Genomic DNA, 57671 nt, shown 5'->3' with positions numbered 1-57671 from the left:
CCGAGGAGTAGTTCGCCGAGCCGCTGGAGTAAACGGTCGCCCGCACCATGACCACTGGTATCGTTGATATATTTGAATTGATCCACATCAAGGAACAGCAATGCCCCACTGCGTTGATAGCGCTTGGCCGCCGCGATCACCTCCTTAAGCTCATGCTCGAAGCGGCGCCGGTTGTAAAGACCGGTCAGCGGATCGTGATCCGCCAGCCAAGCTAACCGCAATTCAGCATCTTTTCTGGCGGTGATATCCATTCCCACTGACAAAATTATTGGGTCGTCCTCAATCTGGTTTTTGAGACGAGAATGATGCCAAATAACATTGCGAATGCTGCGATCCCGGCAATACAGATCGCACTCCATCTCGACATGTTCCCGTATGCCAGACACCAGCTCAGTTAACTTTTCCTGGATACTATCAGCGCCCTCATTATACGCTAGAAAAGTAATGAATGGCCGCTCTTGCAACTCCGCAAGCGTATAGCCAGTAATCGCCAAACCATAAGGATTAATCCTCAGGACGTTATTGAGCCGATCCTGGGTCAAGATAATGGTCTGAGCTGTCTCCAGAATATGGTTCACAAAGTTGCGCTGCTGTGTAATCTCGGTCATCCGTTTGGAAAGATCCCGCGTTCGCTCCATCGCTTCGTCGTTCAGCGTTTCGAGTTGAAGCGAAAGAGCGATCGCCGTATCGTTTAAAACGCTCACCTCATCTCTGAAGAACTGTGTCTGCCTTGTTGCCGTAATTGCTTCACGAATCTTGGAAAAGGCACCGTCGGCAAGCCAAGGCAGGTTGGCGGCCGCGCGGCGCAATCGAGACATGGGTGTCCACAGTATCGCCAATAGTAATAGCTCTGAAAGAACTAAACCGATCGTTCCCAAAGTGATATTACGCTGGAGCGCGGCTCGGATTTTTGCCATCGCATCGCTGATATCGGCAACAATCACCAAATATGCATCTGTCCACTCGCCAAAACCAAGCAACGGAAACAGCCGAACTTCGAATTCTCGATTATTTACATTGATATAAACCGATTGTCTAGCACTGTCGGATAGTGTGTGTTTTTGGGTCACAGCACGCAGGATCTTGATGTTAGTATTCATGTTGCTAAGCGCCGCCACTTTGACATTCCATTGTCGGAGCCAACGTTTGTTATCACTGTTTTTAGGGATTGTTCTAGTTTGCCCGATGATCAGACCAAGATCAGTACCGGAGACTTGCTGAAAATCGAGCACGATATCCGCCAGCGACAACCCCAGTACCAACGCGCCACCGACACCCAGGATGGGTGCGACGGCATATTGTAGACAAGTCTCGGAGCAATCAAGCAGGCTAACTGGACTCTCCATGGTCGCGACCTGCCTACTCACTTGGGCGAGGGTCGTCCACGTACTGGACCCCGGTTCCAGGCCATGCATTGCCAGAAAACGACTGCTCGAAGAGATGAGGGCGATACTTTCCATCCCTAGATCCAATTCCAGAATCGCCGCCAGATGCTCAAATGTAGCTATCATCTGCTTCCGGTCTGGATCGACAGAATCAGCATGGATTCTGAGCAAGGAAGCGATTATCGTGCTCCATTGCCGTAATTGTTTGCTCGACTGCTCCAGTAATCCCTGAACCTGATGGACATACTGGTTCTGCGATTCCGTACGGCGTTGTTCAAATTGGTTGCGCAATTCGATATAATTAATGGTTACCAATGCGCCAGTCACCACGACAAGGGCTATACTGCTCAATAGTAGGGCTTTCCATTTGAGACTTAGAAAAAAGCCATGGCGTGTTGGCGGGATCATTAGACCTATTCCCAAATAAATTTCATAACCTATTGAACAGCATAGTTATTTTTAAGGTTACACAAGCCGGCAACCAATAAAATAACCTGATCGGCCATATTATGGAAATGGTTTCGGAATCTATTCGTAAGAATCTGAAAAATTTTTAGGTCGCCAATCAAATGTTCCACTCCGACACGAACGCGACTGATCGCTCGATTTTCTCTCTTTTGCTGAGGAGTTAATGCAGAGCATTGATTGGCTTTCGACCGGCGAGGCTTTTTATGAGGAATATAAATTTTATGGAACGAGGGATAGTGATCTTTGATCCCTTGATAACCCAAATCAACCCAAGCTTCCACGGTGGAGAGACCCGGCTGCTGAGGATCTAATTCCTCTTTCAATAACGCGTAGTCATGCCGGCTACCGGCCACTGTTGGGCCAACAACTGGAATGCCTTTATTGCTGTCCCCGATCACCGTGTTTTTCAGAGTATGGTGGCGTTTCTTGCCACTAAAATAATGTTTTTGTTTACGCGCATGGTGGGGGCGGCAACAAGGCCTTTCTGTCGCATCAATAATAATCTTCTGATGATGATCAATAGGTTGCTTATCAGTATTGGCGGGCTTAAAATGGCGATGCGGTAAGATATGCAAGCGTTTTTCAGCCTGCTTTAAAATAGGCATAAATTTAACAAAATTTTCTTGGGCTTTGGCTGGACTCAGGTCAAACAAGCAACCCAGCACATCAAATGTCGGATAGTTTTTGAGATAAAACAGGATAAAAAAGAGTTTTAAATCGGGTGAGGATAATGCACCTTTCCGACCGCCACCCGGCTTTCTTTGACGTTGCAAGCGGTGTTTTTGGTAACGCTGTTGTTGGGCCAACTGCAAACACTTTGCAAACTCAGGTAGAATAAGGTCAAATTCTTTCTGAGAGAGTCCAGTACAGGCTCTAAATTGTCTTTCATTGCGGACTGTCATCAATTTAAATTTTCGCATGGCGGTTCTCCTAATAATTCTATCCTCATTGAACAAAATGGGGGCTAATTTAAAAAAATCAACTCTAACTTATTGATTAAATAAAATAATTTTTTATAACTAAATCGTAACAAGTTGAAAATATTCAAGATAATTATTTGGGGACTTCTCTATTTTTTACTATACCTTTGATATAGTCTCGCTAATTAATATCCAGACATTATCATCTTACAAGATTGACTCTGGTATTGCTGCATATTGGGTATCAGGAAGCTGAAAAAATGACCGAATCTTTTCGGTTTTTTGCCGTAAGGATTTCAGTGCGGAGTGGAGCCGTTTCTTTAAGTCTGGTTTATTTTTGATCGGTTGCTTACCGAGTTGTCGATGCTTGATTTCGTTCTAGACCTGTTCATCTGGATTGAGTTCTGGCGCGTAGGTTGGCAAAAAAACATCCGGATTTTTTTGCGATTACCTAGTACAAACTCACGCACTTCCGGCAGCGATTCCCGGTCTCTTTCCTAGTCTTTGATTAATAATGGTTTTTTCTCGAAAATTTATCAGTTTTAATAAAAAATATATTTATAAATCAGTTAGATGAGCAAAAAAGACCGGGAATCGCTGCCGGTGACGCGCCCGGCGCCGACCGCGTGTCCAGCGCCGCTGCTCCACCCTCACGATACCAGCGTAACTAGTCGTAAATGCTACTGCGACTGATGCCGATAATCTCGGCAATCAATTCCGGACTCTGATGCTTTTCTTCCACCGCCCGAACCGCAATACGCCGTATATAATTCATGACTTCATCAGGGATTTTTCGTGCGTCGGACAACCACTTTGCGTTCATGATCGTGCCTACCCGCTGAGTCTTCTAGCCAGTGTTATGGATAACATATTAGTTCTACTTTGTCAGATTTATCTATTTGATTTATAATACAAAAGGGCTCTATGAGATCTCCCGTGGAGGCCACAAGATGTAGTGGTAGAGGTTCATGCCCAAAGGCGTGGACCCTCGATATCCAGCCACAACCGGCGGAACAGTTCGGTCGGGTCATCCAAGCCAAAGCACCGGCGCTTGAGCAGCTTCAGTTTGTTATTGAGGCCTTCGACGAAACCACTGTTATGTCCGCCCTCAAAATAGTTAAGAATCCCATCTTGCCAGTGGTGCAAGGTATTGAGGAACCGATCAAAACAGCTCAAACCCGAAGCGGCGACTTGCTTGACCCAGCGTTGAAGTCGGCTCTGGGCGGTGGCTCGATCCGGGCTGTGCTCGAAGATCGCCGTCAGCAGGGTGCGCAGCACGTAGGCGCTGGCCAGGGCCGGGGTTTGCTCGAACCACTCGACTACTTTTCCCTGCTGGCCAAGATTCAGCGACCGCCATTCCCGGCGGAGCCAGGGCCGCAACTCGGCGGTGGGCACCGCCCGCTCGGGGGACCGTCCGGCGTTGAGCCGGCGACATTCGGCCTGACGCAACGCGTCCACCGCCTCCCGGTCGTGGACGGCGACATGAAACCGGTCCACCACGATTTGGGCGTCGGGCAGCGCCGCCGCCACCGCGCCGGCGGTGCCTTCCCACCTATCCATGCAGACCCGCCGCACCGTGGCTTTCAGAGCGTCCGGGAAGGTCTCCAGAAAGGCCTGCACGGTCGCCCGCAACCGGTCGGGCAGCACCGCCAGCACAGGGTTATGCCCCTCGGCGTCCCGCGCCCAGACCACCGCCACGTAGTGGCCATGGCCCTTGAGCAGCGCCACCTCGTCAATACCCAAGGTCTCCAACGCGGCGAACGCGGTCCAGCCCACCGCCGGCGCCAGGCGATGGTCCATGAGGCCTTCCACTGCCTTGACCCCCAGAGCGAGCAGCCGACTCACATCGGCCACCGTGCCGTGGATCAACCGCTTCAAGACGTCCTGCTCGAATGCCGTGGTATGAGGGCGATTGGGGTCGTACCAAACGCAGCGTTGGGTGGTCGTCGGCCCGTCTTCACAGTAGGGACAGCGGTAGCGCTTCGGTCGGATCTCAACAAACACCACGCGCTCGAACACCGGCAGGTGTCGCAACCGAATCGGTCGGTCGAAGCCATGAAACCGGTCGATTTCCCGGCCACAGCAACGACACTGGGTCGTCCGCAAGGTGCTTTCCACCTCGATCAACACCGTACCGTCCTCCAGCATCCGGTTGGCCAATACACGCACATCGGGCAAGTCCAGGGGTACGGCAAGAGTGATCGGCATCGTCAGCAGTCCATCAGCAGGGAGACCCGGTCAGCTTTCCATAACTCGGCTCCCGGTGCCATACCACTACATCTTGTGGCCTCCACGGGAGATCTCATAGAGCCTACTCACGGTTCGCTTAAGCGAAGATCGACTTTTGAGAATTGAAAGTGTCAGGTAATATGGACATCTGGTAGGCGTTCCGCAGCCCCTCACCGATGACGGGGAGCGCGGTGCAGACCGGAACTAACCCATTAAATCGCTTGGGCTCCTCACCTAACGGTCATGTCGTTGGGGAACGTCGCCCCGGACGATGAAAGTCGGTACTTTCATGGCAACCCGCCGCCAGCGGGCCATAACGATCACCGGTCCCCCGAATGCTGGACGAGATCATCCGCCTGATTAAAGTCGAACGCGTCGACGACCTCCCGGTCGTGTTGGCCCAAGTCTACCAGATGCAACTTCCAGCCCTGCTCGATCGATTCTATCCGACCCATGGCCACTGGAAGGGCGACTTGAGTTTGGGCGACGTGGTGGCGGTGTGGCTGACCTTCATCGTCTCGGAGGGCGATCACTGCCTGTCTCATGTCCAGCCTTGGGTGGAGGCGCACCTCGATACCTTGACGGTGTGTTTGGGCAAGCCGGTACGCCCGCTGGATCTGAGCGATGATCGGTTGGCCAACATCTTGGATCGGTTAGCTGACGCCGCGACCTGGGCCGAGTTGGAAACCGCGCTGAACGGGACGGTGCTGCGGGTTTATGAGGTGGGCGGCGACCGGGTACGGCTCGACAGCACCTCGGCCAAAACCTATGCCGGGGTCAGTGAGGGGGGCTGTTTCAGTTCGGGCATAGTCAAGATCATCGGCCGGACTTGCCGCAAGTCAAGATCAGCCTGTCGGTGCTCGACGCTCTGGGCTTGCCGTTGACGACCACCGTGGTGAGTGGGAACGGCGCGGATGACCCCTTGTACGTGCCCGAGCTTCAGCGGGTCCAGGCCACCTTGGGGGCTGGCGGCAAGACCTACATCGGCGACGGCAAAATGGGGGCCCTGGCGACCCGGGCCTGGATCGCCCGGAGTGGCGACTATTATTTGTGCCCCCTGGGGGGTAAGCAAATGCCGGAGGACACCCTGGACGCCCTGCTGGCGCCGGTGTTCGGCGGCGCCCAGCCCCTGGAGCCGGTCTACGAGCCGGACCCGGACCCGGACCCCACCACCCCACCCCGGCTGATCGCCGAGGGTTATACGGTGGTGGTTGACTTGGCGGCTACGGTGGAGGGCCGGCCGGTGACGTGGCGGGAACGGCGGCTGGTGGTGCGGTCGGTGGCCCAGGCGACCCGGCAGGCCCAGGCGCTTGACGCCCGCCTGCAGCGGGCGGTAGCAGACATTCACCGCCTCAACGAGCGCAAACAAGGCAAGAAAATTCTGGAAGCTCCCGCGCTGAGCGCCACCGCCGAGCAGATTCTGGCCGAGCAGCGGGTGGTGGGCCTGATCCATCTCGACCTCGAGACCACCACGCAAGTGATTCCCCAGCGCCGCTATGGCGCGCGTCCGGCCACCTGCCGGGTGCAGCACCAGAGCACGATTCGGGCGCGGATCGACCCGCTGGCCGTCGCGGCGGCCCGGCAGCGGCTGGGCTGGCGGGTCTACGCCACCAACCACGCGACCCTGACGGTCGAGACCGCCGTCCACGCCTATCGGGGGCAGTATCTGATCGAACGGAGTTTTGGCCGTCTCAAGGGCCGGGCGCTGGCGATCACGCCCTTGTTCCTGCAAACCGACGCGCGGGTGGAGGGCTTGATCCGCCTGTTGAGCTTGGCCTTGCGCGTGTTGGTTCTGGTCGAATTCGTGGCGCGCCGGTGCCTGGCCACCACCCCGGAACCGATCGCCGGCCTCTATCCGGGGCAGCCCGACCGGGCTACGGCGTCGCCCACCGCCGAATCGCTGTTGCGCGCCTTTCGGGGCATCAGCTTGAGCGTCGTGGCGATCGCCGGCCAGGTCCGCGCGCTGCTGTCGCCGCTCAGCGCTCTGCAGCACCGCATACTCACACTGCTCGGCTGGTCGGCAGAAATCTACGAGCGACTGATGGCGCATTTTCTAAAACCAGCCCTCGTTTTGAGCGAACCGTGAGGCCTACAAAAGATAATCTAACTTTGGGTAGTGCCCCTTAACCCGAATTATTCATAAAGAAGCATTGTACAGGACAAAATCATCTAACCAAATGAATTTACGTTAAAATTCTGCCGGGTGGCGTATTGGTTAGAGGTAGAAAACAGCGATTTTGAGGGCTCGATCCCAACCGTTTAAAGAGCGACTCCAGTGCCTGATGAAAAGCGTATTGCCGGGCGGATTCTTGGTGATGAAATAAACAACTTCTCAAATAATCTAATCCATAGCGAAAAAGACTTTGGGTGGGACGGCCATGTTTTTTGATCTTGATCGGTTTAATTTCATGGCGCCATTCACCAATGATATGCGCCCAACTAAATGCAATAGCGAGAAAAGCCATCCATTTTTCAAGTCGCTGGGGGTCAGTTATATGGGTGGATTCCAGATCGAATCCCCGAGTTTTTAAGCAAATGAAAAGCGTTTCGATCGGCCAGCGTTCCTTATAATTTTCCAACGCGGTTTCCGGTTGTTCTTGCGTTGCGAGAATAACGAATTCACCGTTGGCCATTTTCAGACCAATCACATAAAGAGAGTGCCCCCACACGGTTCGTTGGCCCGATAAAACCAGAGCGCTGCCACGGGGTAGGCCTCGAAAAAGATTTTCGGCGGAGACGGGGACCCCTCGGGAGTTAGAGATTTGCGTATTCTTTTTGATGCGTATTACGAATTTAATTTGATTTTCAATAAGATAACCAAACCATTGAATCCCAATAAACTCGCGATCCGCAAACAAGCAGGCGATCATTTGCGGGCCGAAAATCGTAAGGAATCGATTCATTAATGCTATTCTTTCTTGGGTATTTGAGTTGCCTTTTTTATCTAAAGCAACCCATAGTATAGGAAAAGCAGATCCGCGATAGACGACTCCTAAAACAAGGTAATTGATATTGACATCACCATATTTCCAATTGGTTCTATCGAGTGTCAATTTGAACTGAAGCACAGGAATGAGACTGGCAATGAACCGGGCGACTTGATTCAGGTCTAGAGAAAATTGACAAAAAAGTCGTTGAAGGCGTTTGTAATGAGAGGCCGGTTGCGCACGCCCAGGAAAGGTGACAGCAATCTTTGCGAGATTGACCGTTCCCATCTGGATGATTCCGATAATTAAATAGACAATGCAAGAGATACGCGCTCGGTTCCAGTGAAAATGATGATGAAGCATTTCTGCAAAGTGCCGGGTATTAAAAAAGGGGAATTCACGGAATTAACCTCGCCTGTTTTAGAATTAATGTTATCAATCAATTAGTTATGATAACAGCAACCTCGCGATCCTACTACCCTCAAAATAGGTAACTCTTCACACCCCTCCCGGTAATGGCTAACTTCCCCTCGGGGAGTAGGTATGGAAAACTAGAGTCCAGCCCCACGATCAACCACCATGCACCTCAGCCCACATAGCCTGCGCCAATGAGACCACGCCTACCTGGATTCGCTGGGGGAGGCCGAGGTGCGTGCGCTGTCGGGCAAGCTGCTGGACGATTTGAAGGAGGCGCTGGACCGGTTGAATCAAGGACCGGACAACAGTTCGCGGCCGCCGAGCAGTCGGGCGCCGTGGGACCGACCGGGTGGCGGGCCGGAATCGGATGCCGCCGATGCGGCGGACGAGGAACCCGAGTCGGCGCCGGCCGAGGCGAAGCCGGTGCCGGCGGAACCGCCGTCGGCCGAGGCGAAACCGGCGGACGCGAAACCCGCCCGTAAACCGGGTAAGCAGCCGGGGGCGCCGGGGATCGGCCGGACTCAGGTGTTCCAGGCGAATGCCGAACAGGCCCATTACCCCGACACCTGCGCCGGTTGTGGCCGGCCGCTGGACCCAGTGGGTGCGGTGGCCTACACCGGGTTTCAGGCGGTCGACCTGCACTGGGGCGATCCGGCGCGGCCGGGGTTGACGCTGTGGGTCGTGGACCATCGCTATGACGAAGCCCCCTGCGCCTGTGGCCATCGGACCCGGGCCGTGGCCGGCCAGGGCGTGGTGGACCCACTGCTGGCGGGGATTGAACTCAGCGAATGGCGGCTGGTGGGGCCGGGTTTGGCGGTGCTGATCGTGGCGCTGGCCTACCGGTTTCGGCTCTCGCGGGCGCGGATTCGGGAATTCCTGGGCGAGTGGTTGGGCCTGGATCTGAGCGTCGGCACGATTCACCAGACGCTCCACGAAGCCGGCGCGGCGGTGGCCCCGGTGGAAGACGAGCTCGTTGAGGCGGTGCTCGCCAGCACGTTGTTGCACGCCGACGAAACGCCGTGGCCCGAACACGACCAGACTTTGTGGCTCTGGGTGTTCCGGTCGCTGACGGTGACCCTCTATTATGTCGCCGGGCGCGGCAAGGAACTGCTGGAAAACGTGCTGGACGGCTTCGGCGGCTGGCTGATGAGCGACGGTTGGGGGGCCTATCGTCACTACCCGCACCGGCTGCGCTGCTGGGCGCACCTGATCCGCAAGGCGCGGGGCCTGGCCCAAAGTTGCGATCGCGAGGCCCGGGTCTTCGGCCGGCTCGTGCTGGAGACCTTGGAGGTGCTGATGGCGGCGGTGTACGCCGCCCGCGAAGGTCCGCCGCCGGTCGCGCCGCCGACCCAACACATGATGGTACTGGCCGCGTTGCGCGCGGCCTGCGAACGGCGCCAGGGTCACGCCCACGCCAAAACCCACGCCTTGGCGGTGGAGTTGCTCAACGACTGGGAAGCCATCTTCCAGGTGCTGAGTCATCCCGAACTGCCACTGACCAACAATGTAGCAGAGCGGGCACTACGCCATTGGGTGATCGCGCGCAAGATCAGTCACGGTACCCGCACCCCGGTGGGTTCGCGGGTCTTCGCTCTGCTCGCCAGCGTCATCGATACCTGCCGCCAGCGCGGCCACTCCCCTTGGCGCACTCTCGAACGCGCCATCGCCGACCGCCGCGCCGGACTGCCTCTCGCCCCCTTGCCCCGGTAGAGGGGGGAGAACGGCTACTTTTTCGGTAACTCTTCACACCCCTCCCGGTAATGGCTAACTTCCCCTCGGGGAGTAGGTATGGAAAACTAGAGTCCAGCCCCACGATCAACCACCATGCACCTCAGCCCACATAGCCTGCGCCAATTAGACCACGCCTACCTGGATTCGCTGGGGAGGCCGAGGTGCGTGCGCTGTCGGGCAAGCTGCTGGACGATTTGAAGGAGGCGCTGGACCGGTTGAATCAGGGACCGGACAACAGTTCGCGGCCGCCGAGCAGTCGGGCGCCGTGGGACCGACCGGGTGACGGGCCGGAATCGGATGCCGCCGATGCGGCGGACGAGGGACCCGAGTCGGCACCGGCAGACGCGAAGCCGGTGCCGGCGGAACCGCCGTCGGCCGAGGCGAAACCGGCGGACGCGAAACCCGCCCGTAAACCGGGTAAGCAGCCGGGGGCGCCGGGGATCGGCCGGACTCAGGTGTTCCAGGCGAATGCCGAACAGGCCCATTACCCCGACACCTGCGCCGGCTGTGGCCGGCCGCTGGACCCGGTGGGCGCGGTGGCCTACACCGGGTTTCAGGCGGTCGACCTGCACTGGGGCGATCCGGCGCGACCGGGGCTGACCGTGTGGGTGGTGGACCATCGCTATTACGAGGTGCCCTGCGCCTGTGGTCATCGGACCCGGGCGGTGGCCGGTCAAGGGGGGGTGGACCCGCTGCTGGCGGGGATCGAGTTGAGTGAATGGCGGCTGGTGGGGCCGGGGTTGGCGGCGCTGATCGTGGCACTGGCTTTCCGGTTCCGGCTGTCGCGGGCGCGGATTCGCGAATTCCTGGACGAGTGGCTGGGCCTGAAGCTCAGTACCGGCACGATCCATCGGACGCTCCACGAAGCCGGCGCGGCCGTGGCGCCGGCGGAAGACGAACTCGTCCAGGCGGTTCTGGACAGCCATCTGCTGCACGCCGACGAAACCTCCTGGCCCGAACACGGCCGGCCGCTGTGGCTGTGGGTGTTTGTCGCGGCGACCGCGACCCTGTACTACGTGGCCGGGCGCGGCAAGGAGCGGGTCGAGAACGTGCTGGACGGCTTTAGCGGCTGGCTGATGAGCGATGGCTGGATGGCCTACCGCAACCACCCGCGCCGGTTACGCTGTTGGGCACACCTGATTCGCAAGGCGCGGGGCTTGGCCGAGAGTGGCGACCGCGAGGCCCGTGTCTTTGGCCGGTTCGTGCTGGAGACCTTGGAGGCGCTGATGGCGGCGGTCTACGCGGCCCGCGAAGGTCCGCCGCCGGTCGCGCCGCCGACCCAACACATGATGGTACTGGCCGCGTTGCGCGCGGCCTGCGAACGGCGCCAGGGTCACGCCCACGCCAAAACCCACGCCTTGGCGGTGGAGTTGCTCAACGACTGGGAAGCCATCTTCCAGGTGCTGAGTCATCCCGAACTGCCACTGACCAACAATGTAGCAGAGCGGGCACTACGCCATTGGGTGATCGCGCGCAAGATCAGTCACGGTACCCGCACCCCGGTGGGTTCGCGGGTCTTCGCTCTGCTCGCCAGCGTCATCGATACCTGCCGCCAGCGCGGCCACTCCCCTTGGCGCACTCTCGAACGCGCCATCGCCGACCGCCGCGCCGGACTGCCTCTCGCCCCCTTGCCCCGGTAGAGGGGGGAGAACGGCTACCCGAAAAACAAGTGTTGTTAGCCTGTGTAAATAGTACGGTTTTGGATGCCAGCATTAAAGAGGGGATTGGCTATGAAACGGTACGAGGAATTATTGATCGCTCTATTGCTAAGAACGTTGATTGGCAGGCGATTAAAAATCTTGAAATTATTGGTATTGATGAAATCTCTTTAAAAAAAGGACACCAAGATTTTGTGACGATTGTGACGAGTCGTATGGGTGAAAAAACGGTGATTCTGAGGATATTGACCGATCGGAAGAAAGAAACCGTCAAAGAATTTTTCATGAGCATTCCCAAGAGGTTACGCAAACAAGTGGGTTTCATTTGTTCGGATATGCATGTTGGTTTTATCAATGCAGCGAAGGAAGTTTTTGGGAAAAAGGTTCAGGTCATAGTCGATCGATTTCATGTCGCCAAGTTATACGGAAAGGGTCTGGATACGTTACGCAAAAAGAGTTGGCACGTCTGCGGAAGGTCTTATCAAAAGAACAGCATAAAGAGCTAGAAGGCGTGATGTGGCTTTTGCGTAAAAGGCCGGACGATTTAACATCAAAAGACCAAGAAACGTTAGACAAGTTATTCAAGTATTCACCGATTTTACAACAAGCTTATCAGTTAAAAAATGAGTTAACGACTCTGTTTGATAGTAACCTAAATCGCCGGCGCGGGAAGCAGAGGATCACGGGATGGATGAACCGAGTTAAAAAGAGTTCGGTGCGTTGCTTTGATACTTTCTTAAAGACGTTGGGGACCTATAAAGATGAAGTGGTCAATTATTTTTTAAATCGACTGACGAGTGGGTTTGTTGAAGGGCTTAATAACAAGATCAAAGTCATTAAGCGACGGTGCTATGGTTTGAAAAATATTGGGCATCTTTTCCAATATCTTTATCTGGACCTTTGTGGATATTCTTTGTATGCCCACAAAAAATCATAGGGTTACCGAAATTTACTCCGAATTTATTGAGAAGTAACAAGTGATTTATAATCGACAATATTCTGTTTTTAAACAGAATTTACACCCCGGTAACATTGTACAGGACAAAAATAACTTGCTGAAAATTAAGATAAAAAATAACAGCTATTTTGAGGGTAGTAGGATCGCGAGGTTGCTGTTATCATAACTAATTGATTGATAACATTAATTCTAAAACAGGCGAGGTTAATTCCGTGAATTCCCCTTTTTTAATACCCGGCACTTTGCAGAAATGCTTCATCATCATTTTCACTGGAACCGAGCGCGTATCTCTTGCATCGTCTATTTAATTATCGGAATCATCCAGATGGGAACGGTCAATCTCGCAAAGATTGCTGTCACCTTTCCTGGGCGTGCGCAACCGGCCTCTCATTACAAACGCCTTCAACGACTTTTTTGTCAATTTTCTCTAGATCTGAATCAAGTCGCCCGGTTCATTGCCAGTCTCATTCCTGTGCTTCAGTTCAAATTGACACTCGATAGAACCAATTGGAAATATGGTGATGTCAATATCAATTACCTTGTTTTAGGAGTCGTCTATCGCGGATCTGCTTTTCCTATACTATGGGTTGCTTTAGATAAAAAAGGCAACTCAAATACCCAAGAAAGAATAGCATTAATGAATCGATTCCTTACGATTTTCGGCCCGCAAATGATCGCCTGCTTGTTTGCGGATCGCGAGTTTATTGGGATTCAATGGTTTGGTTATCTTATTGAAAATCAAATTAAATTCGTAATACGCATCAAAAAGAATACGCAAATCTCTAACTCCCGAGGGGTCCCCGTCTCCGCCGAAAATCTTTTTCGAGGCCTACCCCGTGGCAGCGCTCTGGTTTTATCGGGCCAACGAACCGTGTGGGGGCACTCTCTTTATGTGATTGGTCTGAAAATGGCCAACGGTGAATTCGTTATTCTCGCAACGCAAGAACAACCGGAAACCGCGTTGGAAAATTATAAGGAACGCTGGCCGATCGAAACGCTTTTCATTTGCTTAAAAACTCGGGGATTCGATCTGGAATCCACCCATATAACTGACCCCCAGCGACTTGAAAAATGGATGGCTTTTCTCGCTATTGCATTTAGTTGGGCGCATATCATTGGTGAATGGCGCCATGAAATTAAACCGATCAAGATCAAAAAACATGGCCGTCCCACCCAAAGTCTTTTTCGCTATGGATTAGATTATTTGAGAAGTTGTTTATTTCATCACCAAGAATCCGCCCGGCAATACGCTTTTCATCAGGCACTGGAGTCGCTCTTTAAACGGTTGGGATCGAGCCCTCAAAATCGCTGTTTTCTACCTCTAACCAATACGCCACCCGGCAGAATTTTAACGTAAATTCATTTGGTTAGATGATTTTGTCCTGTACAATGCCCCGGTCACTCCAAAAGAGCCAAAAAACTTCCACGACAACTTGAATTAATTGATATTCTTCAGCAAGTTGAAAATGAAGCGGTCCGGCCTTTACGGTATTGGTGCCAAGATGAAAGTCGCTTTGGATTAAAAACGATCACCCGGCGGGTCATCACCGCACTGGGGATTAAGCCAGTTGGTCCAGTTCAATGGACCTTTCAATCATTTTGGCTCTATGGTGCCATTGAGCCACTGAGTGGCGAAAACTTCTTTTTAGAATTTTCCCATTTAGATGCTGATTGCTTTCAGTGGTTTTTGAATGAATTTTCTAAAACTTATCCGCACAGCCTCAACGTAATTCAATTGGATAACGGTCGCTTTCATTCTGCCAAAAAACTCGTAATCCCCGATAATGTCGTCTTATACCGTTTCCCGGTAGGTTTTCGCTTTCATGGCTCTTGCTATTCCGTCATACCCGCGAAAGCAGGTATGACGAATGGCGCTGTTTTTGACCTGAAAATACAAAACCTATCGGTAAACGGTATTATTATTCCAACCGCCTTACAGTCCCGATGTGAACCCCATTGAGCGTGTTTGGCAATCAATGAAAGATCAATTGTGTTGGATCAATTTAAAAACCCTAGATGAACTACGTAAAAAAGTGGATGAACTCATTCAATCGCTTCTCCCAAGCGAAGTGGTTTCTTTGACCAGTTTTGATTTTATCTTATCCGCACTAAAGCAGTAAAATTTATTAGTAATCGGTATAACACGATCAACACCAGCTTCGTCGAACGGGACAACCTGACCCAGCGGCAACAAAATCGCCGCCTCACCCGGCGGACCAATGGCTTTTCCAAGGACATCACCTGGCTGGAAAAACAGTTGTGGTTGTCGTTGGCGTACTACCATCTGATCTTGCCCCACGCCCGGTTGCGGACCCCCTTGCCGGCTCCCGAACCCACGCTCGGCACCGGCTCGCTTCGACGATGGCGTCCCAGCACCCCGGCGATGGCGGCCGGCATCACCGATCACCTGTGGACGGTCCGTGAACTCTTGTCGTACCGGGTATCGCCTCTTTACTGGCAAGAACAACCCCTCCTGGAAAAGTTGTTCCCCAGTTGGCCCGAGATTCATCACGGAAGTTAAGGGGCACTACCCGAACAACTGGAGCTACAACATTCACTGCCGGATAGGCAGCTCAGAAATGCTGGCCGCCCTGTCCCGACGGGTCGACACATATTCACTGCCGGATAGGCAGCTCAGAAAGTGGCCGGTCGCACAGTGACGCGACGCATTCGATTCACTGCCGGATAGGCAGCTCAGATATTCACTCCTCGATCCGTGACGATCCCCCGGATCGACGACCCTGCTTCTTCTTCCCGACGTGCCGTTTTTCATCCATGCGCCGCTGTTTGGCAGCCCGCGAAGGCTTGGTTTTGACGCGCGGCCTCGGCGCCGTCGCCGCTTGCTGGATCAATGCGACCAGGCGCTCGATGGCATCCTGCCGGTTGCGCTCCTGACTGCGAAAGCGCCGGGCGGTAATCAGCAGTTCGCCGTTCTGGTTCACGCGGCTCCCGGCCAGGGCCCGCAATCGCGTCCGCACCGCGTCCGGCAGCGAGGGCGAACGGGCAACATCGAAGCGCAGTTCCGCCGCCGTCGCCACCTTATTGACGTTCTGGCCGCCGGGGCCGGACGCCAGCTTGAACTGAAACTGGAGTTCGTCTTCGGAAATGTGGATATCGGGTGTCGCGATAATCATGGAACACATTCTCAAGCGGTGGAGCGTGGCTTATTGGAGCGGCTCACCGCCATCGCCACAGCGAGGCCGCCAGCGCGATACCGCCGCCGCTGGCGCAGAACAGCACCAGCGATCCGGGTGTGGGACCCTTGCCCTGGGCGATGGCATCGTCCAGAGCCATCGGAATGCAGGCCGAGCCGGTGTAACCCCATTTATCCATGATCCAGTGCGTTTTTTCCAGCGGCTGGCCGAGCGCCGCCATGGTGGCTTCGAGGGTGCGCAGATTGACCTGGGTAAAATAGTAGCGGTCCACGTCATCCGGCCCCAAGCGGGTACCGGTCGCGGCGCTGGCCTTGGCCAGCACTCGCTCGATCAGCGGCGGCCATTGCTCTGTGTTGAAAGTGGCCGGGAACTTGCGCACGAACTGCACCGTCGGCGGCCCGTATCGCTCCAGATTGGCAAGGCTGGCCGGGCGAAAGGTACCGCCGGTGTAGATACCGAGCGCATCGTGGTACTCGCCGGCGGCGGCCAGCGCGGTGGCCAGCCAACCCGGTTGCGAACCGGCGCCGACCACCACCGCCCCCGCGCCATCGGCGAACAGGGTCACGGTCTTCTTGTCGCCCCAGTCCAGAAACCGGCTCATGCCATACGCCCCGATCACCAGCACGAAGCGTTCGTCAGGTTCGGTGACAAGCGTCTTTGCCGCGATGTCCAGGGCGATGACCCAGCCGGCGCAGGCGCTGTTCACGTCGAACACCCCGGCGCGCCGCGCCCCCAGCTTGGCCTGCACCACCGCCGCCGTGGCCGGGCTGAGATAATCCGGGGTGTCGGTGGCGACGATGATCCGGTCGAGATCGGCCGGCTCCAGACCGGCGCGCTCCAGCGCTATTTTCGCGGCCGCGACCGCCAGATCCGAAGTCGTCTGATCCTCGGTCATGAAATGGCGCTGGCGGATGCCGACATTCTCCACCAGCCAGTCGCCGACCGACTCGCCCAGTAAGCGATCGAAGTCAGCGTTGGTCATCAACCGTTCCGGGACGTAGCCGCCGGAACTCAGGATTTGGGCATGGCGCATCGCAACCTCCATAACGCAATGCCGGCGGTTTCGCCGGCGCTATTCACGACCACCCTATTCCAGACTGGCGAACAGATCCCAGTGGCCGACCGACAAATGAGAGTGGCCGCGCTCGATCAGCTCGCGTCGATGCCGTGACCAGGCGTCCAGCCAGCTTTTGGTTTCGGGCGCGATTTGCCGCACGGCTTTCGTCCAGCCATCCAGCAGCGCCGTTTGCAGGACGGCGTCTTGCGCGGCCAGCGTCCAGGGGCTGGGCCGCAGGACCACCCGATAATCCAGTCGTTCGAGCCAGTCCACCAGCGCGGAAGCGGCATCGGGGCCGAGCGCCGAACCGAAGCCCTTGTCGGTGCATTGGTGGCGGTTGACCCATTCGCGTACCCGTTCGTCGTCTTCCATCGCGGGTTCCCAAACGATAGACCCGTCGTAGCTGAGCACGATCAGCACCGCCGCCCGCCATGTCCGGCAGCGTCGGGCCAGGCGTGCCAGCCAGTCGGCCGATACCAGATCGATCAAGGCGGAAGCCGTAACCAGTCGCATGTTCGGAACCACCGCCAGTTGCTCCCAATCCTCGTTCAAGTCCAGGCATAACCGCTCCAGCCGGTAGTGGTTGGCGTCGTCCTCCAGGAGCAAGGTTTCGCCTTCGCCGGTCGCCGTCATACCCCGTTTTACCGCCCACTGACAGAGAAGCTCACCGGCCCGCGCCAGCAACGCCGGGTCGTGATCCAGCAGCCACCAACGCTGCTTTCCGCCGAGAGCAGGAGAGAGAAAGCGGAAGTTGGCCCCGGTGCCGCCGCCGAGATCCAGCACGGACAGAGCGTCATGACGCCGCCGCCAGGCGATCAGCCGGGCGGTCAGCGCCGGACTGCGGGCCGCCGCGTCGGCGGGTTCGCGCAGGCGCAGCCATTCGGCGGAAAAGCCGCTCATGGTGCCGGAACCTCGTCCAGCATCGCGGCGAAGCGCGCGCCGGTTTCCGGCCAGTCCGGCAGTGCTTGACGGGCCACGCGGGCGCCAGCGGCCAGACCTTCGCGCAGGGTGGGTTCGGCCATCACCCGCGCCAATGCCTCGGCCAGCGCCACCTCGTTACCGGGCGGCACCAGCAGCCCCGCATCGGCCGGCACCGTGTCGGGAATCGCGCCCGCCGTGGTGCTGACGATCGGCAATCCCCGCGCCAGCGCCTCGGCCAGCGCCATGCCATAGCCCTCGTGATGGGACGGCAGCACGAACACATCGGCTCGCCGGTAGCGAATCGCCAGGACCGCCGCATCCAGTTCACCCAAAAACTCGATGCGCTCGGCCAGACCCAGTTCCGCCACCAATTTGTGCAGCAGGGCGGCGGTGGGTGGATGCAACAGTTCGCTGCCGGCGCAGAACAGCCGCCAGGCGTAGTGCGTGAGCCGCGCCAGGGCGTGGAACAGCACGGCGTGACCCTTGCGCGGGGTCAGCGAGGCCACGCACAGCAGCCCCAGCTCCCCGCCGCCCGAACCTTCCGCCAGCGGCGCGGGGTCGGTGCCGGGCGGAACCACGGCGCAGCGCTCCGGCGCCACCTCGTAATCGGCCAGCAGCGCCCGCGCCGTGCTGGGGCTGGTGACGATCACCTGGCGGACATGGCGCAGCGCCTCGCATTCGCTGGCGTGAAGCTGCTGGCTGAGTCCCGCGTCCAGCCCGGTTTCCAGCGCCAGCGGGTGATGGATCAGTGCCACCAGCCGCAGCCGGTCCCGCTGTGCGGCGGCGACCGCTGGCATGGCGCCCAGCGCCAGACCGTCGATGACCGTCAGCGCCTGATCCGGCAGCGCGGCCAGCACCGCGCCGGCCTCGCGCAGCGCCACTGGGGTCGGCCGCGGAAAATGGGCATCGAGCCGCCGGAGTTCGACCCGCCAGCCCAGCGCCGTCAGTCCGGTCATGATGCGCCGGTCGTACAGATAACCGCCGGTGCGGGTATCGGGATCGCCGGGAATCAGGAACCAAACTGATTTCAAGGCAGCATCCCTTCGTAGGACGCCCAGGCGACATGGGATTCGTGCAAGGTGACGCGCATCGAACTCAGGCCGGCGGTGTTCGGTCCCAGTTGCCCTTCCTCGATCCGCATCGCGACGCGGTCGAAGATTTCGCGAGCCAGGAATTCGGTGGTGGTGTTGCGGCCGGCGAATTCCGGCAGCCGGTCGAGGTCGCGAAAGTTGAAGTCGCCGAGCACGGCGCGCAGGCAGTCGCCGAGCTTGCCGATGTCCGTGACCACGCCGTCCGGGTCCAGTTCGGGACGGCGCAGTTCCAGATCGACAACGTAGGTCGCGCCGTGCGGGCGTTGGGCGGGGCCGAAGGTTTCCCCCCGGAAGCTGTGGGCGATCATGAAGTGGTCACGAACGCAGACGGTGTACATGGTTTAGCCTTGGGTTGGATGGTGGAGAGAAAAAACTGTCGGTTGATGCCCTTCGTGGTTTCGATTCCGGCGGGCGCGGGTCTACCGGCAAATAGGGTACTGGCTGCTTGTGCAGGCTGTGTTTCATGACCTCGACTATTTGCGCGGTTCCACATCGGACTGGATTTCGGTCACATGGGCCACGCCCTCACGCATTTCCCAGCGCACGTCGCAATCGTACAGCCGCATACCGTAACACCGGGGCGCGGCATCGGCGCTCTGATAGGCCGGGCGCGGGTCCTGGCGCAGGATCTGGACGATCAGGCCACGCAGCTCGTCCGCCGGCCAAGTCGCGCAGAACGCCGCCGCCGCCGGGCTGAATTCAACCGGCAGGTGTGGCGGCGCCTCGGTCGCGAAACCGCCGCTCGCCTCGGGAAGGCAGTCGGCATAGGGTAGATAGGGCTTAATATCCAGCACCGGCGTTCCATCCAGCAGATCCACCCCCGCAAGGTGCAGCGTCACCCGCCGATGGGCGATGGCCACCCGTTCCAGCCGGACCGCCGACAGCCCGATGGGGTTGGGGCGAAAGGTGGAGCGGGTGGCGAACACCCCCAGGCGCCGGTTGCCGCCCAGGCGCGGTGGCCGTACCGTCGGCTGCCAGCGGCCGGCCGGCGTGCCGTGAAACACAAATACCAGCCAGACATGGGAAAACGCCTCCAGTCCACGCACCGCCGCCGCTTGTCCGTAGGGCGGCAACAATTCCAGGGTCGCCCGCGCCGCCGGCGCCAGCCCCGGCTGGCGCGGGATGCCGAACTTCTCGCGGAAGCAGGAGCGGATGACGCCGACCGGCGCGAACTGGAACATTTACAGCCACCCGGCTTTCCTTAAATAACGGTACAGCAATAGGCACATTAGCGTTACGAAACCCATCACGGCGGGATAGCCGTACTTCCATTCGAGTTCGGGGAACCAGCCCTTGAAATTCATCCCGTAGATGCTGAACACCACGGTTGGAATCGCCAGCAGCGCGCCCCAGCCGGCCAGCCGCTTGGTCGCTTCGTTTTGGCGGGCCGCGCCCAGCGACAGGCTGATTTGCAGGGCGAGCGCCAGCATTTCCCGAATGCTGTCCACCGTTTCGTTGATGCGCAGGGCGTGATCGTAAACATCGCGGAAGTAGGGCCGGATATCCTCGGGAACATGGTTGCTGAACACGTCGGTCAACAGGTAGTTGCAAACCTCGACCAGCGGCGTGGTGGCGCGGCGCAACTCCACCAGATCGCGCTTGAGCGCGTACAGCCGACCGAGGTCGTTTTGATTGAAATTGCCCGCGAAAAACCGCTCTTCCAATTCCTCCACCGCATCTTCCACGGTGTTGAGAATCGGGAAATAGTGGTCCACCACGAAATCGAGGATGGCGTACAGGACGAAACCCGGTCCCTTGCGCAGCAGGCGTGGATTGCTCTCGCAGCGGGCGCGTACCGGGGCGTAGGGCAGTGAGGCGCCATGCCGCACCGACACCAGATAGCGCGGCCCGACGAACAGATGGGTTTCGCCGAAATCGACCTTGCCTTCCTCATTCATCTGAACGGTCCGCAGCACCACGAACAGGCAGTCGCCGTACAGCTCCACCTTTGGCCGCTGATGGGCATGGTGCGCATCCTCGGTGGCCAGTTCGTGCAGGCCGAACAACTCCCGCGTCCGCGTCATCAGCGCCTCGTCCGGCTCACGCAGCCCCAGCCAGACGAAGGCGTCCGATCGATCCCGCAGTGTCGGAATATCCTCCAGTAGCAGGTCGGGCAGCTTACAACCGTCGGCATAGGCGACACAGTTGACGATCATCTGTTTATCTCCCTCCTATTACCTTACAATAAGTGGTATTTTTAGGGGTGTGCGGAGGGTTGTGAACCTCCTGCCCATCGTATTATTGAGTGATCGCGGAGGATCGAGATGGCGCGGCATCGGGTTTGCGACGAAGGGGATATTCCCGTCGGGGGGGTCAAGATGTACAAAGCGGAGGGTCGAAGCGTGGCGGTTTTTCATCTGGACGACGGTTTTTACTCGACGCAGAACGACTGTACTCACTTGTTTGCATCCCTGCACAAAGGCAAGATGATTAAGGGTGGCCAGATCGAATGCCCGCACCACCGAACGCGTTTCGACATCCGCACCGGCGAAGTGGTGTGCTGGGCCAACCACCCGCCGGGGGTACAATTACTCAATTTTTTGCGCGCCAAAAAAGCACTGAGAACGTATCCGGTCACGGTCGAGGCCGGGCAGGTGTTCGTGGAAATTTGATGGCCGTCAGTGCGAATGCGGCCGTGTTTCCGGCCGATAGGGCTCCTCGCGGTCGTGCAGGTGCATGCGGTAATCGACAAAGTCGGCACGGTCGTCGAAATGCAGGAAGGGGTTGCCGGCGAGTTGCTCGACCATGGTCGAGGTCGGCGTGATGCCGTAGTTGTGGCCGGGCCGGATCAGGGTGTGATCCGGCAGCCGCTCGCCCAACCGGCGCAGGGTGCTGTACATCTGCTCGGGATCGCCGCCGCGCAGGTCGCAGCGCCCGCAACCGAATACGAACAGCGTGTCTCCAGTCAGCACCTGATCGCCCAGGCGATAGCAGGCCGAACCGGGCGTGTGACCCGGCGTGTGCAGCACTTCGATCTCGGTTTCGCCCAGGCGAATGCGGTCGCCGCCCTCATGCAGGGTCGGCAGATCGAGGTAGCGATCCCAGAACGCCGCTTCGGCTCTGAGCAGATGTAACTGGGCATCGCTGGCTTTCAGCAGCGCTTCCACCCCGTTGATGTGGTCGAAATGGCTGTGGGTCAGCAGAATATCGGTGATTCGCAGCTCGTGCCGCGCGGCCAGGCCGAGGATGGCCGGCACATCCCAGGCCGGGTCCACCACCGCCGCGCGGTCGCTGGCGTGATCGTGAATCACGTAGATGAAGTTGCCCATGTGCCCGAGTTCCAGGGCATGGATGCTGTAAGGAGTGGTGTGGTCGGTCATCGCGCGTTCTCCCGGTTGCGGACAGTCGCCGCCCGCGATCGCCCCATCCGAATGCGGCGGCTGAGCCTTGGAACATTGACAGCGGTTGTCACTCTGAAAATACCGAACATGGACCCGATGCCTTCGGATGCGTCGGGCACTTTTAGCCGGAGGGATTGTATATGCGCTTCAGTCAGGACATCGATACCAGCCAACACTTTGTCCGGGGTTATGGGCCGGGCTGGATCAAGATCAACGAACAGGAAATCCGCCGCAGCATGATTGTGACCCCGGAACAATTGATCACCGATTGGCCGCCGCAAACCTTCGCTGATCTGGAGGGAGCGCATTTCGAGGCGATCGCCCGATTGGAACCCGAGATCGTGGTGCTGGGAACCGGCGACCGCCAGCGGTTTCCGCACCCACGCTTGACACAATCGCTGCTGGCGCGCGGCGTGGGCGTGGAAGTCATGGATACGGCCGCCGCCTGCCGGACTTACAACATCATCATGCTGGAAGGCCGCCGGGTCGCGGCCGCGCTGCTGCTGATGGTCGACTAGCGTGGCGGGGTTCCGGCGGCAGGGGATTCCGATCTGCCCGCCGCCGGCCTCAGGTGTGCCTGCTACAGAAAATCCTGCGAAAATCCTTCGCTTTCCAAAACCTTGCGCAACCGGCGCAGCGCATCGATCTGAATTTGCCGCACCCGCTCACGGGTCACGCCGATTTCGTTGCCGACCTGCTCCAGGGTGGCTTTTTCCTGACCGCCCAGACCGAAACGCCGCTTGACCACGATCCGTTGCTTGTCGTTCAACTGGTCCAGCCAGAGACCCAGCTTTTCGTTGAGGTCGGCATCCTGCAGCAATTGCGAAGGATCGGGGTTGTTGTCGTCGGGGATGGCGTCCAGCAGCGAACGGTCTTCGTCCTTGCCGATCGGGGTATCCACCGAGGCTACCCGTTCGTTGAGTTGCAACATCCGTTTTACGTCGGCGACCGACTTGCCCATGGCCTGGGCGATTTCCTCGGCGGAGGGCTCGTGGTCCAGCGATTGCGCCAGCTGCCGGGTCACCCGTAAATAGCCGTTGATTTCCTTGATGATGTGGATCGGCAACCGGATGGTGCGGGTCTGATTCATCAGCGCCCGCTCGATGGTCTGGCGGATCCACCAGGTCGCGTAGGTCGAAAAGCGGAAACCGCGCTCGGGATCGAATTTCTCGACGGCGTGAATCAGCCCCAGGTTGCCTTCCTCGATCAGGTCGAGCAGGCTGAGGCCGCGGTTCATGTAGCGGCGGGCGATTTTCACCACCAAACGCAGGTTGCTTTCGACCATGCGGTTGCGGGCGGCGGCGTCGCCCTGCAACACCCGGCGGGCGAAGTACACTTCTTCCTGGGCGGTCAACAGCGGGGAAAAGCCGATTTCGCTCAGGTACATCCGGGTGGCATCCAATTCCTCCATGCTAAACTCGCGAGCGCTTGCCGCGGGAGCCTGCCAAGGCGATTCCACGGCGTCCATCTCTCCGTCCTCCGCGACGATGTCTTCCTCCTCGGCGTCCTCCAGTTTGTCTTCGTCCAGCAGCGGGTCCTCTATGTGCGGTTCGTCGTCGCACACCACTGGTTCCAGACAGGCATTCATCCGTCGGGACATCGATACCTCCTCGACATGTTTCGCTTGGTGGGTTGTCTTGATGGCGCTAGGGCAGGGGCCGTTTGCGCCTTAGTTATAATTTTGTCGGCCAATTTTTTTGAGTTGGCGGCGGCTCGCTGGCGCGCCTTGACGTCGCCGCGTGCTCCCGCCCGCGTTCGGAAAGTCGGAATTGCTTCATCCTTGCCCAAAACTCCAAACGCCCGGTGATGATAAGCTTTTCATGGCGGGTGAGTCTACGGCGTTGGTGCACAACATAGGCTTTGGAATGGTCAAAGTGGTTAAGGACCCCCGAACGGAGAAGCCGTCATGACCGCCGAAGCGATTCCATCGGTACAAGTTGCCCCTCAAAAAATTCAGTATCGGGTGACAAACTGGCCCGAGTACGACCGAGCTTTGGTGCGGCGGGGTAGTTTGACGATCTGGTTCGACGAAGCGTTTTTGCGCGAGCGCTGGCGACCCGCGCCGACGGGCCGACGAGGTGCGCCGTTCGGTAGTGTTCTAAATTTGGATATCACACTAACTCACGGTTCGCTCAAAACGAGGGCTGGTTTTAGAAAATGCGCCATCAGTCGCTCGTAGATTTCTGCCGACCAGCCGAGCAGTGTGAGTATGCGGTGCTGCAGAGCGCTGAGCGGCGACAGCAGCGCGCGGACCTGGCCGGCGATCGCCACGACGCTCAAGCTGATGCCCCGAAAGGCGCGCAACAGCGATTCGGCGGTGGGCGACGCCGTAGCCCGGTCGGGCTGCCCCGGATAGAGGCCGGCGATCGGCTCCGGGGTGGTGGCCAGGCACCGGCGCGCCACGAATTCGACCAGAACCAACACGCGCAAGGCCAAGCTCAACAGGCGGATCAAGCCCTCCACCCGCGCATCGGTTTGCAGGAACAAGGGCGTGATCGCCAGCGCCCGGCCTTTGAGACGGCCAAAACTCCGTTCGATCAGATACTGCCCCCGATAGGCGTGGACGGCGGTCTCGACCGTCAGGGTCGCGTGGTTGGTGGCGTAGACCCGCCAGCCCAGCCGCTGCCGGGCCGCCGCGACGGCCAGCGGGTCGATCCGCGCCCGAATCGTGCTCTGGTGCTGCACCCGGCAGGTGGCCGGACGCGCGCCATAGCGGCGCTGGGGAATCACTTGCGTGGTGGTCTCGAGGTCGAGATGGATCAGGCCCACCACCCGCTGCTCGGCCAGAATCTGCTCGGCGGTGGCGCTCAGCGCGGGAGCTTCCAGAATTTTCTTGCCTTGTTTGCGCTCGTTGAGGCGGTGAATGTCTGCTACCGCCCGCTGCAGGCGGGCGTCAAGCGCCTGGGCCTGCCGGGTCGCCTGGGCCACCGACCGCACCACCAGCCGCCGTTCCCGCCACGTCACCGGCCGGCCCTCCACCGTAGCCGCCAAGTCAACCACCACCGTATAACCCTCGGCGATCAGCCGGGGTGGGGTGGTGGGGTCCGGGTCCGGCTCGTAGACCGGCTCCAGGGGCTGGGCGCCGCCGAACACCGGCGCCAGCAGGGCGTCCAGGGTGTCCTCCGGCATTTGCTTACCCCCCAGGGGGCACAAATAATAGTCGCCACTCCGGGCGATCCAGGCCCGGGTCGCCAGGTACCCATTTTGCCGTCGCCGATGTAGGTCTTGCCGCCAGCCCCCAAGGTGGCCTGGACCCGCTGAAGCTCGGGCACGTACAAGGGGTCATCCGCGCCGTTCCCACTCACCACGGTGGTCGTCAACGGCAAGCCCAGAGCGTCGAGCACCGACAGGCTGATCTTGACTTGCGGCAAGTCCGGCCGATGATCTTGACTATGCCCGAACTGAAACAGCCCCCCCTCACTGACCCCGGCATAGGTTTTGGCCGAGGTGCTGTCGAGCCGTACCCGGTCGCCGCCCACCTCATAAACCCGCAGCACCGTCCCGTTCAGCGCGGTTTCCAACTCGGCCCAGGTCGCGGCGTCAGCTAACCGATCCAAGATGTTGGCCAACCGATCATCGCTCAGATCCAGCGGGCGTACCGGCTTGCCCAAACACACCGTCAAGGTATCGAGGTGCGCCTCCACCCAAGGCTGGACATGAGACAGGCAGTGATCGCCCTCCGAGACGATGAAGGTCAGCCACACCGCCACCACGTCGCCCAAACTCAAGTCGCCCTTCCAGTGGCCATGGGTCGGATAGAATCGATCGAGCAGGGCTGGAAGTTGCATCTGGTAGACTTGGGCCAACACGACCGGGAGGTCGTCGACGCGTTCGACTTTAATCAGGCGGATGATCTCGTCCAGCATTCGGGGGACCGGTGATCGTTATGGCCCGCTGGCGGCGGGTTGCCATGAAAGTACCGACTTTCATCGTCCGGGGCGACGTTCCCCAACGACATGACCGTTAGGTGAGGAGCCCAAGCGATTTAATGGGTTAGTTCCGGTCTGCACCGCGCTCCCCGTCATCGGTGAGGGGCTGCGGAACGCCTACCAGATGTCCATATTACCTGACACTTTCAATTCTCAAAAGTCGATCTTCGCTTAAGCGAACCGTGAGACACTAAAATACCAAATTCGTACCGATTAATTCTACTTTGTCAGAACACATGTCACTATTGGTTAAGTTGTTGTTTACGATAGGCAGAATCGATAGCGGCCTGACGTTTGCGGTGGCGAACTTCCATCTGGTGGAGGACCTCCTCCAGCGTCGTATCCCGCCGGGGCAAGAACTGGTTCAACAACGCGCGGATATCCCGGCCACTCAACAACGGTCGAGTCTGCCGGTGAAGCTGACGTTCTTCCAGCAGGAACAGCATCGCCATCATGACCAGCGCCATGTGATGGTGCCAGCCGCGCCAACCCCGGACTTGATAGTCACCCAGCCCGACATCTGGTTTGCTGGTTGGCAGGGCGCGTTCCACCCAATACCGCTGCCCTTGCATGAACGCCAGTCGGGCGACGGAGGTGTCGGCAGGGGCATTGCTCAGGCTGTACTTGATCTCGGTCGGCGTCCCGATCTCCCGGCGCACGATCAAGTGCCACGGTCGCGCCTGGGCTTCTTCACCATCCCACAACCAGACCCGTTGATGGAGCATCTCCACCTGCAACGCGCCTTTCGTGCCTTCCCGCAAGGTCACGGGTTGCCAAGCGCTCGGGGGTTGTTGTGCAACCCAGTGGTCGACCCGCAGGGCGGGGGTCTGCGCCTGAAGCACCCGCGGCGGGCGACCGCGCGGATGCGCAGGCGGTGGGACGATCGGTTGCGGATCCGCCAGGTACATCCGCTGGTCCTTATGCACATCCCCGACGAAAACCTCGCCTTGCGCCTCAAGGGCGCGCAGGAAGGCCGGATCACTGCCATAGAAGCCATCAAAACCCACCCAGGCAAAACCGATCCCCTGCTGACGGGCGTGGAGGGTCATGGCCAAAGCCAAGTCGGTTTTGCGCTGGAAGCTGCGCTGAGCCTTGGGAATGCCCGCTGCCTGACAGCGCGCCGCATCACGAGTCCAGTCTTCGGGCAAAAACAATCGTTCGTCTATCAGCGTCGCGTCGGAGCCCCGGCTCAACGCGGCAAACACCCCCACTTGGCCGTTCTCGACTTTGCCCCACTGACCGCACCACTGTCGGCCCACCCCGACGGAGTGCGTGCCCTTCTTGGGTACGCCACTGTCATCAATGAGCAAGGCGCTGTCCTCATGCCTCCCCAACAACCGGTTGGCATCTTGGGCCACCTGATCGAGGATCGCGCGTTCGGACCAAGCCGATTCGCTCACCATATGCTGCAACGTTTGATGGTCAGTCTTTGGAACGACCTCTTCTATGCGTTCCATGTTCTTGGTTTCCGCCTGGATCAATCCCTGAACATACTGCTGAGCCGCCGTCTCGACCGTCCGCGTCTTCTGGCGGAAATGCCCTCGGAAGCGATCACAAAAGTCCAGGAATCGCTGACCCATCCCGGCCAACAATCCCACTTCCGCAGAGGCGGTCGAGTTTTTTTGAGGCATCCGCAGAAGTCTCTTTCATACGCCACCTTATGAATCTTGTGTTTTGATCAAAGTTAGGTAGTGCCCCTTAACTTCCGTGATGAATCTCGGGCCAACTGGGGAACAACTTTTCCAGGAGGGGTTGTTCTTGCCAGTAAAGAGGCGATACCCGGTACGACAAGAGTTCACGGACCGTCCACAGGTGATCGGTGATGCCGGCCGCCATCGCCGGGGTGCTGGGACGCCATCGTCGAAGCGAGCCGGTGCCGAGCGTGGGTTCGGGAGCCGGCAAGGGGGTCCGCAACCGGGCGTGGGGCAAGATCAGATGGTAGTACGCCAACGACAACCACAACTGTTTTTCCAGCCAGGTGATGTCCTTGGAAAAGCCATTGGTCCGCCGGGTGAGGCGGCGATTTTGTTGCCGCTGGGTCAGGTTGTCCCGTTCGACGAAGCTGGTGTTGATCGTGTTACTCACGGGGGATTGGGCCAAGCGGGCGGTCACGACGGCCGGGTCGCCGAACACCACCTGGGTCCGCACCGCGATCACCCGGCCTCGGCGGCGCTGCTTGATCACTTGGGCATACAAGAGATCGGCACGGGCGCGCAGACGCGGTTTGGGATGAGCGCCGCGCGTCCCGCGCCGGGGTGGACAGTACCATTCCCCATAGGTCGTCAACAGCGCCTGGGGGTAGGCAGCCCATTGATCGCTGGTAAACAGCGGCAGAAGACGAGCGTCAGTCACCTGAGCGACTTGTCCGAGCAAGCGGTTGGCGCTGGCCTGATCGCGTTTGCCCACGACAAACCCCAGCACCAACCGCCAGACGGGGGCAAAGGCCAACCACACCCAAGTCTCCCCATAACTGTCCAAATAGTGTTGTGCGCCCGGCAGGTTTTCTTGCTTGGTAGGCACGAAACTCCACAGTGCATCCAGTTGGCATTCGGTCGCCGGGAGATCCCGCCACAGATACAGCATCCCGGCCCGGCACTGGCGGGCGGCCCGATCCAACCCATTCCTGACCAGTTCTTTATCCACTTCGACGATCCGGGCGGTGGCGCGCAGCGAATTCCCCTCCGCCAATGCCCGCAAGGCGGTCTCGAAGATGAAGGGGTCCGTCCCCAACCCGTAGTAAGCCGTACCGTAGCTCAACGTCACGCTACTTCCACACCCCTGACAGCGGGCTTGAGGCTCGCCCCGACTGCTGCCGTTGCGAACCAACCGTCCGATTTTAAAAGGTTTTCCATAATGTTCGCATCGGCTGTTAGGGCAATACAGCGTCTCCCAGTCCAAGGTAACCTCCTCGATAAGAACAAGACTCCTATCGAGGATGCCAACCTCCCCTCAAACAGGGGTATGCTCATCACGGAAGTTAAGGGGCACTACCGGAATTCCCGTCTCGATCAATTTCTATCTCATCGACTTCAACATTAGGAATATCCAAAAGCATATTAAAAGCGCTCTTCAACTCGTCTAATAGACCTGTTCCCAAATAAATTTCATAACCTATTGAACAGCATAGTTATTTTTAAGGTTACACCATTGTACAGGACAAAAATAACTTGCTGAAAATTAAGATAAAAAATAACAGCTATTTTGAGGGTAGTAGGATCGCGAGGTTGCTGTTATCATAACTAATTGATTGATAACATTAATTCTAAAACAGGCGAGGTTAATTCCGTGAATTCCCCTTTTTTAATACCCGGCACTTTGCAGAAATGCTTCATCATCATTTTCACTGGAACCGAGCGCGTATCTCTTGCATTGTCTATTTAATTATCGGAATCATCCAGATGGGAACGGTCAATCTCGCAAAGATTGCTGTCACCTTTCCTGGGCGTGCGCAACCGGCTTCTCATTACAAACGCCTTCAACGACTTTTTTGTCAATTTTCTCTAGACCTGAATCAAGTCGCCCGGTTCATTGCCAGTCTCATTCCTGTGCTTCAGTTCAAATTGACACTCGATAGAACCAATTGGAAATATGGTGATGTCAATATCAATTACCTTGTTTTAGGAGTCGTCTATCGCGGATCTGCTTTTCCTATACTATGGGTTGCTTTAGATAAAAAAGGCAACTCAAATACCCAAGAAAGAATAGCATTAATGAATCGATTCCTTACGATTTTCGGCCCGCAAATGATCGCCTGCTTGTTTGCGGATCGCGAGTTTATTGGGATTCAATGGTTTGGTTATCTTATTGAAAATCAAATTAAATTCGTAATACGCATCAAAAAGAATACGCAAATCTCTAACTCCCGAGGGGTCCCCGTCTCCGCCGAAAATCTTTTTCGAGGCCTACCCCGTGGCAGCGCTCTGGTTTTATCGGGCCAACGAACCGTGTGGGGGCACTCTCTTTATGTGATTGGTCTGAAAATGGCCAACGGTGAATTCGTTATTCTCGCAACGCAAGAACAACCGGAAACCGCGTTGGAAAATTATAAGGAACGCTGGCCGATCGAAACGCTTTTCATTTGCTTAAAAACTCGGGGATTCGATCTGGAATCCACCCATATAACTGACCCCCAGCGACTTGAAAAATGGATGGCTTTTCTCGCTATTGCATTTAGTTGGGCGCATATTATTGGTGAATGGCGCCATGAAATTAAACCGATCAAGATCAAAAAACATGGCCGTCCCACCCAAAGTCTTTTTCGCTATGGATTAGATTATTTGAGAAGTTGTTTATTTCATCACCAAGAATCCGCCCGGCAATACGCTTTTCATCAGGCACTGGAGTCGCTCTTTAAACGGTTGGGATCGAGCCCTCAAAATCGCTGTTTTCTACCTCTAACCAATACGCCACCCGGCAGAATTTTAACGTAAATTCATTTGGTTAGATGATTTTGTCCTGTACAATGAAACGGAATACAGAGTGCTCGAATAGAATTCCAGAAACGCGGCTCTACCGCAGCAATCACCCAAAAAAGCGGGCGACTTTTTCAGGCCGCCCGCTTCATTACTTCGCACTAAACAATACAACCTCTAAGGTGCTCTGCTACTCGCCCGCGTGGCTGATGTGCTTCGCTTCCTTGATCGCCTCGATGACCTGATCCAGGTTGTAGCTCGCCGGCATCTGCAGCGACGGGAAGGTCTTATACGTCTCGAGTTCCTTCAGCCACAGCAACTGCCCGATGGGCAGGAGGTTCCAGTCATAGATATACGCCGTGCTTGGCGCGGCCAGTGCACCACCGTAGCCGAGGAGGGTTTTCTGATCCTCCGCGACCGCTTGCTCAAACGGGTCCCGCTTAATGTTGTTGACCTGGGTCCAATGATAGGTAACCGTGCCCGTCAGCCCGCCCGTCGAGGACGAGGGCGCCATCGTGTAGTAGAACTTCCAGTTCTTGTACCGCACCGCCGATGGGTGTTGGCCGGTGTAGTAGAAAAACGTGTCGCGAGCGGAGTCGCCCTTGCCTTCAAGGTAATCCCGCTGATCGACGCCATCGAGCGTCGTCTTGACGATGCCGGGGTACTTGCCGGCCTCGATCTGCTTCTTCAGCCCATCACCCGAAGGCCCGCCGGCGATATTGACGAAGGTGGGCACCCAGTCCAGCGAGGAGAAGATCTGGTCCGGATTCGTGCCGGCCTTGACATGCCCTGGCCAGCGAACGAGCAGCGGCGCCCGCATACCGCCTTCCCATGTGGTGAGCTTGCCGCCTCTGAAGGGCGTGACGCCGCCGTCCGGGTAGGTGATGGCCTCGGCGCCGTTATCGGTGGTGAAGACCACGATGGTGTTGTCGAGCTGGCCCATATCCTCCAGCTTTTTCAGCACGTAGCCGATGTTGTCGTCCATCTGCTTCATGCCGGCTTCGTTGATGCCCCAATCCTTGCCACCCTTCTCACCCAGCATGTCCAGATACTTGTCCGAGAGCATGGTGGTGATGTGCATGCGCGCCGGGTTATACCAGACGAAGAACGGCTTGCCGGTTTTCTTGGGATCGTTGCGGTCGAGGTAGTCGATGACCTTGGCGGAGATTTCCTCGTCCACGGTCTTCGAACGTTCCAGCGTCAGCGGCCCTTCGTCCTTGCAGCTCTGGTTCTTCTCAGTGCCATCCGAGGACGTACACGCGATAACCGGCCGTGGCGGGGTCATACAGAGCGTGGTCTTCGGATCCACGGCGCCGGGGACCTCTGGGAGACCCTTAACCGGGGTGTTCTTACAGGGCGGAACAACGGTCTGAGCGGTCGGGGAGCTGTTGATATCCGGGAAGCTCACCCCCTGCATGGCGTCCAGGTGATACAGGTAGCCCCAGAACTCCTGGAAGCCGTGTGCCGTCGGAAGCGCTGCCGCGTGGTCGCCCAAGTGGTTCTTGCCAAACTCGCCGGTGTTGTATCCGAGGTCGAGCAGGAACTTGGCAAGCGCCGGCGTACCGGGTAACAGGTAGCTGGTGGCGCCCGGCAGTTGGGGCATGACCATGCCCGCCCGCAACGGATGCATGCCGGTGAAGAAGGCGGTACGACCGGCCGTGCAGCTCTGCTCGGCATAATAGGTCATGAACCTTGCGCCCTCATTGGCCAGGCGGTCAAGGTTGGGCGTCTCCCCGACCATCAGACCCTGGTGGTAGGCGCCGACGTTCATGATGCCGATGTCGTCGCCCATGATGAACAGGATGTTGGGTTTCTTGCCACTGGCAGCGTTGGCAGGGCTTCCGATGGTCAGCTTCTGACCGGGCTTGATCTCGTCCGAGGTTAGTTTGTTCCGCGCCTTCAGGGTGTCCACCGGAACCTGGAAGCGTTCGCCGATCACAATCAGTTCATCACCCTCGACTACCCCATAGGTGGCGGTAACGGTATCGTACTGGCCCTGGGCGTGGTGGCGAGATCCCTGGTCGGCGGCTTGGGCGCTGCCGATGGCCAGACAGGCTGTCAGCGCCAGTACCGAGCAGGCGGTTTTAAGCTTCGTAGCAGAGAGCGATTTCAGGAACAGTAGTTTCTTCATGGATAATACCTTCGTTACGTTACGTTACGTTACGTTGCGTGATCGCGGATTTCAATCAATTCATACGAAACAGCTTTTAGTAGTCTAGTGGTTTCGGCAGCGTAGTGACTGGGTATTATCCGATCAGCGGGGTGAAGATTTCGTTGGGGGCGGTGTTCTAAATTTGGATATTGCATCATTACTCACTGAATTTCATGAATAAATAGTAATGATTGACATGATTCAATCACAGTGCGTTGGGAGAAAGAGGTTATGGTTTTAGTACCGGTTTGCTGTCCACATTGTGGTCGAGATCATGTGGTTAAACGCGGCCAAACCGCGAACGAAAAACAGCGTTATCTGTGCCGAAATCCAGATTGTTCCGCTCAAACTTTTATTTTGGATTATGACGATCTTGGTCGGATGCCCACTATTAAAAAACAGATGACCGAGATGGCGTTAAACGGCAGCGGCATTCGGGATACAGCGCGGGTTCTCCATATCGGTCCAAGCACGGTGATCAGCGAATAAAAAAAAGAATCCAGTTTCGAATCGGTCCATCATGCCGTCCTGGAACAGCTGAATCCAAAGCATATTCTCGTTGATATTTAACGTATTGAAAGTGCAGAACTGGACGAAATGTGGAGTGATGTTCGCAACAAGGAAAACCAGCGCTGATTATGGCATGCCATCGACCATGCCACCGGCGAAGTGCTCGCCTATGTCTTCGGTGACCGAAAAGACCCCTCGTTCCTGGCCTTAAAAGCCCTCCTGGAGCCGTTTGGCATCACACAATTTTACACGGATGATTGGGGAGCCTACGAACGCCACCTCCCCGCCGATCAACGGGTGATCGCTAAAAGCGGTACCCAGAAGATCGAACGAAAACATTTAACCCTACGGACCCGTATTAAGCGATTGGCTCGAAAAACGATCTGTTTTCCCAAACTGGATAAAATGCATGATATCGTCATCGGTCTCTTCGTTAATCGGTACGAATTTGGTATTTTAGTGTGATATCCAAATTTAGAACACTACCAATTGTTCCTGAACGAGTTTCCGGCACAGAATGTTGTAACGGCCCGCATAGGAAGCACCGTTGAATTCCTTGAACACCGGGAAATGTGGGGAGCGATCCTGAACTGAGGACCGGGAGCCTTCGCAGTCCTCGACCAACATCAGCCAACCTACGAACGGACGGGGGTTATCCCCAAAGGCGCCTTCGCGATAGGCTGTTCGCAGGTCGAAGGCGGTACCGATGGCTTCCTCATATCGTTTCCCGATAGGTTTTGTTCTTTTCGGAGGCCAATAACCACCCTGTTCGTCATACCCGCGAAAGCGGGTATCCCGTTTTTCAGCGGCGGCCTGGATTCCCGCATTCGCGGGAATGACGAAAACCTATTCAGAATTGGTATCAACTCGGTTGTTGAAATTGTTGCCGAACGATGGCCCGACTTGACTCTTGAACTCGATGGCGGCAACCAAGCGCCCGTTGTTCATGACCAACACATCCCAAAGTTTGGTGGGGCGGAAAAAACCGGGAAGCGTGAGCACTCGGCGTTGCAAGCAAATATCGGCCTGTTCCAGGCCGTTCAAACGCACGATATCCCGAGTCAGGGACAGAAAACCATCCATGTTTTTCCCGGCCGTGACCCCAGCCCGCTCGCCCTGATCGGCTCCACCACTCTCTCGCTGCTTCCGGCGGGCAAGCTCACGGTTTCCCCAGAATGCCTTGATGGCTGCTCGGGCTTTGGTTGGGTAATCGGCCAAATCAAGCGTCATGCGTTGTCCCGTGCGCCGTTACCGCCTATCGCCGCCCGCTCTTCGGCGGTGAGTCGGTACAAGTCGAAAGCCGCATGGTTGCATGTCTCGACATCGCCTGCCCGGACCGCATCCACCAGCATTTGGCGGATGCTTTCCGGTACATCACGCCAGCGCGGGAGCCTGATCCGTCGGAGGTATTGGGCCTGAAATCGCAGATAGCCGCCCCGCATCCGGGTTGAGTAGATCGACACGAAGAGTTTGGCGATACCCGACTGGAGCACCGCTTGCAGCGCCTGCAAATCCCATTCATCGGAGGTGATGAAATACAGGTTGTGGTGCGGGTAGAAATGGCCGGCTTCGTACACAATGTGAGCGTCTCCCTTGATGTCGGGGATGAGCAGCTTGGGCTGGCTGGTTAGGTCCGGGTTGATTCGATCAATGGTTCGGTACCAGCTCTTGGGGTTCCGTTTCGCGCAGTGCCGCTGGCGCATCACATCGGCGTGTCGCTCGAAATAGCGCGCAAGCCGAGGATAGTCGGCGAGCGCGACCAGGGAACCCTCGTTGCGGAACGGGTTGATGACGCCAAGCCCTCGCCACTCCACGTTTCCACCCTGAATATCCCGAGTCTTGACCAACGGCAATTTGCGGTCCGGTTCCACGTCCAGTCGATCAAATGGACCAATGAACACCGTATCGGCGCCGGTGGCGACTCCGATTCCGACCAGCAATTCTCATTTTGGCGATGACTCGCTAGAGTAGCCGCCTCCCTTGACTGGAAGTACCTTGATGAGCGTACCGTTTGGTCGCGCCGTCCTGACGTTGGACGACATTACGAAACAAATCCGCCGGACCTTCGAGCAGTTTACCGATCCGCGCCGGGGGAAGAACACGCGCTACACGCTGGTGGACGCGGGGTTGAGCGCCTTCTCGGTGTTCTTCATGCAGAGTCCGTCGTTTTTGGAATACCAGCGCAGCCTGGACCAGCGGGTGGGTAAAAATAACGCGCAGACCCTGTTTGGGGTCCATCAAATCCCGTCGGACAATCAGATTCGCCACTTGCTGGACGCCACCGAACCGGGGCAGGTAACACCGTTGTTTTCCTTTCTGTTCCAGGCGTTGCATCAGGCGGGCGTGGTGGACACTTATCGTTCGGTGAACCAGACCCTGCTGCTGGCCTTCGATGGGGTGCAGTATTTTTCCTCGGCCGCGATTCATTGCCCGCAGTGCGCGGTCCGGCAGCACCCCAACGGCGCGGTGACCTATAGCCATACCGCCCTGACCCCCGTCCTGGTGAAGCCGGGGTTGGACAAAGTCATTCCGCTGGCGCCGGAATTCGTCCGTCCGCAGGACGGCGCGGAGAAGCAAGACTGCGAACTCAACGCCGCCAAGCGCTGGCTGGCCGCATGGGGGGATGACTATAGCCCGTTGAAGATCACCCTCCTGGGCGACGATTTGTACTGCCACGAACCGTTCTGCCGCGAGGCGGTGAACCGGGGCCTTGACTTCATCCTGGTGTGCAAACCCGATTCCCATGCCATCGTCGCTGAGTGGTTGGCGTTTCTGGAGCGGGGCGGCGCCGTCAAAACCGTAGTCCGCCGGCGGTGGACCGGCCAACGGCGCGAGATCGACACCTATCGCTATGTGCAAGCGATTCCCCTGCGCGATGGGGAGGATGCCCTGTTGGTCAACTGGTGTGAGCTCACCACCACCGATGAAAACGGCAACGTGTTGTATCACAACAGCTTTGCCACGTCCTTGGCACTCGATGACCGCCAGGTGCCCGAGGTCGTCGCGGCCGGGCGCAGCCGGTGGAAAATCGAAAATGAAAACAACAACACCTTGAAAACCAAAGGCTATCACTTCGAGCACAACTACGGCCACGGCCAGCGGCATTTGTCGTCGGTGTTGGCCAGCCTCATCATCCTGGCCTTTCTGGTCCATACCGTGCTGGAGTGGATGGACGACCCATACCAATTGCTGCGCCGGAAACTGCCTTCCCGACAACGCTTGTTCGGTGATATCCGCACCTTGACCAGTTACCTGTGTTTCGAAAGCTGGGAAGCCTTGATGGCGTTCATGCTGCAAAGCTTCGAGCCGGCTCCCCTACAACCCGAAACCGGGTGAAATCACCAAAATGAGAATTGCTGGATTCCGACCTTGCAGCCGGCCTCTTCCAAGGCGGGGAAATCGGCCTCGAGACGACGTGCGATGGCTAGCCGATCAAAGGATTGCAAGATCCAGGGATCGCGGCTTTTGGCAACGCCCGCGATCTCCACGATACCGCTGCCTTCGGGAGCAGAGGTGGCGCGCAGGGCTTGAGCCAGTTTCGCCAGGGTGTCGCGGTCGATCCGGGGGCGGTGGGCGATGCGCGTCGGGCCGGGCGTTTCCCGCTTGATGAGAGTGATGGCGGGATAGGCGATCACCTCGGCATCGAACGCGGGCGTGTCCACCATGTCGATGTAGCACGCCAGATGGTATTGCCCCGCGACCAGTGCCCGCAGCGGCGCTCCGTATTTATTCTTCATCCACCGGTCGGCGCAAATAAAACTCAGCGCACCGCCCGGTTGGAGGTGGGTGAGGCAGCGTTCGATGAAGGGGACGTACAAATCCGCCCGGTCGTAGATCGTGCGGTATCGCGCCCGGTATTGGGCCATCAGCACGTCCGGGATCAGTTCTTGGCGGACATACGGAGGGTTGCCCACGGCGTGAGTGAACGTATGCGGAAGATCGATCAGGAGGAAATCGCCCTCGACAACCCATCTATCCAGAAGCTGGTGGGCATCCTTCGTGGATACTCCGTGCTGGCGGAGTGCGGTCAGGAGTTGGGGGCGGGTGCGTTCGATACTGTCGCCATGCACTTCGACGGCGCGAACGGTGGCGGAGAGGTCGGCAACGATTGTGAAATGGTTTTGAACCTGCGCCCGGTAGGCGGTCAACAGGCGTTCCACGATGGGCAGGAGAAAACCGCCGTCGCCGAAAGCGGGCTCGATCAAGCGAAAACGATGCAACGGTTGATCGGTGGTATAGCCGACCAGATCGAGCATGAAATCGACGACCTCGCGTCGGGTGAAAACCACACCGCGTTCTTCCGAATTCCTGTCGCCGGAGGGGCAGGTGGATTCCGAAGGATCGAGAAGGGAAAGCGCGAGTTGGTTCACTTTGAATACAAGTCAGCCGTAGCTCTTATAAAACGCTTCCGCCGCGAACTTCACAAATCCTTCGATCCGATCCTGACTGCGGCTGATCACCTGCCAGGGTCCCAGCCGTGCAACTTCAACTTGCAGGTCTTTCGCGGTCTTGCTGCTACAGCCCAGAATGTCCTGAATGGCGCTGGCGGACACGCCGTCGCATTGGAACAGATAGGCGAATTCCAGCAACTCCTGGAAGTTGAAGAATTTCTGTTGGTAGTCGTTGGGGGACTGCGAGGCGAAGAACACCACGACGCCCTTGGAGCGGCCTTCACGGATAATGCGCTCCAGGAACAGGTTTTTCTGGTTTAGGTAGTTGTGCGCTTCGTCGATTACCAGGATGGTGCGGATCGTGCGCCGGCTGTTTTCCACCGGGCTATCCGGCAATACTGTCATTTCCTTGTATAACCGCTCGATCACCAGATAGGCGACCAATTCCTTGAGCACCGGCATGGCGTGAAGGTCGATCAGTAGCGTCCGGTTGGTCAGGCGTTCCAGCGGTGCGGTTTCATCGCCATGTTTCCAGAATAGATTGAAGGTAGAGAGGTCGCGCAGGATTTCGATCAGACTATCGGCGCTCTTGCCCTGGTCTTCATACATCCGGTCGGCGATGGCCAAAATGTCCTGCAAGTCGGGATAAGGCATGTCGGTTTCGGCGCGCTGGGCATAGCCGGCGCGGATGGCTTCGGTCAACGCGCCTTTTTGCACCACACCCAGCTTGGCGCTGATCGAGGCGAAACTTTCCGCTTTCTCGCGGGCGGATACATTGATGGTCTGTTCGTCATAGGTGGGTAGTACGAAGGGGTTGATCGGCAGGTTCTGGCCGCTTTGCAGCAAGCGGTAGGGCTGCACCTTGGCGAGATCGAGAAAGCGCGGGTTGCCGACCACATCACCCTTGTAGTCGAAGTAGATAAAGTGAGTCTGAAAGTTGGACTGGATGCGGATGTCGGTCAGGATTTTCAGCAGGAACTGGGTCTTGCCAACCCCCGGTTTGCCCATGATCGCCAGGTGAGAGTTGGCATGTCGAGCGGTGTTGTTCAGTTCCACGATCACGTTCTGGTTTTCCAGCGCCGTGCGGCCGATCAGCAGTTCCAGCTCGCGGCCCATGAGTTCGCGTCGCCCCTCGAATTCGACGGCTTCCAGCAATCGTTCGATCAGTGAACCGGCATCGCATCCGCATTCGTTGAACCACTGTTCGAGATGGGCGCAACCTCGGTCGATGTGGTTTTTGACGATGGAGCGGTTGGAGAACCATTCCTCATCGGGGATATCCGGCCGCTCATGGGCATGGGCGATCAGAGCCTGGATGACCGGGCCATCGGAACCCAGAAAACTCGACCGGCGGATTTCGCCGCCGCTGAAATTCACGCTCGGTGGAACATCCTTGCCATCCAGCGCCAGCGACAGGCAGCAGGCCAGACGCGCCAGCACCGCTTTGTCGAGCTTGGTTTCCAGACGGAGCGCGTTCAAAACCTCGTCGGCGGCCATGGAAGTCATGAGACGGTCGGCCATGACTCAGTGCTCCCAGAAGTAGCCGGGCTGAAAAGCGGTTAATTCCTGACGCGGGTCGAAGACCAGCATCCCGGCACCGGACAGGTAAGGCTCGAGTTGCGCGTAATAGGTGGCGTCCACTTCGGTGTCGGTGGAGAGAATGACCACCTGTTCCCCAGCATTCGGGAAATAGTCGTGGACGATGTGTTGGCGGTGGCTGCTATCGAGGCGGGATAGCGGAGTGTCGATGATGATCGGCAGCCGCAACTGGCTGGTTTGCGCCAAGCCCCAGAGCAGGGAAATGGCGAAGATTTCCTTTTCGCCAGCGGACAGTCCCGATTTGCGAATGGCGGAGCCGTGACGGTCGTGCAGCGAGACTTCGTAGGTTTTGGGGTCGATCAGCAAGTCCTTGATGAGGCCGCTTTTGCTGGATAGCTGGCGGTACATCTCGAAGGTTTTCTCCTGCAACAGGTGAACCTTGTTCTGCCGCAAGCGAACGATGAACTGGCCGAGCAGGCTGGCGATGGTGTCGCATTCGGCAATGAACTCGGCCTTCTCCCGCGAGACGTGGTGGCGTTCGTAGAGTCGGGAGATTTCCGTTTCGATTTCACGCAGCCGCTTTTCCAGATTCAGAATATCTTCATTCAGCAGCCGTAGTTGTTCGGATTTGCGCCCGATCTGGGTAGAGCAGCCTTCCATTTCAGCCTGAAGCTGCTCGAACAATTCGCGTTCGTTGGCGCTGCTGGCGCTGGGTTGCAGGGTGCTGTCAAGTCGCTCGATTTCAGCATCCAGATTGCGTTTTTCGTCGAGGAGGGATGTGATGCGGAAAATATCGCTACTTTCGACTTCCTCAATGCGGTGCAGGATGCGGGCAGCTTCCCGTTCGGACAGATTGAGCACGGCGCGGGCTTCGTTCAGACCCATCCCCTGTTGCAGCAGCTTGAGGATGCGTTGCTTCAATTCCGTCCGCTGTCCGGCGTTCAGGGGGACGCGGTAGAGCGGTTCCGGTTCTTCCACCGCTTGAATTAGTGTTTGAGTGAGAGCAGCGGCGTTGTCGCGGATAGCGTCCTGCTGGATCGAGCCGCGTTCCGCTTCGATCCGTCGCTTGAGACCGCCGAACAGTTTGCCGGCCACCGCCAGCGGCAGGATTTTTTCGCACAGGTTTTTGATTTCATTGTCCACCTGGCCGAGACGGTTGGATGCCTGGATGCGTTTTTTTTCGTTCTCCCGCATCGTTTCGCGGGCTTCGGGTTCGGTGTGGAACGTCGCCTGGAAACGCTTTTTGGCCTCGTCGTATTGCTGCCGGAAGGCGTCCAGATCTTCCTGCGCTTCGGTGCGTTCCTTCTTGCGTCGTTCCAGTTTGCCGCGCTCCTTTTTTAGTTCGCTCTGTTTGAATTCCAGATCGGCATCGGAGATATCGACGTGTCCCAGACGTTCCTGGTTCTTGATGTAGAGGAGGTCGTCGGTCAGGCGGTTGATAAATTCGATGCCCAGCGCCGCTTCCAGCGAACTCTTCAAGCGCACTTCGGAGTGATCGTCGGCGGCGATTTCCTGGATTTTCTCGCCGTCGAAAAAGAAAAATGGGGTGATGCCGGGCGGAATCAGAGCGCGGATGAAGTCTTGCCACATCTGTTTGGTCTGGAAGGACACCCGCTGGCCGTCGCGGATCACGACAAGCCTTTCTTCAAGGTCTTTGGGTTTGGGATTGGGGGTTGCGCCGGCGGACCAGGCGCGTTTGACGATGATTTCCACGCCTTCGTCGGTTTCCAGCGTGAGTTCAAAGGCGACGCTCAAATTACCGGCGGCTTTTTCCTGGCGGTTGATGGCGTTGAAGATCAGGTCAGCCTTGGCGCCGTACAGGCAGAGGTTGATGGCTTCCATGAACGAGGTTTTACCCGCACCGTTCATGCCGCCGATCAGGAAGATGCTTTTGCCGTCCTGGCTGGTGGGAAAGAGGATTTCAGTGGAGTAGCGGAAGGATTTGTAGCCTTCAATGGCCAGTCGATTGAATCTCATGGTGGGTTCTTAGAGTTAGATAGTTGTATAACCCTTTGTTTTTTCAAGACCAGAAGCGTAGTCTGGGTTGAGTTCCCAATAGCCGAATTTGGAATCGTTACGCAGGAGTCCTTCCCTAATCATGGCTGCACGTTCCCAGCGCGCATTATTTTCCCAAACGATTGCTCGACCATCGCTCCGTGTTTCAAGATCTCTTGGTGTTAACCGATCCTTCAACATCTCTTGTATTCGTTCCAAGACATCAGAAGTGCGTGCAGAGCCGCCAAATTCCTTGAGCGCTTGGATAATATACCCTCTGAGAACCGACTGCGGAGTTACCGGCTCGTCGCTATTTCGTGGACGACGCTGGTGCGGGGTCGATTTCTTCTGCGGCTTTCCTTCTGATCGCGGCTTGCCGATTGCTTCTTCGATTATCTCCAACGCTTCGGCAAGACTGTCGCCCAGCTTCCTGAGTTGCCGTTCAAACTGGTCTTGGTGGCCGATTTCGGCCACCAAGTTCATCTTCGTCTGCCGCAGGCTATCGGGAACCGGCACCCGCTGTTTTTCCAATTGCTCGATAGCCTTGGCGACCGCCCGCAACTGCGCTTCCTGTTCGGCGGTATCCGGGCGCTGTTCGATAAGATGCTGGACAGATTTTTGAACCAGCGCCAGCAGGACTTCAGGATTCTCGATCAGTTCCTGTTCATCCATTGGTTATGGCTCCGGGTTCGCGGCGGACGTGGGGTAGTGGGTACTGAGGATGTCCTTTAGAGCATTGTAGACACCAGCGCGACGGCCCTTGAATTCGTACTCTCGCACTGTCTTCAGAAGTTGCAGCACCTTGGCTGCGCTCACGCCGTGCTGCTGGCAGAGTTCTTCAAGGAGTCGCTGGTCTTCTGGCGGCAGCTTCATGATTCGGGACTCCCGGTGATTGATGCCTCAAAACCACATCCAGCATCTGATGCACGAATTTGACATGGAACGATTGTAACACCAGAACCCGAATCGACAGTTCCACCATGACACTCCCGCAAGGCGCGAGGTCACTCAATCTTCGGAACCGGCCGGACGATGCCCGGCGCCACATAATTGTCCGTTTCCTGAGACCACCACCAGTACGGCGAACAGCAGACAGGCCACCACGCCATAGCCCAGCAGCCAGGGCAGGGACGCCTGGAACACGCCTTCCTCGCTCATCGGCGAGCCAGCCGAGTCGCGCAGCATCGCCAAAAGGCCCGCATACAGCAGACCGAGCGCGCCATAACCCAGATTAAACACCAACCCCTTGAAGCTCAGCACCGTCGCCCGTTGGGCGGAATCGGTGACGGCGTTGAGGTAGTGGCTGACCAGATAGCCGGTCAACAGCAGCGCGCCGTGGATCAGCGCCACCGGCACCAGTCCCAGCCCGAACGGCAGTGCCAGCGCCGCGCCGGCCAGCCCCAGCAGGCAGAGCACGGCGAGCAGCGCGAAATTGAAAGCGGGCGAACGGCGGCTCAAGGCCGGCGCCAGCCGGGCCAAGGCGACACCGAGCAAGGCGATGCCGGCCCCGATCAGGCCAAAACTGGCATCCGGCAGGCCGATCAGGCGGAAATAAGTGCTGTTCAGGGTCACGAACAGCCGGGCGAGATGATCGAACAGCATCCCGCCGGCGATGATCACCCAGGCGAACGGCGTCGCCAGAATCCAGCGGCCGGCGCCCAGCGTCGCGCGCAGTGCCTGGCCCACGGTCGCCGACCATGTATCGGAGCGGGCTGGCCGTCCATCCGGTTCCGTCATCCCCAGCGCCGCCCACCATGCGCCGAGGGCGGTCGCCAGCGTCAGGTACAGCGGAAAACGCATGGTGGTTTGCGGATCGAGCGCCACCTCCCAGCCTAGTCCGCCCAGCAATGCTTGCAGGGCCGCCGCGTCGTACACGAACGCGCCCAGCGCCAGCGCCGCCACGAAGGCCAGCGAGTTCCAGCGCATCAGCGTCGCCAGCACTTTTGGCCAGTCGGCCGCCCGTCCGCACGCCTTCAGGCTGTCGTAGGCCAGTGCCTCGTCGGCGCCGCTGGCCAGCGCCTCGGCCAGGCCGCTGAGGACGCGGTTGAGCAGGAACGCGGCGAAGATCAGCGGAGGATGGCCCAGCGGCACGAAGCACAGCAGGGCGATTTCCACCACCATGATCGCCCCGGCCGCCACCACCAGCGCCCGTCGCCCCACCAGGTCCGCCAGTGCCCCGGACGGCACCTCGCAGCACACGATGGTCGCGGCCCAGACCGCGTTCAGCACGGCGAACTGGCCGACGCTCAGGCCAAAATCGAGGAACAGCACCGCGAAAACGGGATAGTAGAAGCGCACCCCGAACAGCAGCCGGAACGCCAGAAACCGGCGGATGTTGGGGATGGCGAAGGGCGAAGCCGGAGTCGGCGGCGGGCTGGCGATGATGGTCGTAACGCCTAGCCGTTGCCGCGCCCGTACACATCCTCGAAGCGGACGATATCGTCCTCGCCCAAATAACTTCCCGATTGCACCTCGATGATTTCCAGCGGAATCTTGCCGGGGTTGGTCAAGCGATGCTGGACGCCGACCGGAATGTAGGTGGACTGATTTTCGGTCAGCAGGAACTCCTCGTCGCCCCGGTGAACACGAGCGGTGCCGCTGACCACCACCCAATGCTCGGCGCGGTGGTGGTGCATCTGCGCGGAGATGCAGGCGCCGGGCCGGACCATGATGCGTTTGACCTGAAAGCGCGCATCCAGATCGATTGAATCGTAGCAGCCCCAGGGACGATAGACCTTGCGGTGCATGGAGCCTTCCGGGCGGTGGCTGGCCTTGAGCCGATCGACAATGGCCTTGACCTCCTGCACCCGGTCCTTGCTGGCCACCAGCACCGCATCGGCGGTTTCGACCACCACCAGATGCTCGACGCCCACGGTGGCGACCAGCCGCGAGGCGGCATCAATGTAGGAATCGCGGGTGTCGATGTTAATGACGTCGCCGCGCTCGATGTTGCCGTCGGCGTCGTGCTGGCCGACCTCCCACAGTGCCGTCCAGGAGCCGACGTCGTTCCAACCCACCGCCAGCGGCATCACCACCGCGTGCGCGGTCTTTTCCATCACCGCGTAGTCGATCGAATCCTTGGGACAGGCGGCGAAGGCTTCCGGCCCCAGCCACAGGAAGTCCCGGTCGGCCTGCTCGGTCGCCAGCGCCTGCTGGCAGGCGGCCAGCATCGCCGGAGCGAAGCGTTCCAGTTCGGCCAAAAAGGTCGAGGCCCGGAACAGGAACATGCCGCTGTTCCAGTAGTAATGGCCGGAATCCAGGTAGCTCCGGGCGGTGGCGGGATCGGGTTTCTCGACGAAGCGATCCACCGCGCAAATGCCGGAGTCGTCCAGCGGCGCGCCGGCCTTGATGTAGCCATAGCCGGATTCCGGCGCGCTGGGGACAATGCCGAAGGTGATCAGCCGGCCGGCTTCGGCGTGAGGGACGACCCGCCGCACGGCGGCTTGGAAACCGGCAACATCGGCGATGACATGATCGGAGGGGAGCACCAGCAGGATCGGGTCGTTGCCGGCGGCTTGGGCGTGCAGGGCCGCGACCGTGACCGCCGGCGCGGTGTTGCGGCCGACTGGTTCCAGCACCACCGCCGCCGGCTGCACGCCGGCGGCCCGCATCTGCTCCGCGACCATGAAGCGGTGTTCCTGGTTGCAGACCACCAGTGGCGCGGCGACATCGGCCAAACCGGCCAGCCGCAACGCGGTGTTTTGCAACATGGTGTTCTGATCCACCAGCGGCAGGAACTGCTTGGGATAGGCTTCGCGCGACAGCGGCCACAACCGGGTACCGCTGCCGCCGGACAGAATGACGGGGACGATCATGCTTGTTCACCTCGGCCGATGGCGTAATAGACGAAGCCTTGTTCGCGCAGATAGTCGGGATCGTACAGATTGCGGCCGTCGAAGATCGCCGGCTGTTTGAGCGTCTGGCGGATGGCGGCGAAGTCCGGGCTGCGAAACAGAATCCACTCGGTCACGATCACCAGGGCATCGGCGCCGGCCAACGCGTCCATGGGCTGCTCGCACAAGTGAAAATCGGGCCGCTCGCCATAGAGGCGCCGGGCCTCGCCCATCGCCGCCGGATCGTAGGCGCGCACCGCGCAACCGGCATTCCACAACGCCTCCAGCAGATTGCGGCTGGGTGCTTCGCGCATATCGTCGGTGCCCGGCTTGAACGCCAGCCCCCAGACGGCGAAGGTCCGTCCGCGCAGTTCACCTTGGAAGTGGCGCTGAATCTTGGCGAACAGCACGTTCTTCTGCCGCTCGTTGACCGTTTCCACCGCTTGCAGCAGCGCCGCCTCGTAACCCGCCGCGCGGGCGGTGTATTCCAGCGCCTTGACGTCCTTGGGAAAGCAGCTTCCCCCGTATCCCGCGCCCGGATAGATGAAGTGGTAGCCGATGCGCGGGTCGGCGCCGATGCCCACCCGTACCTTTTCGATGTCGGCGCCGAGCCGCTCGGCCAGGTTGGCGATCTCGTTCATGAAGCTGATCTTGGTGGCCAGCATGGCGTTGGCGGCGTACTTGCTCAGCTCCGCCGAGCGCACATCCATTTCGAGCAGCCGGTCGCGGTTGCGGTTGAACGGCGCGTACAGGTTGCGCAACTGCACGGTGGCGCGGTGCTCGTCGCTGCCGACGATGATGCGGTCGGGGCGCATGAAATCCTGGATCGCCGCGCCTTCCTTGAGAAATTCCGGATTGGAAACCACCGAGAACGGAATGTCCCGGCCGCGTTCGGCGAGCACTCCCGCGATGGTCTCGCGTACCACGTCGGCGGTGCCCACCGGTACGGTGGACTTGTTGATCACCACCCGGTACTCCTCCAGGTGCTGGCCGATGGAGCGGGCCACGGCGCGCACATGTTGCAGGTCGGCGGAACCGTCCTCGTCGGGCGGGGTGCCGACGGCGATGAACTGGAACAGGCCATGCGCGACCCCTTCGGTCACGTCGATGGTGAAGCGCAGCCGACCGGCGGCGCTGTTGCGTTGCACGACTTCGTCGAGGCCCGGTTCGTGAATGGGAATTTCACCGCGCTGGAGCATCGCCACCTTGCACGGGTCCACATCCACGCACAACACGTCGTTGCCCACCTCGGCGAAGCAGGCGCCGGTAACCAGCCCGACATAGCCGGAGCCGAAGATCGTAATTTTCATGCGTGCGACACTTTCCGTAGGTTGAAAAATGCGGGTACTTGGAGTTGGTGACGACTGGATCGTACCAACGATCCTAAAACAACATTGAGACTGTAGCATAGCAATCAGGACCGCTTGATTTTGCTAGAATCACCGACCATGGATATTTCCTGGATACTCGACGATCTCAACGAACCCCAGCGCGCGGCGGTCACGGCGCCGCTGGGACCCTTGCGGGTGCTGGCCGGGGCCGGCAGCGGCAAAACCCGGGTGCTGACCCGGCGCATCGCTTGGCTGTTGGCGGTGGAAAACGCCTCACCCTGGTCGGTCCTGGCGGTGACCTTCACCAACAAGGCCGCCGCCGAAATGCGCGGCCGGGTCGAGGAACAGATGGATCAAGTGGTTAGCGGGCTTTGGATCGGCACCTTTCACGGTATCGCCCACCGCTTGCTGCGCCAGCACTGGCAGGAGGCCCGATTGCCGCGCGCCTTCCAGATCCTCGACAGCGACGATCAGACCCGGCTGATGAAGCGGGTGGTGCGCGGCCTGAACCTGGACGAGAAAAAATGGCCGCCACCGCAGGCCGCCGGTTTCGTCAACCGCTGCAAGGACGAGGGCCAGCGCCCGGCCGATCTGGCCGGCGACGATCCGGTCCAGCGCCAGTACCAGCGCATCTACAGCGTCTACCAGCAGGAATGCGAGCGCGGTGGGCTGGTGGATTTCGGCGAGCTGTTGCTGCGCGTTTACGAACTGTGGCGCGACAACCCGGAATTGCTGGCGCATTACCGGGAACGGTTCCAGCATGTGCTGGTGGATGAATTCCAGGACACCAACACCATTCAATACCGATGGGTGCGGCTGCTGGGCGGCGGCCGGGGCGACGTGTTCATCGTCGGGGACGACGACCAATGCGTTTACGGCTGGCGGGGATCGAAGGTCGAGAATATTCAACGCTTCGCCGAGGATTTTCCCGGCGCGCAAACCATCCGCCTGGAGCAGAACTACCGCTCCACGCACAACATTCTGAAAGCCGCCAACGCCCTGATCGCGCAAAACACCGCCCGACTGGGCAAGAATCTGTGGACCGCCGACGCCGACGGCGAACCGATCCAGCTCTACAACGCCCTCCACGAAGTGGACGAGGCGCGTTTCGTCGCCGGGCGCATTCGTCAGTGGGTGGAAGCGGGCGGCCGCTACCGCGACGCGGCGATTTTGTATCGCTCCAACGCCCAGTCGCGGCTGTTTGAGGAAACACTGATCGGGATGGCGATGCCCTACCGCATCTACGGCGGGCTGCGCTTCTTCGAGCGCGCCGAGATCAAGGATGCGCTGGCCTACCTGCGGCTGGTCGCCAACCGCGACGACGATCCCTCCTTCGAACGGGTGGTCAACACCCCACCGCGCGGCATCGGCGAGCGCACCCTCGATTTACTGCGCGAGGCCGCGCGCGCCAAGGGTGATTCACTGTGGCAAGCCGCTATGCAACTGCTGACGGACGGCGGGCTGAGCGGGCGGGCCGCCAACGCCGTGCGCGGTTTTCTGAACCTGATTGAGACACTGGACCGCGATAGCCGCGACCGGCCGCTGCCCGGCCGGATGGAGCATGTCGTTACCCACAGCGGCTTGTTGGCGATGTACGAGCAGGACAAGGGCGACAAGGGCGAGATGCGGGCCGAGAACTTGCAGGAACTGATCAAGGCCAGCGGCGATTTCACCACCAACACCGATCCGGTCGTGGTCGGCGCGGACCCGGACGAGCCGGACTGGCTGAACGCCTTTCTCGCCCACGCCGCCCTGGAATCCGGTCAGGGGCAGGGCGCGGCCGGCGAGGACTGCGTGCAATTGATGACGCTGCACATGGCCAAGGGCCTGGAATTCCCATTGGTGTTCCTGGTGGGGATGGAAGAAGGTCTGTTCCCGCATAGCCGCTCGATCGCCGAGCCGCGCCAATTGGAGGAGGAACGGCGACTGGCCTATGTCGGGGTCACCCGCGCCCGCCGTCAGTTGTATGTGTCCTACGCCGATCGGCGTACCTGGTACGGCCGCGAAAACTACCCGTCCCCCTCGCGCTTCGTCGGCGAAATCCCCGAGGAACTGACTCGCGACGTGCGCGCCCGCGTCAAGCGGCCGGCGAAGATTCCGGCGCCGGTGCCTCGGACTACCGCCGGTGGGGCCGCTCCCGCCGGTCTGCGGCCCCGGCAGCGGGTGCGCCACGCCCGCTTCGGCGAAGGCGTGGTGCTGGAAGTCGAGGGTGCCGGCTATCATGCCCGGGCGCGGATCGATTTTCCGGCGGCGGGTGGCGCCAAGTGGTTGGTGGTGGCCTACGCCAAGCTGGAAACACTGTCATGAGCCCACTGGATTTCACTACACCGGTTTCCCGTCCCACCTCGAAAGCCGATCCTCAGTCCAGTCCATCATCCCGACCGCGTGTCCCGCCGCATCGGCTGGGCCTCAAGGAGGTGCTCGACGAGCTGGTGGCCGACGGGCTGGTGGCCAAGGCGGATGCCGATCGGGCTGGACTGGGTGTCCGGTCGGAAGGCCCTGATCTGCATCCGCTGGTGGTGATCGCCAACAAGCAGTTGCGCCAGCTTCAGCCGCCGCATCAGGTGCTGAGTCTGGAGCTGTTGACCGAGTGGCTGGCCGGCAAGGTCGGGCTGCCGTATCTGCGCATCGACCCTCTCAAACTGGATATCGCCGCGGTCGAGCGGCTCTTGCCGTTTATATCCCACGAGTACGCCGCCCGCTACCAGATCCTGCCGGTCGAGGTGGACGCGACCCGGGTGGTGTTCGCCACCACCGAACCCTATCTGAGCGAGTGGCAGGACATCCTGCGGCAGACCCTGCGCAAGGAGATCGAGCGAGTTATCGCCAGCCCGCTGGATATCAACCGCTATCAGATGGAGTTCTATGGCGTGTCGCGCTCGGTGCGGGGCGCGATGCAAGGGTCGCTGGAACCGGCTTCCGGCATCCTCAATTTCGAGCAGTTGCTGGAACTGGGCCGGCGCGGCGAGATGAGCGCCGACGAACGGCCGATCGTGCAGATCGTGGACTGGCTATTGCAATACGCCTTCGCCCAGCGCGCCAGCGACATTCATCTGGAACCGCGCCGCGAGCAGGGCCAGATCCGCTTTCGCATCGACGGTGTGCTGAATGCCATCTATCAGTTGCCGCCGGTGGTGATGAGCGCGGTCACCAGCCGCATCAAGATCCTGGGACGGATGGATGTGGCCGAAAAACGTCGCCCGCAGGATGGTCGCATCAAGACCCGCACCCCGGCCGGCCGGGAAGTCGAACTGCGGCTGTCCACCATGCCTACCGCCTTCGGCGAAAAATGCGTGTTGCGAATTTTCGATCCGGACACCGTGACCAAGGGCTTCAGCCAGCTTGGCTTCGCACCGGCCGAGGAAGCGGTGTGGCGCAAGATGATTGCCCGGCCGCACGGCATCGTGCTGGTGACCGGTCCGACCGGCTCCGGCAAGACCACCACGCTGTACACTACGCTCAAGCAGTTGGCGGTTCCGGAGGTCAATGTCTGCACGGTCGAGGATCCGATCGAAATGATCGTGCCGGAGCTTAATCAGATGCAGGTACAGCCGGCCATCGATCTGACCTTCGAACAAGGCATCCGCACCCTGCTGCGGCAAGATCCCGACATCATCATGGTCGGCGAAATCCGTGACCTGGCGGCCGCCGAGATGGCGGTGCAGGCGGCGCTGACCGGGCATCTGGTGCTGTCCACCCTGCACACCAACGACGCCGTTTCGGCGGTGACCCGTCTGCTCGATCTGGGCGTGCCGTATTACCTGATCCAAAACGTGCTGATCGGAGTCATGGCGCAGCGCTTGGTACGCACGCTCTGCCCCTATTGCAAGGCGAGCGGCCAGATCGAGGACGGGTTGTGGGAGGCGCTGGTTCGGCCCTGGTCGTTGCCGAAACCCGCTACCGTCGGCGTGCCGCAAGGTTGTTCGGAATGCCGCAAGACCGGTTATCTGGGCCGCGTGGGTTTGTACGAACTGTTGATGGTGACGCCGGAGCTGCGTCGCTTGTTGCGGGCGGAAACGGACGAGGAGGTCATGCGGCGCGGTGCCTTCGAACAGGGCATGCGCCCGCTGCGGATCAGTGCCGCCTGTCAGATCGCCGCCGGCCTGACCACTTTCGAGGAGGTCATGCAGACGCTGCCCCCGCTGGATGAAGAATAGGCGCGTTGCTTTTCCTGGTTAATACACATTGTTTTTTTTGACCAACGTGTTGCGGATAATACACAATAGCCCCGTTATAACGCGGTTTTTGCTTCAGCATCCACATACGCAATCGGTTCAATAACAACAGGAAACGCATCATGTCTTCGAAACTGGTTAAAAGCGCGGTGGCGGCGGCCCTGGCGGGTGCTTTGCTGGCGGGTGCGGCGGCGCAAGCCTATGAAGCGGGCGATTGGCTGGCTCGGGCCGGTGCTTGGGGGGTGTTTCCCAAATCGGACAACTTGAGCAGTGTCCTGGGTCAGCCCGGCGTCGATCTCAGCGTGGACGACGGTTATAGTTTGGGTTTTAACTTCACCTACATGGTGAGCCCCAACATCGGTGTTGAGTTGCTCCTCGCCTTGCCGTTCAAGCACGACATTGAGCTGACGGGCGTCGGCAAGGTGGCCAATACCTTCCAGTTGCCCCCGACACTCTTCGTGCAGTATCACTTCATGCCGACCAGCAACATTCGCCCGTATGCCGGTATCGGTCTGAACTACACCTTTTTCTGGAATGAAAAGACCACCGGCGCTCTGTCCGGTACCAGCCTCAAACTGGATCCTTCCTGGGGTCTGGCGGGAGAATTGGGGGTCGATATCGATGTAGCGCCAAACTGGTTCATGAACGGCGTCGTGGGCTATATGGACATCGACACCAAGGCCAAGCTGAACGGAGCCAGTCTCGGTACGGTCGCGATCGATCCCTGGGTGGTCGGCATCAACATCGGTACCCGTTTCTAATCGCGAACCTCTATTGCGGCGGCGGGAGAGGCGGCGTTTCCTCCGGCCGCCGCATTCGTTCAGGCGATTTTTTCCGGATACCCCAACGCTTGCAGCGCCGCGCGCAGTTCCGCTCCAATATCCCCTTCGGCCTCCACGCTCACCCGGCCGGTTGGCACGTCTACCGTGACTTCCTTGATCCGTGCATCCTTGCTCAAGCCGGTTTGAATCGCGCTGGCACAGCCGCCGCATTTCACATTTTGAACCAGAAGCTCGACTTTCATTTCAGCCATCCTCATGACGGTGGTGTTCTTGACGGGCGGGAGTGCCCTGGGCATTTCGAGGACAGGGATTTCCGAATACTCGGTCGCCCGGTTCTCCCGCTGAGTATCGCCGAAATGAGTGGTGGAAGCGTGGACCGCCGAGATCAATCCCCCTGCCGCTGACGCGGCGCCTCCCTATTTTCAAAGGGGGATTGGGGGGATTTCCACTCCTGAGTCGACCACAACGCAAAGCGAGTTGCTTATAAAAAGCAATTGGTCTTTTCGGGCGTCATGAACCGGCTAATATCGTTTCCCGATAGGTTTTGTTTTTTTCGGAGGCCAATAACCACCCTGTTCGTCATACCCGCGAAAGCGGGTATCCCGTTTTTCAGCGGCGGCCTGGATTCCCGCATTCGCGGGAATGACGAAAACCTATTCAGAATTGGTATAACGCTTTCAGTCGCCGCAGTTCGGCCAGAGCCTGTTTCGGCGCGAGCGCGTCAAGATCGAGTTCCGCCAGCGCGGTGACCACCGGATGCGTCGCCTCGCCGAACAGCGACAGTTGCGGGGTCGCCGCCGACCGGCCCGTCAACTCTCGCCGCAGCATCCGCCGTTCCAGCAACCGCAGTCGCTGGCGAGCCTGCTGGATTACCACCGGCGGCACACCCGCCAGCGCCGCCACTTGCAGGCCATAACTGCGGCTGGCCGGCCCATCCTGGACCCGGTGCATAAAAACAATGGACTCGCCGTGCTCCACCGCATCGAGGTGGACGTTAGCGATGCCGGGCTGCTCCTCCGGCAGTCGGGTCAGCTCGAAATAATGAGTGGCGAACAGAGTGAAGGCGCGCACCGTGCCCGCCAGGCGCGCCGCGCAGGCCCAGGCCAGCGCCAGCCCGTCGAAGGTGCTGGTGCCACGACCGATCTCGTCGATCAATACCAAACTGTGAGGCGTCGCGTTATGGAGGATGTTGGCGGCCTCGCTCATTTCCACCATAAAGGTCGAACGGCCGCTGGCCAGATCGTCGGAAGCGCCGATGCGGGTAAAAATCCGGTCGATGGGACCGATTACCGCCCGCTCGGCCGGCACGAAGCTGCCCAGATGCGCCAGCAGCACGATCAGCGCGGTCTGGCGCATGTAGGTGGACTTGCCGCCGAGATTGGGGCCGGTCACGATCAGCATCCGCCGCCGTTCGGGTTCGAGTTTTAGATCGTTGGGCACGAACGGTTCGTCCAGCACCTGCTCGACCACCGGATGGCGACCGGCTTCGATCTCGATCCCCGGCCGCTCCACCAGTTCCGGCGGGTTCCAGCGCAAGGCGGCGGCGCGTTCGGCCAGATTGGCCAGCACGTCCAGCTCCGCCAGAACCGCGGCGCTGGCCTGCAAGGCGGACAAACGGGCAATCAACTGGTCCAGCAAGGCATCGTAGAGCGCCTTTTCCCGCGCCAGCGCCCGTTCCTGGGCGCGCAGGACCTTGTGCTCGAATTCCTGCAATTCCGGAATAATGTACCGTTCGGCGCCCTTGAGGGTCTGGCGGCGCAGATAGTCGGCCGGCACCGCTGGCGACTGGGCGCGGCTAACTTCGATGTAGTAACCATGCACCCGGTTGAACCCCACCTTAAGATTCTGGATGCCGGTGCGTTGTCGTTCCCGTGCTTCCAGCTCCACCAGAAACCGGTCGGCGTGTTCGCTCAATTCCCGCAACTCGTCGAGTTCGGCGTCGTAGCCGGCGGCGATGACGCCACCGTCGCGCAACACCTGTGGCGGGTTGGCGATGATCGCCCGCTGTAACAGATCGCAAGTTTCGGGATGCGTCCCGGCGCGACCGGCGAGGTCCTGCAACAAACCTGCATCCAGCAGACTGAGCAAGCGTTGCACATCGGGCAAGCGGGCGAGCGCGTCGCCCAGAGCGATCAAATCGCGCGGGCGGGCCGATTTCAGCGCCACCCGCGCCAGAATCCGTTCCACGTCGCCGACTCCGCGCAGCAGACCGCGCAGATACTCGTAGCCGCCGTTGTCCAGCAGTTGCCGCAAGCTGTCCCGCCGCTGGCCAAGCGCGTTCCGGTCGCGCAGCGGACGATGGGTCCAGCGCCGCAACAAGCGTCCGCCCATCGGCGTCACGCAACGGTCCAGCAGGCCGATCAGGGTGTGTTCGTGACGGCCGCTCAGACTGTGCTCCAGCTCCAGGTTACGGCGGCTGGCGGCGTCCAGGATCACGCTGTCCTCGTGCCGCTCGACCCGCAATCCGGTCAAATGCGGCAATGCGCCGCGCTGGGTGTCCTTGACGTATTGCAGCAGGCAACCGGCGGCGGCCACCGCGACCGCTTGATCGGCGCAGCCGAAGCCGTCCAGATCGCGCACCCCGAATTGGGCGCACAGCGCGCGCACGGCACTGTCCCGGTCGAAATGCCAGGGCGCCTGCCGGCGCAGACCGGGATGGTCGCGCCAACCCTCGGGCGGGCCAAGATCCTCGCCGATCAGCAGTTCGGCCGGTTTCATGCGTTCCAGCTCGTTGCCCAGCGCCGCCTCGCCATGCACCTGCATGATGGTGAAGCGACCACCGCTCAGGTCGAGGCTGGCCAGTCCGTAGGTCTGCTTGACCTGGTGCAGCGCGACCAGCAAATTGTCGCGGCGTTCGTCCAGCAGCGCTTCGTCGGTCAGGGTGCCGGGGGTGACGATGCGCACTACCCGCCGCTCCATCGGCCCCTTGCCGGCGGTGGGATCGCCCATCTGCTCGCAGATCGCCACCGATAAGCCCAGTTTGATCAGTTTGGCCAGATAGCTTTCGACCGCGTGAAACGGCACGCCGGCCATCGGGATGGGTTGACCGGCGGATTGGCCACGGCTGGTCAGGGTGATGTTGAGCAGTTCGGCGGCGTGGCGGGCGTCGTCGTGGAACAGTTCGTAAAAATCCCCCATCCGGTAAAACACCAGAATGTCGGGATGTTCGGCCTTGATGCGCAGGTATTGCTGCATCATCGGCGTGTGCTGGGATAAATCCTGAGTCTCGTCGTTCATCGCGATCATCCGCGGGACGTTAAAAGTGGCGGTCGGAGCGGTCAGGCCAGCCGGTTCGGGTTGGAAGCGCCGCTGATTGCCGTTTGCACTATAGTACCTGAGTGCCATGCGCCGCCCCCAAACCCAGGGAGAAGCATTGTGTCGTCACCGAATCCAGCCCAGCAGAACCTTTATGAACTCGCCACCCAGGTGGGCAGCACCCTGCATGCGCGCAAGCGAATCCTGGCGGTCGCGGAATCCTGCACCGGCGGCTGGATCGCCAAATCCGTCACCGACATCGCCGGTAGTTCCGGTTGGTTCGACCGGGGTTTCGTCACCTACAGCAATGTGGCCAAGACTGAGCTGCTCGGCGTGCGGGAAGCGACCCTCGCCCGCCACGGCGCGGTCAGCGCCGAGGTGGTGGCCGCGATGGTAACCGGCGCGCTGGAACGCAGCCGCGCCGATATCGCCCTCGCCGTCAGTGGCGTCGCCGGCCCCGACGGCGGCACCGCCGACAAGCCGGTGGGTACGGTCTACCTGGCTTGGGCGTCGCGGGGCGATCCGACCCACATCGTGCGCCAGCATTTCGACGGTGATCGCGATGCCGTGCGCCGGGCAACCGTCGCCGCCGCCCTGCAAGGAATACTGGATGTGCTTGCCCACCGGGGATGAACGCCGGCTGTTCCTGGCGCTCTGGCCGGGCGACGCCGAGCGCCGGCAACTGGCGGAGCAGGCGGCGGCCGTCGCCGGACGCCGGCGAGTGCGCGACGCCAACCTGCATTTGACCCTGGTGTTTCTGGGCGCCACCGATGCCGCCCGCTTGGCGGCTTACGAAGCGGCCTTGAGCGATTTGGCGGTGCCGACCCTGGAGTTGACCCTGGACCGATATGGCTACTGGCCGCGACCCCGCATTCTGTGGCTGGGCGCCAGCCGCACCCCGCCGGCGCTGTACGAACTGGTGGCCGAGCTACACCGCCGGCTGCGCGGTTGCGGCTTTGCCCCCGAGCGGCGGGCGTTCCAGGCCCATATTACCCTGGCGCGCCAGTTTTCCGGTCCGGCCCCGACTCAACCCCCCGCCGTACCGATCCGCTGGCGGGTCGGCGAGGTGGCGCTGGTCGAGTCGCAATCGTCGCCGGAAGGTTCGTGCTATCGGGTGCTGCGCCGCTGGCCGGGGGGCTAGGTTCGATCGGTGGTCTGTGGAATAATCGCTGAAAACAACCGGTTCCGCTTTTCCAGGCCGGTTACTCACCTGATTGCCAAGGGGATGCACGGAATGGACGACAATAAGAAAAAGGCGCTCGCGGGCGCGTTGACCCAGATCGAGCGCCAGTTCGGCAAAGGCGCGGTCATGCGGATGGGCGACGCCACCAGCGCCTCCCGCGATGTGATGACCGTTTCCACCGGCTCGCTCGGCTTGGACATCGCCCTGGGCATCGGTGGCCTGCCGCGCGGGCGGGTGACTGAAATCTACGGCCCCGAATCCTCCGGTAAAACCACCCTGGCGCTACAGGTCATCGCCGAAACCCAAAAGCTGGGCGGCTGCGCCGCGTTCATCGATGCCGAGCATGCCCTGGACCCCATCTATGCCGCCAAACTGGGCGTCAACGTGGACGATCTGCTGGTCTCCCAGCCCGACACCGGCGAACAGGCGCTGGAAATCGCCGACATGCTGGTGCGTTCCGGCGCGGTGGACACCGTGGTGGTCGATTCGGTGGCGGCGCTGACCCCCAAGGCCGAGATCGAAGGTGACATGGGCGACTCTCACGTCGGCCTGCACGCCCGACTGATGAGCCAGGCGCTGCGCAAGCTTACCGCCAACATCAAGCGCTCGAACACGCTGGTTATTTTTATCAATCAAATCAGGATGAAGATCGGCGTCATGTTTGGCTGTTTCGATTATGGCGCGCGGGTTGTGCTGGCTGATGGATCGACCGAGAAAATTGGCAAAATTGTCAATCAGAAGAAGCCCGTTGAAGTGCTATCCATGGACTCCGCAACCGGGCGCATCGAACCTCGTCCGGTCGTTAAATGGTTCCGCAATGGTGCGACGGAGGAATGGCTGTATTTCGAGGTGGCGGCCGGCCGTGGTTCCGGGCGACGCAAATTCACTTGTACCGCCAACCACTTGATTTTTACTCCCAACGGCGAACGACGGGCGGGCGAACTGCATGTGGGCGACGAGGTGTTGGCCGCCGCCAAACAATACGATCTGAGCGAAGATCAGCGCCAACTGATCCTGGGTGGTGTGTTGGGCGATGGTTCCCTGCGTTATGCGTCGGAGCAAAATGTGTCCTTCCGGGTGGGGCATGGCGAGCGGCAGCAAGACTACTGCCAATGGAAATGGGCAATGCTGGCTCCGTTCGCCAATAAGATCGGCAAAATGGGTAAGGGTTTTGGTTTCGACACCATTCCGATGCTCCAGCTTGCCGAACTACACCGACAGGCTTATGGCCCGGAAGGTCGCCAGGTCAGCGCGGCGATGCTGGCCGCGCTGGACGACCGGGCGGTGGCGATCTGGTACGGCGACGACGGCACATTTTCTGGCAGTTACGAGCGTTGGGGCCACGGCAAGGCTGAAATTGCCTGCGTCAGTCTCTCCTTGGCCGACAAGGAGCGGCTCGCGGCCCGGTTGGAGGAACTGGGCATGGGGTGTCCCACCGTGCGCGCCCGTTCGTTGCTGTTCAGCGGTGAACGGGCGCGCCTGCTGCATGAGAAAATCGCGCCCTATTTACATCCATCCCTGGATTACAAATTGCACCCCGATTTTCGAGGGCGGTTCCGCTGGAAACCGGATACATCCGATGGTCCAAACGGCAGCCTGCTTGAAGCCCGCACCGAACTGCGGGCGGCGCCGATGCGGGTCACCCGCAAGGAAATCCGTCTCGCTGCCCCGCGCCACCGCATGCGTTTCGATCTGGCGGTGAAGGGGCATCACAGCTATCTGGTGGACCATGTGGTCGTCCACAACTCGCCCGAAACCACGACCGGCGGCAACGCCCTCAAATTCTACGCCTCGGTGCGGCTGGACATTCGCCGCACCGGCGCGATCAAGAAAGGCGACGAGGTCATCGGCAACGAAACCCGGGTCAAGGTGGTCAAAAACAAGCTGGCGCCGCCCTTCAAGCAGGCCGAGTTCGAAATTCTTTAC

Annotated in this window: 49 protein-coding genes, 3 pseudogenes and 1 CRISPR repeat array (2 of these 53 cut by a window edge); of the genes and pseudogenes, 20 read left to right on the top strand and 32 right to left on the bottom strand. The window is 59.3% G+C overall.

Translation table 11 applies throughout. The features are described 5' to 3' along the window. From IPM89_15835 to IPM89_15825, 3 genes are all read right to left on the bottom strand, one after another. Positions 1 to 1793, bottom strand: partial view of an EAL domain-containing protein gene (locus tag IPM89_15835; GenBank protein ID QQS54240.1) — the 5' portion only. Its footprint begins 1081 nt before the window's first position; 1793 of the gene's 2874 nt are visible here — the first part of the coding sequence; the start codon lies at positions 1791 to 1793; its stop codon lies beyond the left edge, outside the window. 29 nt (positions 1794 to 1822) lie between these two features. After that, complete coding sequence (locus IPM89_15830) at positions 1823 to 2773, bottom strand: transposase (protein QQS54239.1); 951 nt, start codon at positions 2771 to 2773, stop codon at positions 1823 to 1825. Between the two features lie 966 nt (positions 2774 to 3739). Continuing rightward, complete coding sequence (locus IPM89_15825) at positions 3740 to 4981, bottom strand: ISL3 family transposase (GenBank protein ID QQS54238.1); 1242 nt, start codon at positions 4979 to 4981, stop codon at positions 3740 to 3742. 356 nt (positions 4982 to 5337) lie between these two features. Between IPM89_15825 and IPM89_15820 the strand changes: the two genes are divergently transcribed. Together IPM89_15820 and IPM89_15815 are read left to right on the top strand one after the other, a co-directional pair. Further along, a complete protein-coding gene (locus IPM89_15820) occupies positions 5338 to 5886 on the top strand; it encodes a DUF4277 domain-containing protein (GenBank protein QQS54237.1) in 549 nt (182 codons plus the stop codon). After that, entirely contained in the window at positions 5832 to 7088 is a 1257-nt protein-coding gene (locus IPM89_15815; GenBank protein QQS54236.1) for a transposase, read from the top strand. The genes IPM89_15820 and IPM89_15815 overlap by 55 nt, the downstream gene beginning before the upstream one ends. A gap of 97 nt (positions 7089 to 7185) precedes the next feature. On the opposite strand, the gene IPM89_15810 is transcribed toward IPM89_15815, so the two are convergent. Beyond that, entirely contained in the window at positions 7186 to 8292 is a 1107-nt protein-coding gene (locus IPM89_15810) for an IS4 family transposase (GenBank protein ID QQS54235.1), read from the bottom strand. Positions 8293 to 8508: 216 nt separating this feature from the next. Between IPM89_15810 and IPM89_15805 the strand changes: the two are divergent. From IPM89_15805 to IPM89_15775, 7 genes and pseudogenes are all read left to right on the top strand, one after another. Next, a pseudogene (locus IPM89_15805) lies at positions 8509 to 10056 on the top strand (IS66 family transposase). 374 nt (positions 10057 to 10430) lie between these two features. Further along, positions 10431 to 11717 carry an IS66 family transposase gene (locus IPM89_15800; protein QQS55977.1) on the top strand — a complete coding sequence of 429 codons (1287 nt, stop codon included), beginning with the start codon at positions 10431 to 10433 and terminating at the stop codon, positions 11715 to 11717. A gap of 59 nt (positions 11718 to 11776) precedes the next feature. Further along, positions 11777 to 12241: a transposase gene (locus IPM89_15795; protein QQS54234.1), complete on the top strand. Its 465-nt coding sequence runs from the start codon at positions 11777 to 11779 to the stop codon at positions 12239 to 12241. Beyond that, positions 12193 to 12672 carry a transposase gene (locus IPM89_15790; protein QQS54233.1) on the top strand — a complete coding sequence of 160 codons (480 nt, stop codon included), beginning with the start codon at positions 12193 to 12195 and terminating at the stop codon, positions 12670 to 12672. The genes IPM89_15795 and IPM89_15790 overlap by 49 nt, the downstream gene beginning before the upstream one ends. A 271-nt stretch (positions 12673 to 12943) precedes the next feature. Then, the gene (locus IPM89_15785) at positions 12944 to 14050 is read left to right on the top strand and encodes an IS4 family transposase (GenBank protein QQS54232.1); all 1107 of its coding nucleotides are present in this window, start codon (positions 12944 to 12946) and stop codon (positions 14048 to 14050) included. Positions 14051 to 14134: 84 nt separating this feature from the next. After that, a complete protein-coding gene (locus IPM89_15780; protein QQS55976.1) occupies positions 14135 to 14653 on the top strand; it encodes a transposase in 519 nt (172 codons plus the stop codon). Next, positions 14640 to 14813: a hypothetical protein gene (locus IPM89_15775; GenBank protein ID QQS54231.1), complete on the top strand. Its 174-nt coding sequence runs from the start codon at positions 14640 to 14642 to the stop codon at positions 14811 to 14813. The genes IPM89_15780 and IPM89_15775 overlap by 14 nt, the downstream gene beginning before the upstream one ends. On the opposite strand, the gene IPM89_15770 is transcribed toward IPM89_15775, so the two are convergent. The 8 genes and pseudogenes from IPM89_15770 to corA all read right to left on the bottom strand — a co-directional run bounded on the left by IPM89_15770 (position 14741) and on the right by corA (position 21073). Further along, positions 14741 to 14992, bottom strand: coding sequence for a hypothetical protein (locus tag IPM89_15770; protein QQS55992.1), 252 nt, complete (start codon positions 14990 to 14992; stop codon positions 14741 to 14743). The genes IPM89_15775 and IPM89_15770 overlap by 73 nt on opposite strands. A 253-nt stretch (positions 14993 to 15245) precedes the next feature. Continuing rightward, a CRISPR array of direct repeats spans positions 15246 to 15396; the repeat unit is 26 nt; unit sequence ATTCACTGCCGGATAGGCAGCTCAGA. Between the two features lie 26 nt (positions 15397 to 15422). Further along, positions 15423 to 15827, bottom strand: a pseudogene (arfB, locus tag IPM89_15765) (aminoacyl-tRNA hydrolase). Positions 15828 to 15870: 43 nt separating this feature from the next. Beyond that, a complete protein-coding gene (locus tag IPM89_15760; GenBank protein QQS54230.1) occupies positions 15871 to 16881 on the bottom strand; it encodes a ketoacyl-ACP synthase III in 1011 nt (336 codons plus the stop codon). A gap of 54 nt (positions 16882 to 16935) precedes the next feature. Beyond that, positions 16936 to 17805: a hypothetical protein gene (locus IPM89_15755; GenBank protein QQS54229.1), complete on the bottom strand. Its 870-nt coding sequence runs from the start codon at positions 17803 to 17805 to the stop codon at positions 16936 to 16938. Continuing rightward, on the bottom strand, positions 17802 to 18857 hold the full coding sequence (locus IPM89_15750) for a glycosyltransferase family 4 protein (protein QQS54228.1): 1056 nt from the start codon (positions 18855 to 18857) through the stop codon (positions 17802 to 17804). Before IPM89_15750 ends, IPM89_15755 begins: the two co-directional genes overlap by 4 nt. Next, positions 18854 to 19255, bottom strand: coding sequence for a 6-carboxytetrahydropterin synthase (locus tag IPM89_15745; GenBank protein ID QQS54227.1), 402 nt, complete (start codon positions 19253 to 19255; stop codon positions 18854 to 18856). Before IPM89_15745 ends, IPM89_15750 begins: the two co-directional genes overlap by 4 nt. Positions 19256 to 19390: 135 nt before the next feature. Continuing rightward, the gene (gene tsaA, locus IPM89_15740; protein ID QQS54226.1) at positions 19391 to 20098 is read right to left on the bottom strand and encodes a tRNA (N6-threonylcarbamoyladenosine(37)-N6)-methyltransferase TrmO; all 708 of its coding nucleotides are present in this window, start codon (positions 20096 to 20098) and stop codon (positions 19391 to 19393) included. After that, positions 20099 to 21073, bottom strand: a complete 975-nt coding sequence (corA, locus tag IPM89_15735) for a magnesium/cobalt transporter CorA (GenBank protein QQS54225.1) — start codon at positions 21071 to 21073, stop codon at positions 20099 to 20101. Between the two features lie 108 nt (positions 21074 to 21181). Between corA and IPM89_15730 the strand changes: the two genes are divergently transcribed. Beyond that, complete coding sequence (locus IPM89_15730) at positions 21182 to 21529, top strand: Rieske 2Fe-2S domain-containing protein (protein ID QQS54224.1); 348 nt, start codon at positions 21182 to 21184, stop codon at positions 21527 to 21529. 6 nt (positions 21530 to 21535) lie between these two features. Here IPM89_15730 and IPM89_15725 read toward each other — a convergent pair whose 3' ends face one another. Then, entirely contained in the window at positions 21536 to 22237 is a 702-nt protein-coding gene (locus tag IPM89_15725; GenBank protein QQS54223.1) for an MBL fold metallo-hydrolase, read from the bottom strand. A 161-nt stretch (positions 22238 to 22398) separates the two neighbouring features. On the opposite strand from IPM89_15725, the gene IPM89_15720 reads away from it, so the two are divergent. Then, on the top strand, positions 22399 to 22776 hold the full coding sequence (locus IPM89_15720) for an Mth938-like domain-containing protein (GenBank protein ID QQS54222.1): 378 nt from the start codon (positions 22399 to 22401) through the stop codon (positions 22774 to 22776). Between the two features lie 62 nt (positions 22777 to 22838). Here the strand turns inward: IPM89_15720 and rpoS are convergent, their stop codons facing one another. The 5 genes from rpoS to IPM89_15695 form a co-directional block, all read right to left on the bottom strand. Further along, a complete protein-coding gene (rpoS, locus tag IPM89_15715; GenBank protein QQS55975.1) occupies positions 22839 to 23846 on the bottom strand; it encodes an RNA polymerase sigma factor RpoS in 1008 nt (335 codons plus the stop codon). 533 nt (positions 23847 to 24379) lie between these two features. Beyond that, a complete protein-coding gene (locus IPM89_15710; GenBank protein QQS54221.1) occupies positions 24380 to 25387 on the bottom strand; it encodes a transposase in 1008 nt (335 codons plus the stop codon). Then, a complete protein-coding gene (locus IPM89_15705) occupies positions 25279 to 26124 on the bottom strand; it encodes a DUF4277 domain-containing protein (protein ID QQS54220.1) in 846 nt (281 codons plus the stop codon). The genes IPM89_15710 and IPM89_15705 overlap by 109 nt, the downstream gene beginning before the upstream one ends. A gap of 305 nt (positions 26125 to 26429) precedes the next feature. Then, positions 26430 to 27818 (bottom strand): IS701 family transposase, encoded by a 1389-nt coding sequence (locus IPM89_15700; GenBank protein ID QQS54219.1) that lies wholly within the window; start codon positions 27816 to 27818, stop codon positions 26430 to 26432. Between the two features lie 67 nt (positions 27819 to 27885). Beyond that, positions 27886 to 29013, bottom strand: a complete 1128-nt coding sequence (locus tag IPM89_15695; GenBank protein QQS54218.1) for an IS1 family transposase — start codon at positions 29011 to 29013, stop codon at positions 27886 to 27888. A gap of 497 nt (positions 29014 to 29510) precedes the next feature. Here IPM89_15695 and IPM89_15690 point away from each other — a divergent pair, with 497 nt between their 5' ends. Continuing rightward, positions 29511 to 30617 (top strand): IS4 family transposase, encoded by a 1107-nt coding sequence (locus IPM89_15690; GenBank protein QQS54217.1) that lies wholly within the window; start codon positions 29511 to 29513, stop codon positions 30615 to 30617. A 172-nt stretch (positions 30618 to 30789) separates the two neighbouring features. Here IPM89_15690 and IPM89_15685 read toward each other — a convergent pair whose 3' ends face one another. Then, positions 30790 to 32730, bottom strand: a complete 1941-nt coding sequence (locus IPM89_15685; protein ID QQS54216.1) for a sulfatase-like hydrolase/transferase — start codon at positions 32728 to 32730, stop codon at positions 30790 to 30792. A gap of 252 nt (positions 32731 to 32982) precedes the next feature. On the opposite strand from IPM89_15685, the pseudogene IPM89_15680 reads away from it, so the two are divergent. Beyond that, a pseudogene (locus tag IPM89_15680) lies at positions 32983 to 33726 on the top strand (IS1 family transposase). Between the two features lie 9 nt (positions 33727 to 33735). Here the strand turns inward: IPM89_15680 and IPM89_15675 are convergent. Genes IPM89_15675 through IPM89_15665 form a run of 3 tightly spaced genes read right to left on the bottom strand, consistent with a single transcriptional unit; the run spans position 33736 to position 35201 of the window. Beyond that, positions 33736 to 34098, bottom strand: a complete 363-nt coding sequence (locus IPM89_15675) for a hypothetical protein (GenBank protein ID QQS55974.1) — start codon at positions 34096 to 34098, stop codon at positions 33736 to 33738. A gap of 9 nt (positions 34099 to 34107) precedes the next feature. After that, entirely contained in the window at positions 34108 to 34491 is a 384-nt protein-coding gene (locus IPM89_15670) for a hypothetical protein (GenBank protein QQS54215.1), read from the bottom strand. Beyond that, positions 34488 to 35201: a hypothetical protein gene (locus IPM89_15665; protein QQS54214.1), complete on the bottom strand. Its 714-nt coding sequence runs from the start codon at positions 35199 to 35201 to the stop codon at positions 34488 to 34490. The genes IPM89_15670 and IPM89_15665 overlap by 4 nt, the downstream gene beginning before the upstream one ends. A gap of 100 nt (positions 35202 to 35301) precedes the next feature. Here IPM89_15665 and IPM89_15660 point away from each other — a divergent pair, with 100 nt between their 5' ends. After that, positions 35302 to 36597 carry an ISNCY family transposase gene (locus tag IPM89_15660; GenBank protein ID QQS55973.1) on the top strand — a complete coding sequence of 432 codons (1296 nt, stop codon included), beginning with the start codon at positions 35302 to 35304 and terminating at the stop codon, positions 36595 to 36597. A gap of 2 nt (positions 36598 to 36599) precedes the next feature. Here the strand turns inward: IPM89_15660 and IPM89_15655 are convergent, their stop codons facing one another. From IPM89_15655 to IPM89_15620, 8 genes are all read right to left on the bottom strand, one after another. Beyond that, positions 36600 to 37631 (bottom strand): Eco57I restriction-modification methylase domain-containing protein, encoded by a 1032-nt coding sequence (locus IPM89_15655; protein ID QQS54213.1) that lies wholly within the window; start codon positions 37629 to 37631, stop codon positions 36600 to 36602. A gap of 12 nt (positions 37632 to 37643) precedes the next feature. Beyond that, positions 37644 to 39173, bottom strand: coding sequence for a DndE family protein (locus IPM89_15650; GenBank protein QQS54212.1), 1530 nt, complete (start codon positions 39171 to 39173; stop codon positions 37644 to 37646). A 3-nt stretch (positions 39174 to 39176) separates the two neighbouring features. Then, a complete protein-coding gene (gene dndD, locus IPM89_15645) occupies positions 39177 to 41168 on the bottom strand; it encodes a DNA sulfur modification protein DndD (protein QQS54211.1) in 1992 nt (663 codons plus the stop codon). A gap of 15 nt (positions 41169 to 41183) precedes the next feature. After that, complete coding sequence (locus IPM89_15640; protein QQS54210.1) at positions 41184 to 41858, bottom strand: winged helix-turn-helix domain-containing protein; 675 nt, start codon at positions 41856 to 41858, stop codon at positions 41184 to 41186. Between the two features lie 3 nt (positions 41859 to 41861). Continuing rightward, complete coding sequence (locus IPM89_15635) at positions 41862 to 42059, bottom strand: hypothetical protein (protein ID QQS54209.1); 198 nt, start codon at positions 42057 to 42059, stop codon at positions 41862 to 41864. A 135-nt stretch (positions 42060 to 42194) separates the two neighbouring features. Beyond that, positions 42195 to 43484, bottom strand: coding sequence for an MFS transporter (locus IPM89_15630; protein QQS54208.1), 1290 nt, complete (start codon positions 43482 to 43484; stop codon positions 42195 to 42197). A 98-nt stretch (positions 43485 to 43582) separates the two neighbouring features. Continuing rightward, positions 43583 to 45001, bottom strand: a complete 1419-nt coding sequence (locus IPM89_15625; protein QQS54207.1) for a mannose-1-phosphate guanylyltransferase/mannose-6-phosphate isomerase — start codon at positions 44999 to 45001, stop codon at positions 43583 to 43585. Beyond that, on the bottom strand, positions 44998 to 46329 hold the full coding sequence (locus IPM89_15620) for a UDP-glucose/GDP-mannose dehydrogenase family protein (GenBank protein QQS54206.1): 1332 nt from the start codon (positions 46327 to 46329) through the stop codon (positions 44998 to 45000). The genes IPM89_15625 and IPM89_15620 overlap by 4 nt, the downstream gene beginning before the upstream one ends. Before the next feature lie 138 nt (positions 46330 to 46467). Between IPM89_15620 and uvrD the strand changes: the two genes are divergently transcribed. The 3 genes from uvrD (at position 46468) to IPM89_15605 (ending at position 51286) form a co-directional block, all read left to right on the top strand. Next, positions 46468 to 48657 carry a DNA helicase II gene (gene uvrD / locus IPM89_15615; protein ID QQS54205.1) on the top strand — a complete coding sequence of 730 codons (2190 nt, stop codon included), beginning with the start codon at positions 46468 to 46470 and terminating at the stop codon, positions 48655 to 48657. Then, a complete protein-coding gene (gene tadA, locus IPM89_15610) occupies positions 48654 to 50507 on the top strand; it encodes a Flp pilus assembly complex ATPase component TadA (protein ID QQS54204.1) in 1854 nt (617 codons plus the stop codon). Before uvrD ends, tadA begins: the two co-directional genes overlap by 4 nt. Positions 50508 to 50647: 140 nt before the next feature. Next, entirely contained in the window at positions 50648 to 51286 is a 639-nt protein-coding gene (locus IPM89_15605; protein ID QQS54203.1) for an outer membrane beta-barrel protein, read from the top strand. A 59-nt stretch (positions 51287 to 51345) separates the two neighbouring features. Here IPM89_15605 and IPM89_15600 read toward each other — a convergent pair whose 3' ends face one another. Together IPM89_15600 and mutS are read right to left on the bottom strand one after the other, a co-directional pair. Continuing rightward, the gene (locus IPM89_15600) at positions 51346 to 51549 is read right to left on the bottom strand and encodes a heavy-metal-associated domain-containing protein (protein QQS54202.1); all 204 of its coding nucleotides are present in this window, start codon (positions 51547 to 51549) and stop codon (positions 51346 to 51348) included. Positions 51550 to 51964: 415 nt separating this feature from the next. Next, positions 51965 to 54544 carry a DNA mismatch repair protein MutS gene (gene mutS / locus IPM89_15595; protein ID QQS54201.1) on the bottom strand — a complete coding sequence of 860 codons (2580 nt, stop codon included), beginning with the start codon at positions 54542 to 54544 and terminating at the stop codon, positions 51965 to 51967. 138 nt (positions 54545 to 54682) lie between these two features. Here mutS and pncC point away from each other — a divergent pair, with 138 nt between their 5' ends. The 3 genes from pncC to recA form a co-directional block, all read left to right on the top strand. Continuing rightward, positions 54683 to 55195, top strand: coding sequence for a nicotinamide-nucleotide amidase (pncC, locus tag IPM89_15590; GenBank protein QQS54200.1), 513 nt, complete (start codon positions 54683 to 54685; stop codon positions 55193 to 55195). Continuing rightward, entirely contained in the window at positions 55173 to 55703 is a 531-nt protein-coding gene (gene thpR / locus IPM89_15585; GenBank protein ID QQS54199.1) for an RNA 2',3'-cyclic phosphodiesterase, read from the top strand. Before pncC ends, thpR begins: the two co-directional genes overlap by 23 nt. A gap of 84 nt (positions 55704 to 55787) precedes the next feature. Beyond that, positions 55788 to 57671 carry the 5' portion of a recombinase RecA gene (gene recA, locus IPM89_15580; GenBank protein QQS54198.1) on the top strand. The gene runs 285 nt beyond the window's last position, so only the first 1884 of its 2169 coding nucleotides appear in the window; its start codon is at positions 55788 to 55790; its stop codon lies beyond the right edge, outside the window.

The sequence above is a fragment of the Candidatus Competibacteraceae bacterium genome, from assembly GCA_016699715.1.
GTDB lineage: Bacteria > Pseudomonadota > Gammaproteobacteria > Competibacterales > Competibacteraceae > Competibacter.
The sequence above is the reverse complement of the archived record's forward strand: the minus strand, read 5'-3'. Positions and strand labels throughout refer to the sequence as shown.

Bases quoted from the DNA above. Each gene is read 5' to 3' on its own strand.
- IPM89_15830 (QQS54239.1), bottom strand. From the start codon at position 2,773: ATGCGAAAATTTAAATTGATGACAGTCCGCAATGAAAGACAATTTAGA.
- IPM89_15825 (QQS54238.1), bottom strand. From the start codon at position 4,981: ATGCCGATCACTCTTGCCGTACCCCTGGACTTGCCCGATGTGCGTGTA.
- IPM89_15820 (QQS54237.1), top strand. From the start codon at position 5,338: ATGCTGGACGAGATCATCCGCCTGATTAAAGTCGAACGCGTCGACGAC.
- IPM89_15810 (QQS54235.1), bottom strand. From the start codon at position 8,292: ATGCTTCATCATCATTTTCACTGGAACCGAGCGCGTATCTCTTGCATT.
- IPM89_15785 (QQS54232.1), top strand. From the start codon at position 12,944: ATGCTTCATCATCATTTTCACTGGAACCGAGCGCGTATCTCTTGCATC.
- IPM89_15760 (QQS54230.1), bottom strand. From the start codon at position 16,881: ATGCGCCATGCCCAAATCCTGAGTTCCGGCGGCTACGTCCCGGAACGG.
- IPM89_15755 (QQS54229.1), bottom strand. From the start codon at position 17,805: ATGAGCGGCTTTTCCGCCGAATGGCTGCGCCTGCGCGAACCCGCCGAC.
- IPM89_15745 (QQS54227.1), bottom strand. From the start codon at position 19,255: ATGTACACCGTCTGCGTTCGTGACCACTTCATGATCGCCCACAGCTTC.
- tsaA (QQS54226.1), bottom strand. From the start codon at position 20,098: ATGTTCCAGTTCGCGCCGGTCGGCGTCATCCGCTCCTGCTTCCGCGAG.
- corA (QQS54225.1), bottom strand. From the start codon at position 21,073: ATGATCGTCAACTGTGTCGCCTATGCCGACGGTTGTAAGCTGCCCGAC.
- IPM89_15730 (QQS54224.1), top strand. From the start codon at position 21,182: ATGGCGCGGCATCGGGTTTGCGACGAAGGGGATATTCCCGTCGGGGGG.
- IPM89_15725 (QQS54223.1), bottom strand. From the start codon at position 22,237: ATGACCGACCACACCACTCCTTACAGCATCCATGCCCTGGAACTCGGG.
- IPM89_15720 (QQS54222.1), top strand. From the start codon at position 22,399: ATGCGCTTCAGTCAGGACATCGATACCAGCCAACACTTTGTCCGGGGT.
- rpoS (QQS55975.1), bottom strand. From the start codon at position 23,846: ATGAATGCCTGTCTGGAACCAGTGGTGTGCGACGACGAACCGCACATA.
- IPM89_15710 (QQS54221.1), bottom strand. From the start codon at position 25,387: ATGCCGGAGGACACCCTGGACGCCCTGCTGGCGCCGGTGTTCGGCGGC.
- IPM89_15705 (QQS54220.1), bottom strand. From the start codon at position 26,124: ATGCTGGACGAGATCATCCGCCTGATTAAAGTCGAACGCGTCGACGAC.
- IPM89_15700 (QQS54219.1), bottom strand. From the start codon at position 27,818: ATGCCTCAAAAAAACTCGACCGCCTCTGCGGAAGTGGGATTGTTGGCC.
- IPM89_15690 (QQS54217.1), top strand. From the start codon at position 29,511: ATGCTTCATCATCATTTTCACTGGAACCGAGCGCGTATCTCTTGCATT.
- IPM89_15685 (QQS54216.1), bottom strand. From the start codon at position 32,730: ATGAAGAAACTACTGTTCCTGAAATCGCTCTCTGCTACGAAGCTTAAA.
- IPM89_15670 (QQS54215.1), bottom strand. From the start codon at position 34,491: ATGACGCTTGATTTGGCCGATTACCCAACCAAAGCCCGAGCAGCCATC.
- IPM89_15650 (QQS54212.1), bottom strand. From the start codon at position 39,173: ATGGCCGACCGTCTCATGACTTCCATGGCCGCCGACGAGGTTTTGAAC.
- dndD (QQS54211.1), bottom strand. From the start codon at position 41,168: ATGAGATTCAATCGACTGGCCATTGAAGGCTACAAATCCTTCCGCTAC.
- IPM89_15640 (QQS54210.1), bottom strand. From the start codon at position 41,858: ATGGATGAACAGGAACTGATCGAGAATCCTGAAGTCCTGCTGGCGCTG.
- IPM89_15635 (QQS54209.1), bottom strand. From the start codon at position 42,059: ATGAAGCTGCCGCCAGAAGACCAGCGACTCCTTGAAGAACTCTGCCAG.
- IPM89_15625 (QQS54207.1), bottom strand. From the start codon at position 45,001: ATGATCGTCCCCGTCATTCTGTCCGGCGGCAGCGGTACCCGGTTGTGG.
- IPM89_15620 (QQS54206.1), bottom strand. From the start codon at position 46,329: ATGAAAATTACGATCTTCGGCTCCGGCTATGTCGGGCTGGTTACCGGC.
- uvrD (QQS54205.1), top strand. From the start codon at position 46,468: ATGGATATTTCCTGGATACTCGACGATCTCAACGAACCCCAGCGCGCG.
- tadA (QQS54204.1), top strand. From the start codon at position 48,654: ATGAGCCCACTGGATTTCACTACACCGGTTTCCCGTCCCACCTCGAAA.
- IPM89_15605 (QQS54203.1), top strand. From the start codon at position 50,648: ATGTCTTCGAAACTGGTTAAAAGCGCGGTGGCGGCGGCCCTGGCGGGT.
- IPM89_15600 (QQS54202.1), bottom strand. From the start codon at position 51,549: ATGAAAGTCGAGCTTCTGGTTCAAAATGTGAAATGCGGCGGCTGTGCC.
- mutS (QQS54201.1), bottom strand. From the start codon at position 54,544: ATGAACGACGAGACTCAGGATTTATCCCAGCACACGCCGATGATGCAG.
- thpR (QQS54199.1), top strand. From the start codon at position 55,173: ATGTGCTTGCCCACCGGGGATGAACGCCGGCTGTTCCTGGCGCTCTGG.